Origin of the sequence: Kitasatospora aureofaciens (assembly GCF_001188955.3) — a bacterium.
In the GTDB taxonomy this organism is placed as follows: Bacteria; Actinomycetota; Actinomycetes; order Streptomycetales; family Streptomycetaceae; genus Kitasatospora; species Kitasatospora aureofaciens.
This window is the reverse complement of record NZ_JPRF03000065.1, coordinates 57313-113295: the sequence shown is the minus strand read 5'-3', so window position 1 is coordinate 113295 and position 55983 is coordinate 57313. Positions and strand designations below refer to the sequence as shown.

The following is a 55983-nucleotide window of genomic DNA, read 5'->3' as shown; positions in this document are numbered from 1 at the left end:
TCCTCCTTCGCCGACGCGAGCGGCCGCCACCTGCCGATGGTCGCCACCCTCAACGCCGCCCAGGTGCTGCGCTCCACCGCCGCCCTGCTGGGCACGGACCTGGACGGCCTGAGCGACCTCGCCCTGCACTCCTCCCCCGGCGCCTACGGCCTGGTGCTGCTCCCCTACCTGGACGGCGAGCGCACCCCCGCGCTGCCGCACGCCGCCGGCACCCTGACCGGTCTGCGGGCCGAGGCGATGACCCCTCAGCACCTGGCCAGGGCCGCCGTCGAGGGCATGCTGTGCAACACCGCCGACGCTCTGGACGTGCTGCGCGCCCAGGGCGTCGAGATCAAGCGGGTGTTCCTGCTCGGCGCGGCCGGCCGGCTGCCGGCCGTACGGCACGCCGCCCCGATGCTGTTCGGCGTCCCGGTCGTGGTGCCCCCGCGGCGCCCACGCCGCCCGCGGCGCCGCCCGGCAGGCCGCCTGGGCGCTGGCGGGCACCGCGGAGCCGCCGGAGTGGGAGCTGCCGGATGCCGAGACGGTCGAACCCGGCGGCGAGCAGGACCTGGCGATCGGTTCGGCGGTGCGCCAGCAGTACCGCGCCGCCCGGGACCAGGTCCACCCGGAGGCGGCCTCCGCGTAGCGGGCCGCCGACGGCCGGAAGGCCGTAGGGCGGCCCGGAAATGCCGCGGCGGGAGGGCGCAGAGGAAGCGCCCTCCCGCCGAGTGGTCCCGGTCGGTCGGGGCAGCCTCCCCCCGCGAGGCTGCCCCGACCGGTGGGGGTGTCCGGGACCTCGTGTCGGGCCGGCACGGCCGAACCGGCCGGGCCCGAACGAAGCGGCCGGGGCGGCGGAACGCACCGGCGAGAAGAACTCTGCACGACGGACAGGTGACTGGTCGACGGTTCGGGGGGTTGTGAGACACTTCCGTCCGTCCCAACGCCATGACCTGGAGTTTGGGACGCCGGGCCGCTGGGGTTGGAGAAGGGGAGACACCGAACGGCCGGACCGGGCGCGCGCACCCTCCCGCCCCGTCCACCGTCGTCCCGTCTCGCGAGTCATGGAGGGTCGAGTATTGGCTTCCGCCTGGAAGGACCTGCCCGAGGAGCTGTCAGAGCCCGCACGGCTGCTGGCGGAGGAACTCCGGACGATCAAGGACACCGCCGGACTCTCGCTGTCCGAGCTGGCCGGCCGCACCCACTACAGCCGAGCCTCCTGGGAGCGCTGGCTGAACGGCAAGCGGGTGGTCACCGAGCAGGCGCTGGAGGCGCTGATCAGGGCGGTGGACTGCGACGCGGCGGCGCTGCGGCGGCTGTGGCGGCGGGCGACGGAACGCACCCCCGAGGTGGCCGGCGCCGAGGTGGCCGGCGCCGAGGTGGCCGACGCGGAAGTGGCCCACGCCGAGGAGCCCACCACTGACGAGCCCACTGCTGAGACCGTCGAAGGACCGTCGGCCCGGACGGCGGCCGAGCCCGCCGGTGAACCGGTGCCGACGGCCGAGGAGGCTCCCGAGGCCGCTGTCGCGTGGTGGCGGCGCCCGGCGGCGCTGGTCTCCGGAGCGGTGCTGCTGGGGCTGCTGCTGGTGCTGGTCGGCCTGCGGGTCAGCCGGCACGACGACCAGGCCTCGGCGGCCGACGCACCGGCCGCGACCGCCACCCCGGCCACCGCCAAGCCCGCCCCCTCCGACCCGCCCTGCCGGGCCGTCGGCTGCGCCCACAAGGACCCCAAGACCACCGGCTGCGGCAAGGACGCCCGGACGCTGCAGACCCAGGTGATCGGCAAGGTCGTCGTCTACCTCCGGTACAGCCGGACCTGCCAGGCCGCCTGGGCGGCGATCACCGAGGGCGAGCCCAAGGACTACGCGGTGATCACCGACAGCACCGGGGACAGCGAGACCGCGATGATCCACTGGGGCTACGACAACTACTCGGCGATGCTCAACGCGGCCGACCCCTCGGTCGGCTTCCAGGTCTGCGGCTCCCAGCCCGCCGGTCACGACTGCACCTCGACCGTCACCGACCTGGCCTCGGTGGTGGCCTCCACCCCGATCCCGATCGGCCCCGCCTCTCCTCCCCCGGGCGCCGGGGCCGGGGCGGCGACGCCGAGCGACTCGGCCCCGCCGTCGCAGGCTCCGCCCACCGATCAGCCGTCACCCAGCCCGTCGGCCCCGTGAATCCCCTCTAGTCGAGGTAGCCGCGCAGCTGGGCGGAGTAGGCGTGGTCGCGCAGCTTGACCAGCGTCTTGGACTCGATCTGACGGATCCGCTCCCTCGTCACGCCGAACACCGCGCCGATCTCCTCCAGGGTGCGCGGGCGGCCGTCGTCCAGGCCGTAGCGGAGCTGGACGACCTGGCGCTCGCGCTCGCCCAGGGTGGCCAGCACCGCGTCCAGGTGCTGGCGCAGCAGCAGCAAGGTCGCGGACTCGGCGGGCGAGGCGGCGTCGGCGTCCTCGATCAGGTCGCCGAGCGCGACGTCGTCCTCCTCACCGACCGGGGTGTGCAGCGAGATCGGCTCCTGGGCCAGCCGGAGCAGTTCGCGCACCCGCACCTCGGTGAGTTCCAGGGCGGTGGCGATGTCGGCCGGGGTCGGTTCCAGGCCGCGTTCCTGCAGCAGGGTGCGCTGCACCCGGACCACCCGGTTGATCAGCTCGACCACGTGCACCGGCACCCGGATCGTCCGGGCCTGGTCGGCCAGCGCCCGGCTCATCGCCTGCCGGATCCACCAGGTCGCGTACGTCGAGAACTTGTAGCCGCGGGCGTAGTCGAACTTCTCCACCGCCCGGATCAGGCCGAGGTTGCCCTCCTGGACCAGGTCGAGCAGGGTCAGTCCGCGGCCGACGTAGCGCTTTGCGATGGACACCACCAGCCGCAGGTTCGCCTCGATCAGTCGGCGCTTGGCGGTCCGGCCGAGGACCACCAGGGTGTCCAGCTCCCGGGCCAGCGGGTCGGACGGCGGTGGATCACCGTCCAGCCGCTCCTCGGCGAACAGGCCTGCCTCGATCCGGCGGGCCAGCTCGACCTCCTCGGCGGCGGTGAGGAGCCGGATCCGGCCGATCTCGCGCAGGTACTGGCGCAGCAGGTCGGCTGCCGGGCCATCGCCCCCGGCGGGTTCGGGCGGTCCGTCGCCGCCGTCATCGGCCTCCGGCTCGACGTCCGGCTCGGCCGCATGCTCCGGCTCCGGCTCGGGCGCATGCTCGGCCTCGGGGTCGGTCTCCGGTCCCCGGCTGTCGGGGTGGCCCTCCGGCAGCCCCTGGGCGGGGATCCGCGCGCCGCCCGGCGACGCGGCCCCGGCCCGGCCGTGGTCCGTCTCCTGCTCCCGGGCCGGCGGTCCGGTGGGATCGGTTCGTCTGGTGGCGGTGGTCGCTGCGGCAAGGCCTCGGTCCACGGGCATCCCCTCGGGGCGGGCGCGACTCTGGTGGACCCGCGTTGTACGGAGGTGGGACGCCCTCCAGTGTGCGGTACGCCACGCTCCGTGGCCGAGACTCGTGCGCCGACTTTCTGCGCAGGACTTCCAGGGCTCCCCGGGCCCACCGGGGCTACAGCGCCGCCGCGCCCCGGCTGCGGAGCTGCTGCCCGTACTGCTGGAGCTGCCACAGCTCGGTCTGCACCGCGTGCAGCTGCTCCGCGTCGGCCCGGGGGCCGAGCCGCTGGAGGTAGCCGCGGACCTCGGCGATCCGGCGGTCGACGGCCAACAGGCGCAGCTTCACCAGGAACTCGCCCGCGTAGACCGCGTCCGCCTTGCGGAGCGAGCGCACCGGCTCGACGGTCAGCTCGGTCACCAGCGAGCGCACCTGGTCGTCCGGGGCCGCCTCGCGCACCGCGCTGGTGAAGTCGGGCAGGGTCGCCCCGTACGCGGCGCCGCCGGCCTTGGCGATGGCCTGCCGGACGACGGTGTACGGCGGGGTCGGGAACTCGTCGTCGCCGTAGTGGTCGAAGGCCGGGCTGACCAGGTCCGGGTACTGGAGCGCCAGCTTGAGCAGCTCGCGCTCGACGAACTGGGCCGGGTCGCGCGGGTTGAGCCGGAACGCGGGCTGGGCGGGGCGGGCCGCCGCGACGGGCTGCTCGGTGCGCCGCTGCTGGCCGTTGCCGCGGGGGCTCTGCTGCTTCTCCCGCTCCCAGCGGGCCAGCTGGGAGATCCGGCGGACCACGAACTGCTCGTCGCCGGGGTTGACGCCGAGCATGCCGGCCAGCCGGATCGCGTAGCCGTGCCGGATCGACGGGTCCTTGATCTTGGCGACGATCAGGGCCGCCTCCTCCATGGCCGCGGCCTGCCCCTCGGGCGTCTCGACCCGGTGCTTGGAGACCGCCGTGTTCAGCGCGAACTCGAACAGCGGGACCGGGTTGTCGATCAGCTGCCGGACCGCCTCGTCGCCCTGGGCCAGGCGCAGCTCGCACGGGTCCATGCCGCCCGGGCTAACCGCGATGGAGGTCTTGGCGGCGAACTTCTGGTCGTCCTCGAAGGCGCGCAGCGCGGCCTTCTGGCCGGCCGCGTCGCCGTCGAAGGTGAAGACCGTCTCGCCCCGGTACTGGGAGGTGTCCATCAGCAGCCGGCGGATGATCTTGATGTGGTCCTCGGCGAAGGCGGTGCCGCAGGTGGCCACCGCCGAGGTGACCCCGGCCAGGTGGCAGGCCATCACGTCGGTGTAGCCCTCGACCACCACCGCGCGGCCCGACCTGGCGATCTCCTTCTTCGCCAGGTCGATCCCGTACAGCACGTGGGACTTCTTGTAGATGGGCGTCTCGGGGGTGTTCAGGTACTTCGGGCCGTTGTCGTCCTCGCGCAGCCGGCGGGCGCCGAAGCCGACCACCTCGCCCGCGATGTCCCGGATCGGCCAGACCAGCCGGCCCCGGAAGCGGTCGATCAGGCCACCGCGCTGGCCCTGCGAGGCCAGGCCGCCCTGGAGGATCTCCTTGTCGGTGAAGCCCTTGCCGCGCAGGAAGCGGACCAGGTGCTCCCACCCCGCGGGGGCGTAGCCGACGCCGAAGGTCTTGGCGGCCTCCTCGTCGAAGCCGCGCTCCGCCAGGAACCGGCGGCCGATCTCCGCCTCCGGCGAGGCCAGCTGCTCCTGGTACCAGGCCGCCGCCACCTTGTGCGCCTCGACCAGGCGGGTGCGCTCGCCCTGCTGGTGGCGGGGGCTGTAGCCGCCCTCCTCGTAGCGCAGGGTGATGCCGGCCTGGGCGGCCATCCGCTCGACGGCCTCGGCGAAGGTGAAGTGCTCGATCTTCATCAGGAAGGCGATGGTGTCGCCGTTCTCCTGGCAGCCGAAGCAGTGGAAGACGCCCTTGGCCGGGTTGACGTAGAAGGAGGCGGACTTCTCGTCGTGGAAGGGGCAGACGCCCTTGTACTCGCCGCCGCCACCGTTGGTGAGCTGTACGTAGTCGCCGACCACCGCGTCGATCGGCAGTGCGCTGCGCACCGCCTGTACGTCTTCGTCCCTGATCCGCCCGGCCACCCCGGAAGTCTACTGGGGCGGCCGGGGTTTCGAGCCGGCCGTCCGGGCCGGGGTCCGGGGCCGGGGTCCGGCCCGCGGGCTACGCCCAGGCGGCGCCGACCAGTTTGGCGTGCAGGGCGAGGGCCGAGGCATCCGTCAGGGTGGCGATCTGGTCGACGACCGTGCGGAGGGCCGCGCGGTCGTCCTCAGCCTCGTGGTACATCGCGGCGAACACCGGGTCCAGCCCGTCGGGGGCGCGCTGGGTCAGGACGTACGCCAGCTCGGCGATCACGATCCGCTGGCGGGCCCGCAGCTGGGCCTGCTCGTCGCGCATCATGACGAAGCGGACGGCCACCGCCTTGAGCACCGCGCACTCCAGCCGGACGCCCCTCGGCACCACCAGCTCGGCGGCGTAGCGGGTGAGCCGGCCGGGGCCGTAGCGGGCCCGGGTGGCCTGCTCGGCGGCCAGGCAGAAGCGGCCGATCAGCTGGCTGGTGAGGTCCTTGAGACCGGCCCGGGCACGCGCCGTGCCGTCGTAGGCCTGCGGCCACCAGTCCTGGGCGAGCAGCCGGTCCAGCGCGGCGGCCAGCTCCTCCGGCTCGGCGTCCGGGGCGTAGCGCTCGGCGACCTTGAACAGTTCGGCGCGCTCACCGGGGGCGCGCAGCGCGGCCGGGTCGATGTGGCCGGCCTGGAGACCGTCCTCGACGTCGTGGGTGGAGTAGGCCACGTCGTCGGACCAGTCCATGACGGTGGCCTCGAAGCACTTGCGGCCGGCCGGGGAGCCGGCCCGCAGCCAGCGGAAGACCGGCAGGTCGTCGGCGTAGACGCCGTACTTGGGCGAGGCCGGGTCGACGGGGTGGGCGCCCTTGGTCCACGGGTACTTGGTGGCGGCGTCCAGGGCGGCCCTGGTCAGGTTGAGGCCCACGCTGCGGCCGGGCCAGGGGGCGAGCCGGGCGGCGGGCTGGTCGTCCTGGGGCGCGAAGCGCTTGGGTTCGAGCCGGGTCAGGATGCGCAGCGACTGGGCGTTGCCCTCGAAGCCGCCGCAGGCCTCGGCGGCCTGGTCGAGGGCCTCCTCGCCGGTGTGGCCGAAGGGCGGGTGGCCGATGTCGTGGGCCAGGCAGCCGGTCTCCACCAGGTCCGGGTCGCAACCGAGGGCCGCGCCCAGTTCCCGCCCGACCTGGGCGCATTCCAGCGAGTGGGTGAGCCGGGTGCGCGGGAAGTCGCTGCGCATCGGGGCGACCACCTGGGTGGTGCCGGCCAGTCGGCGCAGTGCGGCGGAGTGCAGTACCCGGGCGCGGTCGCGCTGGAAGGCGGTGCGGCCGGGACGCTTGTCCGGTTCTGGGACCCAGCGGGCCTCGGCGGCGTGGTCGTACGGGATCGGGGCGGCGAGGCGGTGCGTGGTGTCATCCATATGACCCTTCACGGTACGCCGCACCGCCGACACGCGGGATGTGCCGCGCGCGAAGGGGTGCGGGCCGGGGCGTGAACCGTGGGAGGCGCGCCGATGTCGGCCGCCTCGAACCACTCGTGCCCGAACGGCCCCCTTCCGGAGCCGCCCGGTCAACCCGGTCAGCCCCCACCCGGCCCGCTCAGCCCACCCGGCCCGCTCAGCCCCGGACGGCCTTCAGCACGACGCCGGCCACCGCCTCCTGCCCCTTGGCGTTGGGGTGGATCGGGGTCAGCCCGTGGGCCGGGAACGGCGGCTCGATCCAGCGGGAGTCCTCACCCGCGCACATGTCGTGTCCGGCCGACGGCCCGGCGGTGTCCACGAACACCGCCCCGGCGGCCTCCGCGCGCTGCTTGAGCATCCCGTTGAGCTGCCGCTCCTTCTCGGCGAGGAAGCCGAGGTCCGCCGCCGCGATGGTGGTGCCCAGCACCGGCCCGCAGCTCACCGGGTCGGTCGGCAGCAGCGCCGGGTAGCCGACCACGTACACCCGGGCCTGCGGGGAACGGCGCCTGATCTCCCGGAGGACGTCGGCGACCTTGCCGCCGGCCTCGTCCACCCTGGCCTGCAGCTGGTCGGCACCGCCGGAGGCGTAGTGCTCCCGGCAGGGCGCGGCCGAGGTCTTCCCGCCGACCAGGTCCTTCACCGCGCCCACCAGGGTGTCCTTGGCGCACTCGGTCATGACCTGCATGAAGCCCGCGTCGTTCCCGCCGATGCCCAGGGTGACCAGCCGGGTGGCCGGGGTCAGCGCGTCCAGCTGGGCCGGGTTGGCCCCGTCGTCGGTCTTCTGCACCGCCTTCAGGTCCCCGGTGCGGGCGCCGCTGCAGCTGACGTCCCGGAACTGCCCGGGCGCCAGGGCGAGCGCCTTCGCCACCAGCGCGGGGTAGTTGACCCCGGAGCGGCCGCAGCCGCCCGGCTCGCCGACCTGGGGGGCGATCTTCGGCCCGGCGGTGTAGGAGTCGCCGAGCGCCACGTACGGGCCGCTGGGCGGGGTGGGGGTCGGCGTCGGGGTGGCACCGGCCGGGGCGCGGCCCGGCAGCGCGCCAGCGAAACCCCGGTCCGAACCGTCCGAACCGTCCGCACCGCCCCCGCCGCTGCACCCGGCCAGTCCGGCCAGCAGCAGGGCGGCGAGCCCGGCCGTCACGACGACGGCCGGGCGTGTGGTCCTCGGCATGGCATCCCCCCGGGGGTGCGAGTCACGGGCTGCTCCGTACGGCGGCCCGTCCCCCGGGCACCGCCGTGTCCAACGTACGGGCGACGCCGATGACTCCCGTCGGCGCCACACCCGTCCGGGAGGAGCGGGACCGCTACTCCGCCACCCCGCCCCCGCTACCCCGCTACTCCGCGCCGCGCTCGTGCTCGGCCAGGAACTCCTCGAAGCGGCGCCCCAGCTCCTCCGCCGAGGGCAGGTCGACCGGCTCGGCCAGCAGGCTCTCCCGACCCTCGGCGCCCGCCACCGCGTCGTACTGGCCCTCCATGCCGCGGATCGCCGAGCGCAACTCGCCGTCCCCCTGGGCCAGCTGCTCCTCGATGTCGGCGTACACCTCGCCGACCCGCTCGCGCAGCCGGGTGCCGGGCAGGACGAGCCCGCTGGCGGACTGCACCGCCTCCAGGATCAGCACGGCGGCGGCCGGGTAGGCCGAGCGGGCCACGTAGTGCGGGACGTGCACGGCGAAGCCCAGCACGTCGTGCCCGGCCTCTGCCAGCCGGTACTCCAGCAGCGCCTGGGCACTGCCCGGGACCTGCGCCTGCTCGAACCACTGCGGGTAGCCCGGCGCGAGGTCGAGCCGGTTGCCGTGCGGCGTCAGGCCGACCGGGCGGGTGTGCGGCACGCCCATCGGGATGCCGTGGAAGTCCAGGCTGAGCCGCACCTCGAAGCGCTCGACCAGCGCACGGACGGCGCGCGCGAAGCGCTCCCACTCGACGTCCGGCTCGGGGCCGCTGAGCAGCAGGAACGGGGCCCCGGCTGCGTCGCGGACCAGCTGGAGCAGGATCTCCGGCGGGTCGTAGGCCGTCCAGTGGTCGTGGTCGAAGACCATCGCGGGGCGGCGGGCCCGGTAGTCGACCAGCCGGTCGTGGTCGAAGCGGGCCACCACCTGCGGCGAACCCGTCTCCAACAGGTGGGCCACCACCTGGCCGCCGGCCTCGCCGGCGTCCATGAACCCCTCGAAGTGGTGGAGCAGCACCAGGCCGGCGCCGGTGTCACGCAGCTCCGCGTTGGCCTCGGCCACGGCGGCCACGCCCCGCTCATCCAGCTCGTACAGCGCCTGGAAGTCTCGCACCGCGCACCCAACCCCGTTCTCTGCTCGTCCCGATCCGACCGGCTTCTCGTCCTCTCCAGCGTGCCGGGCCGCGCCGGAATTCCCGTTCCGGCCGACCGCTCGGCGCGCGACCCGCCCGACGACACGGCCGGCAGCCGTCGCCGGCCGCTCCGGAACATGATCGCACCCGGAGGAGAAGCCCCTGGTCACGGGTGTTCAACCGCCCCGTCCGGAGCACGCGGTGGCGGCCCGCACCGCCATTCGCGTGCCGCGAAGTGACGCACCGCGTTCTGGCGGGTATCGTCCTCTCGCTGCCTCGCATCGTCGCGTCGTCGTCACGTCGTCCGTAACGCCGTCGACCACGACCCGGATCGCTGCTCGGACAGCCACCCACGACGCATCTTGCCTTCACCTGGCCGCCTGCTTCCCTTCGCGCTCTCGTTTCCTCCTCGGCCATTTCGCGGACGCACACTGTCCCCTCGCTCTCCCCGCCGGACCGGTCCGAGGACCCGTGTCCGTTCCGGCACCACGCGCCGCCCGTTCCGGGCCGCCGCCCCCGCCCCGCCCGACCGGAAGCCCTCCGGCGCGCACGGGTACCCGGAGGCGGAAACCGGGCCGGGGCGAAGCCAGTCACCCCGCAGCCCGTGCCGCACCCCGGCGCGGACCGCGCCCTACGACCGATGAAGGACCGAAGGTTCCGTGCCCGTACCTGTCATCCTCACCGGCCGCACCGTGCGGCTGGAGCCCCTCGCCGCGCACCACGCCGAGGCCATCGCCGAGGCCGGCGCCGAGGACCGTACGACCTACGCCTTCACCGCCGTGCCGCACGGCCTGGAAGCGGCCCGCGACTACGTCGCGCGGGCCCTCGCCGACCAGGCCGCGGGGCGGTCGATGGCGTTCGCGACGGTCAACGTCGCCGACGGCCGGGTGGTCGGCTCCACCCGGTTCCTCGAACTGGACTACTGGCAGGGCCCGCTGGTGTGGCCGCCCACGCCCGGCGTGCCGTTCGGTGATCCGGCGACGGCCGTCCCCGACGCCGCGGAGATCGGCAACACCTGGCTCTCGCCGCGCGCCCAGGGCACCGGCATCAACACCGAGGCCAAGCTGCTGATGCTCCGGCACGCCTTCGAGACCTGGGGCGTGCAGCGGATCTCGCTGCGCGCCGACGCCCGCAACCTGCGCTCCCGGGCCGCCATCGAGCGGCTCGGCGCGACCTCCGAGGGCGTCCGCCGGGCGCACTCGCGCGGGCTGGACGGGGTGGTGCGCTCGACCGCGTTCTACTCGATCCTGGACTCCGAATGGCCCGCCGTCCGGGACATCATCGAGCTGCGGATCGCCGCCGCCACCTCGCCGAGCGCCCCGGATCCGGCGATCAACCAGGAGTGTCTTAGACAGGGCGGCAGCGGCGCCGGGCAGCTGATGATCACGGCCTGAGGGCGGACCGTTCGCCGGTGGCGGCGGTCCTCAGGATCCAGCTCAGTGTGGTCAGGCCGTGGGGGTCCGTGGGCAGCACGGACCACCGGTGGTGGCTCGTCTCGACGACCGCCGAAACCGGACGCCGGCCACCACGGATCCTGGTGACCGCCACTTCCCAGACCGGGTGGCCGCCCCCGGGGCGGCAGATCCTGACCGAACCCTCGTGGGTGTGCACCGCCCAGCGGTGGTCCAGCGTGTCCGTGTGCCGCCCGGCCCGGAGGCGCTGCCACTGTTCGTCGGTCCACTCCACGTCGGGGACGGGATGCGAGCGCGGAACCAGCATGTCCGCGCGGCCCCGGCCGCCGGTGACGCCGCCCGGCTCCGGGAACGCCCAGCCGGGCAGCGGTTCGCGGGCGGCCATCCACTCGGCCGGGATACCGCGCGTGCCGGTGCACGAGGCGACGACTCCCCCGGTGATCGCGGCCACGGTGTCCATGTCGCCACCGGGCGCGATCGCCTCCCATACGGCCGCCCGGTAGTCGGTCAGGTGACGGGCGGCGCACCGGAGGGCGTACGGGACGGTGTCGGCGGCTGAGGTCCGACTGCCGTTGCCGAGGACCTTCGCGGCGACCAGCGGGTCCGGTTCGGCGAGCAGGGCGATCGCCTCGATCACGCCGTTGCGCACCGCGCCGATCGGCGTGTGGAAGACGACCTCGCCCAGGAACGTCTCCGGCGTCATGGTCCCGGTCCGGGCCCGCACCGCGATCGCCGCCGCCACCGCGACGGCGATCGCGCCGTCCACGGCCTGCGGGTGGGTGTGGGTGATCACCGCCGTACGGGCGGCCAGCCGGACGACCTCGTCCAGGTCGTCCGCGTACGCCGCCCCCAGCGGGGCGACCCGCATCGCGGCGCCGTTGCCGTACGAGCCCTGGCCGTCGAAGAGTTCGGCGGCCAGGGCCTTGGCGTCGCCGCCCTCGCGGATCAGCCGGAGCATCCGGTTGGCGGCCGGGCCGTAGCCGCGGTCGAAGTCGTGGCGGAGGGCGAAGGCGTGGGTGAGGTCGAAGGTGTCGATGGTGCCGCGTTCGCGCTGGGCGGCGTACACCGAGCAGGCCATCTCGGTGTCGTCGGTCCACGGCCAGGGGCCGGGCGGGTCGGTGCGGCCGGTGAAGTGGGCCCGGGCGGTTTCCGGGACGAAGAACTGGGCGCCGAGGGCGTCACCGACGGAGAGGCCGTTGAGCGCGTCGAGCGCCGGGCCGTTGGGTTCGGTCATCATGTGGGACCAAGCTCAGCGGGTCGGCGGCCGTTCCGTCAACTTCCGTTCCGTCAACCTCCGTTCCGGGAAGCCCCCGGCGAGGGACGTTTCGCATACCGCCGATCCGGGCGGGCAGGCACCCGGGTATGACCTGCGCGAACCCGCTCGACCCCGTCGCCCTGCTCGGCGCCGACCAGCAGCACATCGCCACCCGGGCGCAGCTGCGCCGGCTCGGCGTGCCCTCCGGCACGATCGCCCACCGGCTGCGGCCCGGCGGGCCCTGGCAGCAGGTGCTGCCGCGGGTGATCTGCCTGCAGAACGGGCGACTGACGATCCATCAGCGCTTGCGGGCCGCCCTGGCGTACGCGAGCCCGAAAGGGCGGCAGCCGCAGCCCGGAGAGGTGCTGCTGACCGGGTTCACGGTGCTGGCGGAGGCCGGGCTGCCGAGCGCCGGGCACCCGGCCGACCTGGCCGAGGTCGAAGTCCTGATTCCGACCCAACGCCGGGTGGGCGACCGGGAGTTCGTCCGGGTGCACCGGGCATCCGGGGCGATGCCGGGAGGCTTCCAGCGGGACGACGGGCTGTGGAGCGCCACAGTCGCTCGGGCACTGGCGGACGTGGCGCCGCAGGAGACCGGGCAGCGCCGGTTCCGGGCGCTGTGCGCCGAGGCGGTGCAGCGTCGGCACTGCGAACTGGGCGAGCTGCTCGACCAGTTGCTCGCCCGGCCGGGGGCGCTGGCGCTGCCGCAGGTGGCCCGGGCGGTGGAGGACCTGACCGCCGGGGCGCGCTCGGTGGTGGAGGGCGAGGCCCGCGAGGTGCTCGCCCACGCGGGCCTGCCGGAACCGCTGTGGAACCCGGTGCTCTTCCTGGACGGCCGGTTCCTCGCCGCGCCGGACGCCTACTGGCCGCACGCCTGCGTGGCCCTGGAGATCGACTCCCGCGCCTACCACCTGCGCCCGTCCGACCACGAACGCGGCCTGGCCCGCGCCAACCGGCTGACCGCCGCGGGCCTGCCGGTGGTGCGCGCCACCCCGGCCCAGCTGCGGCGCGACCCGGCGCCGGTGCTGCACGAGCTGACCGCCCTGGTCACCACCGGCCCGCACGGCCCGCACGGCCGGATCAGCTGGCGGCGGGCGCGGTGAACTCACCGCAGTGTCAGGCGTGCTGGGCCCCGGCCGCCTCGGCGGCGGCCACCAGCCGCTGGAGTTCGGCGAGGTGGGCGGCGAGCGCGGCGCGGCCCTCGCGGGTGGCGGCGAGCCAGGTGCGCGGGCGCTTGCCGACGTACCCCTTCTTCACCACCAGGTACCCGGCCTCCTCCAGCGCGGTGGCGGCCTTGCTGAGGACGGAGTCGGAGACCTCGCAGTGGTCCCGGACGGCGGCGAACTCGGCCTCCCGGCAGGCACCGAGGAAGGCGAGCACAGTGAGCCGGGTGGCGTGCTGGAGCAGCGGGTCGAGGGCAGTGGGCATCAGCCGGCTTCCTGCAGCCGCCGGACCCGGCGGTTGAGCCGGCTGGTGCCCGCCCAGAAGGTCAGGCCCGCCGCCAGCCCGGCGGTCCCGCCGATCCAGCGCGGGCCGCCGCCGGCCCACCAGGCGAGCACCATCGCGGCCCCCGACGCGGCGCAGACCGCGAGGACCGCCGACGCGACCGGCCCGCCGATGCCGTCCGGCATGCCCCGGCGGACGATGCCGTCGCTGCGCATGGCGAAGCGCGCGAGGCCACCGGTCAGGGCGGCGAAGCCGCCGGCGAGCCCGCCGATCACGGCGATCTGCCCGGTCTCGATGACGTGGCCGATCCCCAGGCCGTAGGCGGCGAAGGCGAAGGCGAAGGCCGGCCCGTACCAGCGGGGCAGCTCGCCCGGGCGCCGGGCGGCCGCGCCGGCCCGGTCGGCCAGGCGCAGTGCCTCGGCGGCGGACGGCGGGGTGGGAGCGGAGTCACTCATGTTTCCCCCTCGGAAAGTGACGGTGGCTCCACTGTGCCACGACCTTTCCAGGTTGGAAAGTATTTTCTGTGAGGCAAGCGCTCAGCAGCGCGGGTCGATCTCCTGGAAGGTCGCGTAGTGGTCCGGGGACCAGTACTGCTCGCCGTAGCCGCCGGTGACGACCCGTCGGGTGCCTCGGTCGTTGGAGCCGGGGGTGACCACGGTGAACTCGTGGTAGTAGCCGTTGCCCTTCTTCGGCAGGCGGCTCTCGCGGTTCTCGAAGACGACGCCGTCCCGGTTGTACGGGTAGGGGCCGTTCTTGGCGATCAGGGCGAGGGTGTCCTGGGCCTGGCTGGGCAGCTTGGTGCGGCAGACGTCGGCCAGCGCCGGGTCGGCGGGCGTCCAGGCGCCGCCGGCGGGCGGGGACGGCTTGGGAGCCGAGGATTTGGGGGCCGAGGTGCCCGCGGCGGCGGAGCTCGCGGCGGCCTTGGGGTGGGTGCTGCCGCCCCTGCCGGCGAGCAGGTACCCAACCCCGGCGAGCACGGCCAGGATCAGGACGGCCCCGACGACGAGCGGGCTCTTGCTTCTGGTCATGCGGTCCAGCTTGGCAGGCGCCCGCGCCCGGCCGGCCGTGTCCCACACATGACGGACACCACACGACGAGCACCACGCGACGGGCACCGCCCGACCGACACCACAAGGACGTACGGCCGGGCGGGAACGGACGCCGTTGTCCGTTCCCGCCCGGCCGTGTTACGTACGCCGGTTCTCCTGCGCCGAGCTCCGGTGTACGCCCTCCCGACGGGAGGGGAAGCGGTCAGTCGTACCCGCGCGTGAGTAGGGGATGCCTACCCTCTCAGCGCGAGTCGCTGCCCGCCGACTCGATGGCGGCGCGGCCTGCCTCCAGGCGCGCCACCGGGATGCGGAAGGGGGAGCAGGAGACGTAGTCCAGCCCCACCTCGTGGAAGAAGTGGACCGAGTCCGGGTCGCCGCCGTGCTCGCCGCAGACGCCGAGCTTGAGGTCGGGGCGGGTGGCCCGGCCGGCCTCGACGGCGTGCTTGACGAGCGAGCCGACGCCGTCGCGGTCGATGGTCTCGAACGGGGAGACCCCGAAGATGCCCTTCTCCAGGTAGGCGGTGAAGAACGAGGCCTCCACGTCGTCCCGGGAGAAGCCCCAGACCGTCTGGGTCAGGTCGTTGGTGCCGAAGGAGAAGAACTCGGCGGCCTCGGCGATCTGACCGGCGGTCACCGCGGCGCGCGGCAGCTCGATCATGGTGCCGAGCTTGATGTCCAGCTTGACGCCGGTGGACCGGGCGACCTCGGCGAGCACCCGCTCGCACTCGTCGCGGACCAGCTCCAGCTCCTGGACGGTGCCGACCAGCGGGATCATCACCTCGGGGCGCGGGTCCCCTCCGGCCAGCTTGCGCTCGGCGGCGGCCTCGGCGATGGCCCGGACCTGCATGCCGAACAGGCCGGGGATGACCAGGCCGAGGCGCACGCCGCGCAGGCCCAGCATCGGGTTCTGCTCGTGCAGCTTGTGCACCGCCTGGAGCAGGCGCAGGTCGTTCTCGTTCGGGTCCTTGCGGGCCTCGGCGAGGGCGACGCGCACCGACAGCTCGGTGATGTCGGGCAGGAACTCGTGCAGCGGCGGGTCGAGCAGACGGACGGTGACGGGCAGGCCGTCCATCGCCTGGAAGAGCTCCAGGAAGTCGCCCTTCTGCAGCGGCAGCAGGGTGGAGAGGGCGAGCTCGCGGTCCTTGTCGTTGTCCGCGAGGATCAGGTGCTCGACCTCCTTGCGGCGCTCCTCACCGAGGAACATGTGCTCGGTGCGGCACAGGCCGATGCCCTGGGCGCCGTAGCGGCGGGCGCGCGAGCCGTCCTCGGCGTTGTCCGCGTTGGCGCGCACGGCGAGACGGCGGCGGCCGTCGGCGTGCGACATCAGCCGGTGGACGGCCTGGACCAGTCCGCCCTGGACGTCGGCGCCGGCGTGCAGGGTGCCCTCGAAGTACTCGACCACGGGGGACGGCAGCACGGGTACCTCGCCGAGGTAGACCTTGCCGCTGGCGCCGTCGATCGAGACGACGTCGCCCTCGTGGACCACCAGGCCGTCGGCGGTGGTGAACTTGCGGCCCTTGGTGTCGACCTCCAGCTCCTCGGCGCCGCAGACACAGGTCTTGCCCATGCCGCGGGCGACGACGGCGGCGTGCGAGGTCTTGCCGCCGCGCGAGGTGAGGATGCCCTCGGCTGCGATCATGCCGTCCAGGTCGTCCGGGTTGGTCTCGCGGCGGACCAGGATGACCTTCTCGCCGGAGCGGGACCACTTGACGGCGGTGTAGGAGTCGAAGACGACCTTGCCGATCGCGGCGCCGGGCGAGGCCGCCAGGCCCCAGCCGATCTGCTTGGACTCGGCGGTCGGGGCGAAGCGCGGGAACATCAGCTGGGCCAGCTGGCCGCCGGTGACGCGCATCAGGGCCTCGTCCAGGTCGATCAGGCCCTGGTCGACCAGCTGGACGGCGATCCGGAAGGCGGCCGCGGCGGTGCGCTTGCCCACGCGGGTCTGCAGCATCCAGAGCTTCCCGCGCTCGATGGTGAACTCGATGTCGCAGAGGTCGCGGTAGTGGTTCTCCAGCGTCTGCATGATCGCCATCAGCTCGTCGTACGACTTCTTGTCGAGCTTCTCCAGCTCGGACAGCTGCAGCGTGTTGCGGATGCCGGCGACGACGTCCTCGCCCTGGGCGTTGGACAGGTAGTCGCCGTAGACGCCCTGGGTGCCGGTGGAGGGGTCGCGGGTGAAGGCGACGCCGGTGCCGGAGTCCTCGCCGAGGTTGCCGAAGACCATGGTGCAGACGTTGACCGCGGTGCCCAGGTCGTTCGGGATGCGCTCCTGGCGGCGGTACAGCCGGGCGCGGTCGCCGTTCCAGGAGTGGAAGACGGCGTGGATGGCGAGGTCCATCTGCTCGCGCGGGTCCTGCGGGAAGGCCCGGCCGGTCTCGCGCTCGACGATTCCCTTGAACACCTCGACCAGTTCCCGGAGGTCGGAAGCGTCCAGGTCCAGGTCGTTGACGGTGCCCTTGGCGTGCTTGGCCTCTTCGAGGGCCTCCTCGAACAGCTCGCCGTCGACGCCCAGCACGGTCTTGCCGAACATCTGGACCAGGCGGCGGTAGGAGTCCCAGGCGAAGCGCTCGTTGCCCGACTGAGCGGCGAGGCCGACCACCGAGGTGTCGGAGAGGCCGATGTTGAGGACGGTGTCCATCATGCCGGGCATGGAGAACTTGGCACCGGAACGGACGGAGACCAGGAGCGGGTTGTCGGCCTGGCCAAGCTTCTTGCCCATCTCCTGCTCGAGGGCGTCCAGGTGGGCGCTGATCTCCTCGTGCAGCGAGGTGGGCTCGCTACCCGTGTCCAGGAAGACCTTGCAGGCCTCGGTGGTGATGGTGAACCCCGGAGGCACGGGGAGCCCCAGGTTGGTCATCTCGGCCAGGTTCGCGCCCTTGCCGCCAAGAAGATCCTTGAGGTCCTTGTTTCCTTCGGTGAAGGAGTAAACAAACTTCTGCTGGGACGGCACGGGTCGGTCTCCTCGTACGCGGTTGCCCTGACGCCGGAGAACATACCCATTTCGAAGGCACTTCTCTGCCCTGAATAGGCCACACGAGGCCGGTACCGAGGGGTAACCCGCTAGATCGAATGCACATAAAGGCGTTCACCTCTGTTGGTGAAATCGTCCCCCTGACGCGAGTCCGCGTTCAAGTCTTGAAGTCAAGGAAACGGAAGATCGCGCGATCCGGACGCTGGGTAGCCACCGTGGGTCGGTCGCGTTGCCCCGGCTTGATTTCCTGCACCCGGATCGGCCGATCGGCGTCGAACCGGCTTCGGGAAGCGATTCACACGCCACCTGTCCATTTCGTCCACTGACCGGCCGTCAGCCGCACCCTCGTGTGGCAAGCGTCACCAGCCCGCCTCTCGGCCCGGACGTAGGACGGCTGCGCCAATCGTCGCACTCGGTGGTGAACCGTGCCCGTCAAGTCACATCAGCAGGACAAAAAGGAGCCATCTTGTCCAGAATGGACAAGATGGCTGTGACCGGGTGGCCAGCGACCCGGGAGGGGCCATTTTGCCAGTACGGCTAGCTCATCCGCCGGAGGTGTCCGATTCGGCATCCTCGCCCGGGCGGGCGCAGTCGTACGGATCGTCCAACCAGCCCTCGGGCAGGACCACCCGACCGTTGCCGCTGGTGCGCCCGCGGGGGCCGTCCGCGCCGATCGGCCACGTCTGGGTCTGCTCCACCTGGGCCAGCGTCTCGGCCAGTTCGGTCAGCGAGGAGGAGTTCGCGAGCTTCACCCGCAGCTCCGAGCCGACCGAGAAGCCCTTGGTGTACCAGGCGACGTGCTTGCGGAAGTCGATCACGCCGCGCGCCTCGTCCCCCAGCCACTCCCCGAGCAGCTGGGCGTGGCGCACCATCGCCCGGGCGACGTAGCCGAAGTCGGGGCGGGCGTAGTCGACGTCCCCCTCGAAGATCGACACCAGGTCCCTGAACAACCACGGCCGCCCCAGGCACCCGCGGCCCACCACGACGCCGTCGCAGCCGGTCTCGCGCATCATCCGCAGCGCGTCGTCGGCCGACCAGATGTCCCCGTTGCCCAGCACCGGCACGTGCGCCGGGACGGCCTCGCGCAGCCGGGCGATCGCCGACCAGTCGGCCGTCCCCCCGTAGTGCTGGGCGGCGGTGCGGCCGTGCAGGGCGATCGCGGCCACGCCCTCCTCGGCACCGATCCGGCCCGCGTCCAGGTAGGTGAGGTGGTCGTCGTCGATGCCCTTGCGCATCTTCATGGTGACCGGCAGGTCGCCGGCGTTGGCCACGGCCTCGCGCAGGATCTCGCGCAGCAGGTTGCGCTTGTACGGCAGCGCCGAGCCGCCGCCCTTGCGGGTCACCTTGGGGACGGGGCAGCCGAAGTTGAGGTCGATGTGGTCGGCCAGCCCCTCGTCCGCGATCATCCGGGCCGCCTTGCCGACGGTCACCGGGTCCACCCCGTACAGCTGGATCGAGCGCGGCTTCTCGCTCGGGTCGAACTTGATCAGCTGCATGGTCTTGGCGTTGCGCTCGACCAGGGCTCGGGTGGTGATCATCTCCGAGACGTACAGGCCCTTGCCGCCGCTCTGCTCGCGGCACAGGGTGCGGAACGGCGCGTTGGTGATGCCGGCCATCGGCGCCAGCACGACGGGCGGCCACACCTTGATCGGGCCGATGTCCAGCGGCGCGAACTCGGGCGCGGCCTCGGTCGCGGTCGCGGGCGCGGGCGCGGTCTCGAGCGCGGTGGGTGCGGGCGTGGCTGTCATGCGCGGCTGACCTCGGGTAGGGGGACGGGACTCTCCATTGTCCCCCACCCGGGTGAGCGGCCGGGCTCAGGAGCGGTAGCCGATCCACAGTGAGCCCGAGCCGACCTCGGTATCCAGGGTGTTGGTGCTCGCCGCGTCGCCCAGGGCCGCGTCGATGTCGCTGTTGCCCGAGCCCGTCCGGCCGTTGATCCGGTAGTGGCTGCCCTTCGGCACAGACACGGTCACCCCGCCGGAGACGGTCCTCACCTTGACGTCCTGCGGTGCCGACGAGAAGGTCAGGTCCACCGCTCCCGAGGTGCTGGCCGCGTCCACCCGGTCCGAGGCGAGGTCCTCCCCCTCCACCTGTCCGGAGGTGGCGTGCGCGTAGACCGGTCCGGTCAGCCTGCGCAGTGTGATCGCCCCGGAGGTGCCGTCCAGCCGCACCTCGCCGGTGAGGTCCTTCACCTCGACCGCGCCCGAGGTCACCGAGCCGGAGACCGAGGTGCCGGTCGGCACCTCCAGCTCGATCGAGGCGCCGCAGTTGAAGAAGGGGAGGGAACGCCGACAGGTCACGCCGACGGTCATCGTGTCGCCGACGAAGTCGGCACGCACCTGCGGCTCGGAGACCGTCCAGTCGAGGTTCTTGCGCATGACGACCCGGTCCTCCGCACCCGCCTTGATCTTCACGGCCGCGCTGCTCGTCGAGAGCTGCAGCTTGTGAATGGAGGCGGTGTACGTCTGCTGCTCGGTCCGGTCCTGCCGGGCCACCGTGGCCAGGGCCTGTGCGCCGCCCATGACCACCACGAACACGACGGTGAGAACCCCGGTGAGCCGCCACGCCTTGGCGGCCCGGGCGCTCACGCGATCTCCAGGAAGCGCAGCACCGCCATCACCCGGCGGTGGTTGTCGTCGGCCGGCGGCAGGTCCAGCTTGGTGAAGATGGAGTTGATGTGCTTGGCCACCGCGCTGTCGCTGACCACCAGGGCGGCGGCTATGGCCGCGTTGGACCGGCCCTCCGCCATCAGCGCGAGGACGTCCCGCTCACGCGGGGTCAGCTTCTCCAGTGGGTCCTGCTTGCGACGCACCAGCAGCTGGGCGACGACCTCCGGGTCCAGCGCGGTGCCGCCCTCGGCGACCCGTTGCAGCGCGTCGAGGAAGTCGTCCACATTGGCCACCCGCTGCTTGAGCAGGTAGCCGACGCCGCTGGTGTTGGTAGCCAGCAGATCGGCGGCGTAGCGCTCCTCCACGAACTGGGAGAGCAGCAGCACGGCGACCTCCGGCCACTGCCGACGGATCACCATCGCGGCCTTGACGCCCTCGTCATGGAAGCCCGGGGGCATCCGGACGTCCGCGACCACCACGTCGGGGCGGTGCTCCTCGACCGCGGCCAGCAGTTCGTCGGCGTCCCCGACGGCGGCCACGACCTCGAAGCCCACCGCCTCCAAAACCTTGACCAGGCCGACCCTGAGCAGGACCGAGTCCTCGGCGATCACAGCGCGCACGGCAACTCCACGGTGATGGTGGTGGGACCCCCGAGGGGGCTGAGAACGGACAGCGTGCCGTCGACCGAGGCGGCGCGCTTGCGCAAACCGGTCAGCCCGGTGCCGCGCGAGGCGTCCGCACCGCCGACGCCGTCGTCGGTGACGACCAGGCGCAGCCTGCCGCCGGCAGTCCGCACGGACACGTCGACGGCGGAGGCGCGGGCATGCTTGGCGACGTTGGTGAGCGCCTCGGAGATGGTGAAGTAGGCGACCGCCTCGACGGTGGGGGCGATCCGCTCGGCCAGGTCCACGTCCAGCCGGACCGGCAACGGGGTGCGGGCGGCGACGCCGGACAGCGCCGCGTCCAGGCCTCGGTCCTCCAGCACGGCCGGGTGCAGACCGCGGACCAGGTCGCGCAGCTCGTCGATGGCCGCCTGCGCCTCCTCGTGCGCGGCGACGATCACCTCCATGGCGTCGGGCGGGCAGTCCTTGAGGGTGCGCCGGGCCAGGCCCAGGTTCATCGCCAGGGAGGTCAGGCGCTGCTGGGCGCCGTCGTGCAGGTCGCGCTCGATCCGGCGGCGCTCGGCGTCCACCGCGTCCACCAGGCCCGCCCGGGACTCGGCGATCTCCTCGACCCGGCGCTCCAGCGCCTCGGCGCGGTTGGGCCCGAGCAGGATCTGCGCCGAGCGGACCTCGAGCCAGGCGGTCAGCGTCGCCAGCCACGGCGTCACCACCAGCAGCAGCACGCCGATCACGGTGAGCGCCACGTCCAGGCCGGCCAGCTGGGCGCGCAGCCCGACTTCGAGCGGCATCAGCCAGATCCAGGCGTACAGGGTGGCCAGCGCCAGGGCGACGCCCCAGAGGTAGACGACGGCCAGCGCGCCGACCGCCAGGGCCGGACCCACCAGCAGGTGGTAGGTGATCTGACGCCAGCTCAGACCGATCCGCAGCCAGCGCAGCCGCACCGTCGCGGGCTTGCCGGGGGGCGGCACCTCCACTCCGTACAGGGCGCGCAACCGGCTGCGTTGGACACCGGTGAGCCAGCGCGTGCAGACCAGCACGACAGCGAGGACCGGGAACAGCAGCGACGATGTGGTGACGGCCCCCCAGACGGGAAGGGCCAGGGGTATCCCGGCGGCTATGAAGCGCGCGTCCCGCCAGGCCTCCGGCGACCACGGAGGGCGCCGCAGGCTCCTGGCGAGCGCTCGGCGCCACGTGGTGGAGGGGCTGAAGGACATGGCGGACAGCGTAGGACGTAGTGATCAAGAACCGCCATGAAGAGGGGTGCCGGGTGGGGGTGTATCTGGCTACACCCCCGATTCGGTGTGGAGCACCACCGACAAGCGGCCCCCGCCGCGGAAGGCTTGGGGCCATGACGAGCACCGCATCGCACTCCGCCACTCCGCCGCACGGGCGGCCCGTCCCCGGGGACCACGGGGGTGTTCCCGGGGGCGCGCTTCGCCCGGCGCCGGGGCCGGAGGGGACGCTGCCCACCGGGGCCGGGCCCTGGTCGGTCCGCAGCGTCGGTCCCGGCCGCGGCCGGGCCGCGCTGGAGCTGTACCAGCACGGCGAGTTGGCCGACGTCCTGGTCGCTGCCCGGCTCGCGCCGCAGCTGGTGCACGGCGCGCGGCGCAGCCCGTCCGCCGGGCGCGGTTCGCACGTGCTCGCCTGGGGGCTGCTGCCCGCCGACGGCGCGACTCCCTCGGTGGTGTTCACCGGCGGGTGGCGGCCGTTCCGTACGTTCCGGGCGGCGGCGGCCGAGGTGGTCACGGTGGCCGGGGTGTTCTGGCTTGCCTGGGCCGAGGGGCCGTACGACACGGTGCTGGTCGAGCACCCGGCGGGCGGCGGCGCCGAGCGGCTGGCGCTGCAGCGGGTGCGGGAGCGGCGGGTTCGGGTCCGGCGGGCGGCGGCGGTCGGGGGTGCGGCATGACCACGGCCGTCCTCCACGGCGCAGCGGCGTTCGCGCTGCCGGAGCGGTTCCGGCAGCTGCCCCGGCTGGCGGCCTTCGCCCTGCTGCCCTGGCTGATGCTGCTGGCCGTCAACCACGAGACGCCGTGGGTGGTGCTGGACCTCGCGGAGTTCGCCGCCCTGCTGTCGCTGGACGCGCTGCTGCGCCGGCGCAGTGCCGCCGCCCCCTGGCTGGGCGGGGCGGTGGCGCTGCTGCTGGCCGGGGACGCACTGGCCGACACCGCCTGCGCCGGGCCGGGGCACGCGGTGCTCGCCGCGCTGGTGATGGCGTGCTGTGTCGAACTGCCGCTGGCGGCGGTGTGCGTGCTGCTCGGGCGCGAGGCGATACGCGGCTGAGCGCCGGACAGCTTCCGACGCTTAACGCTGGGCCGGGAGCTCGTCCATCAGGACGCGGGTCTCGTCGTCCAGCGGGGTGTAGCTGATCAGGCGCGTGCCGAGCCGGGGACCGAGCCAGAAGTTGGTGTAGCTGCAGCGCAGCAGGCCCACGCCCGGCACCAGGAAGCGCTTGATCCCGTTGCCCGGCCCCATCACCTCGTGCCGCTGCCACTCCTCCTCGAAGTCCGGCGAGGCCTTTCGCAGCCGGGCCAGCAGCGCCTTCCAGGCCGGCTCGGCGGAGTGGTCGGCCATCGCGGCGCGGAACCGGGCCACCATGCCGATCCGTTCCGTCCGGTAGTCGATCAGCACCTCGCGGAAGCGCGAGGGGGTGAACGCCAGCCACATCAGGTTCCGCTCCTCGACGGGCAGTTCGCGGAGGTCGCCGACCAGCGCGGAGTACGGCGCGTTGTGCGCCAGGATGTCGTAGCGGGAGTTGACCACCGCGGCCGGGTACGGCGCCAGCTGATCCAGCACCAGGCGCACGCTCGGGGTCACCGAGGGGCACTCCGTCACCGGCGCCGGGTCCTCCGCGCCGGCCAGGGTGAACAGGTGCGCCCGCTCGCTCGGGTCCAGCAACAGCGCCCGGGCCACCGCGTCCAGCACCTGGGCGGACACCTGGATGTCCCGCCCCTGTTCCAGCCAGGTGTACCAGGTCACGCCGACGGCGGCCAGCTGCGCCACCTCCTCGCGGCGCAGCCCCGGCGTACGGCGGCGGCCGGTCATCGGCAGGCCCACCTGCTCGGGCGCGATGCGCTCGCGGCGGCTGCGCAGGAACGCCGCCAGGTCGTGTCGGCGGGCCTCGTCCGGGGTGCCGCGGTGCGGTCCGGCGACAGCGGGACGGGCTTGCGCGGCCGGGGTCATCAGGCTCATGCTCCCCAGCATGCGGCACGCCGCAGCCTGTTGCCAGGTACTTCTTATACCTGGATAACCACACTCTGGTACCAGGGTACGAAGCGGCGGATCGTATGACCCGTGACTCAACAACTCGCCGTCGCCCCGGCCCCGACCCGGACCGCCCCCGTAGCCGCTCCCCACACCCCCACCCTCGGCACCGCCGGACTGGTCACCGTCCTGCTCGGCGCGTTCCTGCCGATGCTCGACTTCTTCATCGTCAACGTCGCCCTGCCCACCATCGACAAGGACCTGGCCGCCGGACCCGCCGTCCTGGAACTCGTCGCCGCCGGCTACGGCATCGCCTTCGCCGTCCTGCTCGTCCTCGGCGGGCGGCTCGGCGACATCTTCGGCCGCCGCCGGCTCTTCGTCGTCGGTGCCGCCACCTTCGCCCTCACGTCGCTGGCCTGCGGCCTCGCCCCCGACGCCTGGTCCCTGGTCGCCGCCCGGGCCGCCCAGGGCGCCTCGGCCGCGCTGCTGATCCCGCAGGTGCTCGGCACCATCACCGCCGCCACCGACGGCGCCCGGCGAGGCCGCGCGCTCAGCGTCTACGGCGCGGTCGGCGGCATCTCCGTGGTGATCGGGCAGGTGCTCGGCGGGATGCTGGTCGCCGCCGACGTGTTCGGCACCGGCTGGCGCTCGGTCTTCCTGCTGAACGTGCCGTTCGCGCTGCTCGCCGTCGTCCTCGCCGTCCGGTACGTGCCGGAGAGCCGGGCCACCCAGGCCGCCGCGGTGGACGTGCCCGGCACCGCCCTGCTCACCGCGACCCTGCTCTCGCTGCTCGTCCCGCTGATGGAGGGCCGGGCGGCCGGCTGGCCGCTCTGGTCCTGGGTGCTGCTCGCCCTGTTCCCGGTGTTCGCGACCGCCTTCGCCCTGGTCGAGCGCCGCGCCGAACAGCGCGGGGCCGTCCCGCTGGTGCCGCCCACCCTGCTGCGGATCCCCGAGATGCGGCGCGGACTCGGCATCGCCGTCCCCTACTTCGCGGGCTTCGGCGGCTTCATGTTCGTCATCGCGGTCGCCCTCCAGCAGGGCCTCCAGCTCGGCGTGGTCGCGGCCGGCTGGGCGCTCGTCCCGATGGCCGTCGGCTACTTCACCGCCTCGCTCTCCGGCCCGCGGCTGATCGGGCGCTGGGGCAGCCGGGTGCTCAGCGCCGGCGCCGTCATCCAGGCCGTCGGTCTCACCACCATCGCGCTGACCGTCCTCGCCGACGCGGACCACTTCTCCCCGCTGCGGATGGCACCCGGCGTCGCCCTCGCGGGCATCGGCCAGGGCCTGATCGGCACCCCGCTGTTCCGGGTCGTCCTCTCCAAGGTGCCCGCCGCCCGGGCCGGCGTCGGCAGCGGCGTCCTCGCCACCAGCCAGCAGTCGAGTCTCGCCCTCGGCGTCGCCACCCTCGGCACCCTCTACCTCTCCCTCTCCCCCAGCCTCGGCATGGGCCGCGCGCTCGCCCTGTGCCTGGGCATCCAGTTGCTCGGCTCCTTCACCGTGCTGTACCTGACCACCCGCCTGCCCCGCTCCATCGGCTGAGCCCCAGGGGCCACGGGCCCAGGGCGACGGCGTACGGCCCCGCGACCGGTTCCTCCGGTCGCGGGGCCGCTTCCTTCCGTGTCCCCTTCTCCACGCGTGCAGCCCGTCGAGCCAGCGGCCGACCGGCTTCCCGGGAGGGGATGACGCTCATGAGGGTGAAATCGACGCACACTGCTCACGGTCGCCGCACGGTCCGCCCTACCGTGAGTCGTATGACAGCCAGAGTTCCCATCCGGCAGCTCCAGCAGCACGCCAGCGAATTGATCGACCGGGTCGCGGCCGGGGAGCGTGTCGAGATCACCCGAAACGGGCGGCTGATCGCCGTGCTCTCGCCACCCGACCCCGAGCAGCGGGTGCTGGAGGACCTCGTGCGCGACGGCACCATCGACCCGGAGAACGCCGCCACCGCGCGTGGACTGGCCGACTGGACCCCGCCCACGGTCGACGTCCGGCTCCCGTCCGCCAGCGAGGCCCTGCACAGGATGCGCGAGGAAGAAGACCGTTGATCTACCTCGACTCCTGCGCGCTCCTCAAGCTCCTGGTTACGGAAACCGAGTCCGCCGCGCTCCGCACGTTCCTCTCGTCGCACGGCTCCGAGGGACATGCGACCAGTGCCCTGGCCCAGGTCGAAGTCCCGCGCGCGCTCATCCGGGTCGGCGCGCCGCAGCAGGTGCTGGATGCCGCGGCGGACCTACTGGACCGCGTGCTCCGCGTCCGCCTGTCCGACCCGGTCCTTCGGGCCGCCAGCCGCTTCCCCACCCGGCACCCGCGCACGCTCGACGCCATTCACCTCGCCAGTGCCGAGCACCTGGAACACGCGCTCACCGCCTTCGTCACCTACGACAAGCGCCTCGCCGAAGCGGCCGACGAACGCGACCTGCCGGTCACCGCGCCGGGCTGGGTGCCGGGCGCCGAGCCCGGCGGAAGTCCCGCATAGCAACCATCAGCCCGGTGTCGGCCCGTCGCCGGGCGCCAGCGAGCCGATGAAGCCATCCAGTCGTGCGACGACCTCGCGCAGGGTGTCGACCGAGCCGACCGGGTCGTGGGGCAGTTCGAGGCCGTGGTCGGCGGCGGGGAGTTCGAGGACCTGGTGGCCGGTCGAGTCGGCGACGGTGCGGCTCCACAGGTCGTCGGCGCTGCCGCCGATGAGGAGGGTAGGGGCGCAGGCCCGGTGGAGGGCGCGGGTCACGTGGTCGAGGGTCAGTACGGGGGTCAGCCAGGCGGCCGCGAGGTTCCGGTCGGCGGCGAGCCCGGCGGCGAAGCTGCCCAGTGACTTACCGACCAGCAGTCGGCAGGCGCCGTGTTCGGCGTCGACCGCTTCGGCGACCTGCCGTTCGACCCAGTCGATCCGGTCGTCCGTCGTGAACTCGCGGAAGGCGTCCGGAACATGCCACCACAGTTCCTGGACCGTCCAGCCGTGCCGCTGGAGCACGGAGCCGGCGAAGTGCAGCAGCGGGCGGGCGGGCGAGTAGCCGGCGCCGGGGATGACCAGGGCGACCCGGTCGGGGTCGCCGTCCAGACGGGTGGGAAGACCGAGGGCGGCAGGAGAGGACATGAGCGCAGGCTACCCGCCGAACTGCCCTGCACCGGAGGGCGCTTGGCACTTCACGCCCGACCGGCCCCGGGCAGGGCCGGCTGGGAGCGGGTGGCGGCCACCGCGAGGGTGCCGGCCAGGGCGATCGAGGCGAAGACCGCCAGCGCCCCGGTGGTACCGACCGCGCCGGCCAGTGCGCCGCCCAGCAACGCTCCCACCGGCACCACCAGCTGGCCGATCGAGCGGGACAGTCCGAGCACCCTCCCCAACTGCTCTGGCGGGGACAGGCGTTGCTGGAGGGTCACCCAACTGACGCTCCAGACCGTCGCGCAGAACCCGAACACCAGCTGGTAGGTGATCAGCACCGGGAGCGCGGCCCCGAGCGAAGCCAGCGGGATCAGGAACAGGGCGCCGGCGGCGAGCGGACCGAAGAGCGGGATCACCCTGGTCAGGCCGACGCGCCGGACGACCCGCTTCGCGGTGAACACCGCCGTCACCGCGGCGATGCTGTAGACGGCCTGGGTCAGCCCGAGTTCACCGGGGCCCAGGTCCACGACCTGGTAGGCGAAGTAGACGAAGAGGCCGCCGAGCCCGGCCCCGCCGAGGTTGAGGGCGGCCGCGGCGACGGCGAGCCGGGCCAGCAGCGGCTGGTCGCGCAGGACGTCGATCCCCTCCCGCAGCGAATCGGCGATCCCGGGACGCGCCGCCGCCCGCTCCGGCTCCTCGTCCCGCCGGAGCCGGGGGAGGCTCATGGCCAGCGCGGACAGCCCGTAGCTCACCGCGTCCGCCACCATCGCGGTGGCCGCGCCCACCGCCTGCACCAGCGCGGCCGCCAGCCCCGGCCCGGCGATCTGACCGGCCGAACGGGCCCCGGCCAGCTTGGCGTTGACCGCCACCAGGCCGTCCCGGGGCACGAAGTCGGCCACCACGGTCGGCACCGCGATGGCGGTGACCCCGCCCAGCGCACCGGAGACGGCCGCGACCGCATAGAGCTGGACCAGGGTCAACGCGCCGACGGCATGGGCCAGCGGGACGGTGGCGACCAGCAGCAGCTGGACGACGTCCACCGCGATCAGCAGCCGCCGACGGGAGGCGACCCGGTCGACCAGCACCCCGGCGAACGGCCCGGTCAGCCCCTGGATCCCGTACTCCAGGGCGAAGACCAGCGAGGCCGCCAGCGGTCCGGCGTCCAGCAGGAGGATCGCCAGCGTGGGCAGCGCCAGCGCCGTGACCTGGGTGCCCGCCACGCCGACGCCCTGGGAGAACATCAGGGCGGCCACGGCCCCGCGGGAGGAGGGAGCGGTGACCTCGGATGCGGCTCCCGGGCTGTCATCTGCCATGCGCCTCAAGCTACTTCATTCCGTCGAGGTGCGGCGGCCCTTACCGCGCCACGCTGGTTCGTGCAATGATCAGGCCCGGAGGGGAAGGGGATTCCATGGGCTTCGTTCTCGTGTTCCTGGTCGCGCTGGTGGCCACCGTCGTCGGCACCACCCTGTTCCTGGTGCGGCGGGAGCGGGCCCGCCGGCACTGGGCGGGCGAGATCGAGGGCCTGTCGGTCGAGCAGCACCGGACCGCCCAGGCCGCCCAGATGCGCAGCACCTACACCAGCGTGGCCGTCCACAACGGCCACGGCCTGTTCACCGACGACCTGCACAAGCACCACCCCTGAGGGCGCCCGGGGGCGGACGGAAACCCGGTGCACCGGCCAGCCTCCCCGCGCGACACTACCCGTATGACCTCCGAAGCCGTCCGGACACCGCAGCAGCGGGCCCTCGACCACGTGGCCGCGCTGTCCTCGGGCCCGCCCGTCGATCCGACCCTGCGGGTGACCCTCAACTTCCACCCGGACCGCTCCTCCCACGGCAGGCCGATCCTGGACGCCCTCGCCGAGGGCGGCGTCTACCTCTCCCAGTTCGCCACCGGCACGAGCAACGGCGGCCTGACCGCCCACCCCGGCGGGGACCGGTGGCGGTGGGAGAGTCGGATCTTCGACCGCGCCTACGACGAAGCCGCGCCCGCCGAACGGCCCGCCTACGGGGCGCTGGACTACCGCCGCAAGCCGGTCGGCGCCGCGCCGCGCTTCGGCTCCGCCCACTTCCGGCTCGCCGCCCACGCGCTGGAGCGCACCACCTTCTGCTACCCGGACAGCTTCCTGGAGCCGGAGGACTTCGGCACCGCGGACCGCATGCGGCTGGTCGAACTCGCCCTGGCCGGCCGCCAGGACGCCCTCGACGACTACATCGAGGCGCAGGTCCACGGCCCGGTCCGGCTCGCCCGGGACATCGAGGCCCTGGTGCTGGACCCGTGCTACCGGGGCACGGCCGTCGAGGAGTCGGCCCGCCGCCTCCCCTGCCCGGTGGAGTGGCACCCCGGATTCCGGCTCACCGTCCAGGAGCTCCGTCGGCACCCCGGCTACCGCGGGCAGGAGTTCGTCGACCTGGGTACGCAGATCGCCGTGGACGGCCTGCTCGATCCGCGCATCGTCGGCGCCGCCGCCGAGACCGGCCGGCACGACCCGCAGGCGGTCAAGAAGGTGTGGCACTACCTCGCCCGCTTCGGCGCACCCGCGGCGAACGCCACCGTGGCGGGCTGAGCGACCTTCACGGCCGGAGGGGTCCCGACACCCCCGGCGCCACCAGCGCTCCCAGCGCCGCCGGCCGCACCGCGCCCGCGGCGGTCGAGCCGAGCAGCAGGGCGGACAGGTCGTGCGGCGGCGCCGGTTCCCCGGTCGGGGCCGCCGCCGTGATGCGGTCAAGCCGGAAGCCCCGGCCGGCCTGCCGGGTGCGGCACCAGGCGATCAGGTACCACTTGCCGTCGGCGGTGAGCAGCCCGGCCGGTTCGACCAGCCGGTCGCTCTCCCGCCCGACCGCGTCCAGGTAGGACAGCCGCAGCACCGTGCTCTCGGTGAGGGCCCGCTCGACGGCCGTGCGGACCGACTCGGCGGAGCGGGCCGGCAGCGCGACGATCCGGGCGGCGAGGTCCCGGGCCGCCGTGGAGGCGGGGCCGCTCATCGAGGCCGTGATCTTCTGCGAGGCCGTACGGGCCGCCCCGGCGTACGGGGCGGAGGCGTCGGCCGCCGCCAGCGCGGTGACCAGGGCGGAGGCCTCTTCGGGGGTGAAGCGGATCGGCGGGAGGGTCATCGCCGGGTCGATCGACCAGCCGCCGCCGCGCCCGGTGATGGTGCGCACCGGAACGCCCGCCGTCATCAGCGCCTGGAGGTCGCGCTGTACGGTGCGAGTGCTCACCTCGAAGCGGGCGGCGAGCGCGGCGACCGTCAGGGGCCGGGGCGCCGCCGCGCGCAGCTCCTCCACCAGTGCGTAGAGCCGGGGGGTGCGATCCATGCGGCCGACGCTACCGTCCTGCGGCCGCCAGGAAGTCCCGCTCCCGCCGGTGCTCGCGCTCGGTGACGGCCAGCGGGAACAGGGTGAAGCCGTGCATCGCGCCGGCCACCACGTCGAGTCGGACGGGCGCACCGGTCGCCCGCCACCGCTGGGCGAGGAAGCGCGAGTCGTCCAGCAACGGGTCCTCAGTGCCGACGACCATCCGGGCCGGCGGCAGGCCGGTCAGGTCGGCGTACAGCGGGGAGACCTCCGGGTCGCGGCGCTGCTCGGGGGTCATATCGGGCGTGAACAGCTCGTAACTCCCCTTGAGCGACTCGGAGTTGCTCAGCAGCCGTCGCGAGCCGAACAGCCGCTGACTGGGCGTCATCGACAGGTCGTACGGACCGAAGGCCAGGTGGGCGGCCCGGAACGCGCCGGTGAGGCCGTGCCGGTCGCGCAGGCGGAGCAGAGTCAGGACGGTGAGGTGGGCGCCGGCCGACTCGCCGCCGATCAGCAGCCGCCGGGTGCCGAACTCGGCCTCGGCGTGCTCCACCAGCCAGCGGGCGGCCGCCTCGCAGTCGTCGGGCCCGGCGGGGAAGGGGTGCTCGGGCGCCAGGCGGTAGTCCACGCTGACCACGGCCAGCCGGGCGTCGGTGGCCAGGCGCCACAGCTTCTCGTCCTGCCCGCCCGCCGAGCCGAAGGCCCAGCCGCCACCGTGGATGTGCAGGTACACGCCGTCGACGTGCTCGGGAACGAAGATCCGGACCGTGACCCCGCCCGGCAGGCCGCGGTCGCGGCCCTGCGGCAGCCGCACCGGGGGCGTGTCGCCGCCGAGGCGGTTGGTCCGCAGGTGTTCGAGTGTCGCGGGGTCCAGGGTCCGCCCGCGTGGCGGGCGGAGCGCGGCGGCGGCCTCGAACTGCTCGTTGAAGGCCAGGGTCTCGGTGAGGCAGTCCTCGTCGGTGATCGTCATGAGCCGATCCTGACGTCCGTCCGCGACAGCCCAGTGTCACCCTTTTCCAGTGACCCGTGTCACACTCCCCAGGGCTCGGCGCCGCCCGCGCCGCGGCGGCACGTGGGTGATCGAGCCCCGGGACGCCGTCGGCCCGACGGCCACGTCCGTCCAGGTCGGGCCGGCAGGCGGTCATCGCCCGGCCCCCGCCGGACCCGGCACGGTTCTCGGCGGCTCCCCAGGAGGGCGGACGGCGGGCCGGCCCGACGGTTCGCTGCCCCGTCCGCCGGCTCCGGACCAGTCCGCCGTTGCTGAAATCCGGTGGTCCGACCGTCGTACGGCGTCCGAGAATCGCCGGATGACCCACGACGATCAGATCGACTGGGGGCGCCTGCGCGCGGCCCGACGGGCGTGCACCCGCCTGCTCTCCGGCAGCCGCCCCCTCACCATCCACGAGCGGCTCACCGCCCTCACCGCCGCGGTCGAGCCGGACGTCCGCCCCGACTTCTACGGCGACGGCGGCCCGGTCGGCGAGCTGGAGGAGCGCACCGCCGCGCTCCTCGGCACGGAGGACGCGGTCCTCTTCCCCACCGGCACCATGGCCCAGCAGGTGGCCCTGCGCTACCACGCCGAGCGGGCCGGCAACCGGGCCGTCGCCCTGCACCCGCTCAGCCACATCGAGCGGCACGAGCGCCACGCCCACACCCAGCTCACCGGCCTGCGCGGCCTCTGGCCCACCACCGAACAGCGCCAGCCGACGCCGGAGGAACTCCGAGCCCTCGGCGAGCCCTTCGGCACCCTGGTGGTCGAACTCCCCCTGCGGGACCCGGGCTACATCCTCCCCACCTGGGACGAGCTGACCGAACTCACCGCCGCGGCCCGGGAATCCGGTGCCCGGGTGCACTTCGACGGCGCCCGGCTCTGGAACACCACGGCCCACTTCGGCAAACGGCTCGACGAGATCGCCGCGCTCGCCGACAGCGTCTACGTCTCCTTCTACAAGGACCTCGGCGGCATCAGCGGCGCCGCCCTGGCCGGGAACAAGGCCCTCACCGCCTACGCCCGCACCTGGCGCCACCGCTACGGCGGACAGCTCTACCAGCAGTGGCCTGCCGCCCTCTCCGCACTCTCCGGGCTGGACACCGAACTCCCCCGGCTCGCCGGCTACACCGCCCACGCCGCGACGCTCGTACCCGCCCTGGCCGCCCTCCCCGGCGCCCGCGTCCACCCGGCCGCGCCACCCACCCACGAGTTCCAGCTCTGGCTGCCGCACTCCGCGAAAACCCTGAACGCCGCCGCCCTCGCCCTCGCCGAGCAGGAGAAGACCTGGTTCCTGGATTGGACCGACGCCGCCCCCGGCCTCGCCATGGCCGAGGTGAGCCTGGAAGGGCCGGCGCAGGACTGGACACCGCAGGAGGTCACCGAAGTCGGACTCCGCCTGCTGGAGTTGGTCGCGGCCGGGAGCGGAGGCCCCGCCGCCCGGCAGGCCTGAGCGGCGACATCACCGGGACCCCACCGGCAAAGGGTTGGCAGGCGCCCGACCCTTTGTGTCAGAATGACGATTATGAGCAAGCAGCATGTGGGGGACCTCGCCGACGTCCGTGACCGCGAGGAACTGGCGGCCCTGATGGCCGCCGGGGCGCGGCCGAAGTGGGTGATGTTCTGGGGGCACACCGTTCGCAAGGGCGGTGCGGTGCGGCACGAGTGCCTGAGCCAGTGGTGGCCCGGGCGGTTCACCGTCGACGGGGTGACGTATGCCTCCGCCGAGCACTGGATGATGGCCGGGAAGGCCCGGATGTTCGGGGACGAGGCCGTCGAGCAGCGGGTGCTGGAGGCCCGTACGCCCGCCGAGGCGAAGAAGCTGGGCCGACTGGTCAAGGGCTTCGACGAGAAGACCTGGACGGCGGGCCGGTTCGACCTGGTGGTCGAGGGGAACGTCGCGAAGTTCGGCCAGGACGAGGCCCTGCGGGAGTACCTGCTGAGCACCGGCGGTCGCGTCCTGGTCGAGGCCAGCCCGCTGGACCGGATCTGGGGCATCGGGCTCGCCGCGGACGACATCCGGGCCGAACGCCCGCTGGAGTGGCGGGGGTTGAACCTGCTGGGCTTCGCACTGATGGAGGCGCGGGCGCGGCTGGCCGACTGAGGCCGGTCGCCACGCCCCCGGCCCGCGCCTCCGGCCCCACCCCCCGGCCCGCACCACGGGGCGACCCTCCCCCGGAGCCCGACCGGCGCACTTCGCGCAACGGCCGCCCCCCGCACGCTCCTTGACATCACTCGGGTAGGACTGGTCGCGCTCCCGTAACTCCTTCGCCACATTCCGACGCCAGGATGGCCCGCAGTCAGGGTTCAGATGGACAGGTTGGGGCGATCATGCGCATGCGGTCGACGGAAGAATCCGCAGGCCAGCAGCCGGAGGGCGAGCAACGGGCCGCCGAACTCCGGGCAGAGTTGGACGAGTTGCTCAGCGCGAGCCGCTACGCGGGCCAGCGCGAACGGCGGCTGAACGAGGCGATACGGGCGGCCCCGGGCCGCCGGCGCCCGGACGGCGACCTGCTGCGGCAGCTCGCCCAGGCCCGCACCCTCCGCGAGGGCCTGGGCGCACGCTGCCTCCAACTGAGCGACGAACTCCATGAGTTGGAGTCCCACCTGAGACAGCGGCAACACCCGCAGCCCACTCGGCCCCCGCAACCGCCGCTCCCCCCGGAGCCGCAGCCCCGCCCGGCCCCGACGCCACCGCCGCCGACCCGGCCCGACCTCGGCGCCCTCAGCGAGCGGATCACCGGCCTTCACCGGCGCGGCGCCTCCCCCGAGGCCGAGGAGCTGCTGAACCAGGCCGCCGCCCGCCTCGCCCCCGCCGACACGGCGCTCCTGGTCGGGATGCTCTCCCGGCGCGGCCCGACGGGCGCCTCGCTCCGCCTGGCCCGCACCGCCGCCGGTGGCGCCCCGGAGCACGCGGTCGCCGTACTGGCGGAGCTGCGCGAACTGGGCCTGGCCGAGGAGGCCGCCGAGCTGTTCCACGCGTTCCGGACCTACCCGGCATCCGCCGTCCCCGCTCTGCTCGCCGCCCTGGAGCGGGCCGGGCAGCACGCCGACTGCGCCACCCTGCTCTGGGAGTGGGGCTCGGCCCCGACACCGGAGCTGACCTCCCTCGCCGCCCGCCTCCAGCAGCACGGCCGCCCCGCCGACGTCCGGACCCTGCTGCGCCAGGCCGCCGGGCGCCCCACCGCCGACCTCGCCGGCCTCGCCACGGAGCTGCCGCCCGCGCTCGCCACCCTGCTGCTGCACGAGCTGGCCACCCTGCGCCCGACGGTCGAACTGGTGCGCCTGGCCGCCGCACTGGACGGCCGCCCGGACCTCTACGGGCAGCTGCTGGCCGCCCTGCTCGCCGACGACTGCCGCCACCGCACCACCCTGGCCGCACTGCGCAGCGCCGGCCTGCCGACCGCCCTGCCGGGCGCCCAGCGCTCCCGCTGGGGCCGCCGGTAGCGCTCCGCACAAGCAGAAGCCCCCGCCCGCCCCCCACGAAGGAGGACGGCCGGGGGCTCCCCGGGGTACGGCCTCAGCAGCCGATCAGACGGGCCGCCAGATAGCCCTTCACCTGGTCCAGCGACACGCGCTCCTGCGACATGGTGTCGCGGTCGCGGACGGTCACCGCGTTGTCCTCGAGGGTGTCGAAGTCGACCGTGACGCAGAACGGGGTGCCGATCTCGTCCTGGCGGCGGTAGCGCTTGCCGATCGCGCCGGCGTCGTCGAACTCGACGTTCCACGCGGTGCGCAGGTCGGCGGCCAGGCCGCGGGCCTTCGGGGAGAGGTCCGCGTTGCGCGACAGCGGCAGCACCGCGACCTTGACCGGGGCCAGGCGCGGGTCGAGCCGCATGCCGACGCGCTTCTCCATGACGCCCTTGGCGTTCGGCGCCTCGTCCTCGAAGTAGGCGTCGATCAGGAAGGCCAGCATGGCGCGGTTGAGGCCGGCCGCCGGCTCGATGACGTACGGGAAGTACCGCTCGCCGCTCTCCTGGTCGAAGTACTTGAGGTCCTGGCCGGAGGCCTCGCTGTGCACCCGCAGGTCGTAGTCGGTGCGGTTGGCGACGCCCTCCAGCTCCGAGAACTCGCTGCCACCGAAGTTGAAGCGGTACTCGATGTCCACCGTGCGCTTGGCGTAGTGGGAGAGCTTCTCCTTCGGGTGCTCGAAGAAGCGCATGTTCTCGGTGCGCAGGCCGAGGTCGACGTACCAGTCCCAGCGCTGCTGGAGCCAGTACTCGTGCCACTGCTCGTCCTCGCCCGGCTTGACGAAGAACTCCATCTCCATCTGCTCGAACTCGCGGGTGCGGAAGATGAAGTTGCCGGGGGTGATCTCGTTGCGGAAGCTCTTGCCGGTCTGGGCGATGCCGAACGGCGGCTTCTTGCGCGAAGTGGTCTGGACGGCCCTGAAGTTGGTGAAGATGCCCTGGGCGGTCTCCGGGCGCAGGTACGCCAGGCCGGCGGCCTCCTCGGTGACGCCGAGGTGGGTCTTCAGCATGCCCGAGAAGTCCTTGGGCTCGGTGAACTGGCCCTTGGTGCCGCAGTCGGGGCAGTTGACGTCCTTGAGGCCGTTCGGCGGCGGGAAGCCGTGCTTGGCCTCGTACTTCTCCTCGAGGTGGTCGGCCCGGTGGCGCTTGTGGCAGGACATGCACTCGGTCAGCGGGTCGTTGAAGGTGGCGACGTGGCCGGAGGCCTCCCAGACCTCGCGGGCCAGGATCACCGACGAGTCGAGTCCGACGACGTCCTCACGGGCCTGGACCATCGCGCGCCACCACTGGCGCTTGATGTTCTCCTTGAGCTCGACACCCAGCGGTCCGTAGTCCCAGGCGGCACGCGTGCCGCCGTAGATCTCGCTGCAGGGGTAGACGAAGCCACGGCGCTTGCTCAGGCTGACGATCGTGTCGATCTTGTCGGCGGCCACAGTGCTCTCTTCAGTACGTACGGCACGGTCAGGGCACGGCTGGTTGCGCGTACCCGAATACCTCAGGTTACCGGCCAGACGGGTACGGGGTTCAAATCGGTATCGTCCGGCACCCTCCAGCCATGGCCACCTCCCGTTCACCCATCCGAGTGATTTGACAATCATTTCCAATTCAGATGAGAATGATTGTCATGATGATCGGACTGCCTGGACGCCGGACCCGCACCACCATCGCCCTGACCGCCACCGCCCTCGCGGCCTCGCTGGCCCTCACGGCCTGCGGCGGGAGCAGCAGCGCCAAGGGCACGGACGGCAAGCTGAACGTCGTCGCCTCCTTCTACCCGATGGAGTTCCTGGCCCAGCAGATCGGCAGGGACCACGTCTCGGTCACCGACCTCACCGCACCCGGCGTCGAGCCGCACGACCTGGAGCTCACCGCCAAGCAGGTCGCCGGCGTCCAGAAGGCCGACGCGATCCTCTACCTCAAGGGCCTGCAGCCCACCGTCGACCAGGCCGTCGACCAGTCGTCCGCCAGGACGAAGATCGACGCCACCGCCGCCAGCCCGCTGGTCGACCACCACCTCGACGAGGGCGCCGAGGGCGGCGACACCCACCAGGGCAAGGGCCCGGCCGGCGACCCGCACATCTGGCTCGACCCGGCCCGCTACGCCGCGATCGCCAAGGGCGTCGGCGACGGCTTCGCCAAGGCCGACCCCGCCCACGCCGAGGACTACAGGAAGAACACCGACGAGCTGGTCACCCGGCTCACCGCCCTGGACCAGGAGTTCCAGGCCGGACTGAAGGACGCCAGGACCAGGACCTTCGTCACCAGCCACGCCGCCTTCGGCTACCTCGCCGACCACTACGGCCTCACCCAGGTCGCCATCAACGGCGTCGACCCGGAGTCCGAGCCCACCCCGGCCCGCCTCGCCGAGGTGCAGAAGGCCGCCAAGGACAACGGCGTCACCACGATCTTCTTCGAGACCCTGGTCAGCCCCAAGCTCGCCGACACCGTCGCCAAGGACCTCGGCCTCAAGACCGCCGTCCTGGACCCGCTGGAGGGCGTCAAGGACCCCTCCAAGGACGACTACCTCACCGTCATGAAGCAGAACCTGGCCAACCTCCGGGCCGCCCTCGGCGCACCGAGCACCACCCCCACCCCCGCGAGCTGACGGGACACCACCATGACCGACCCGATACCCCCGGCCGTCCGCCTCCGTGACGCCGTCGCCTCGCGCGGCGGTCGGCCGGTGCTGCGCGGCGTCGACCTCACCGTCCGACCGGGCGAGGTCGTCGCCCTGCTCGGCGCCAACGGCTCCGGCAAGTCGACCACCGTCAAGGCCGTGATCGGCTCCGTGCCGCTGGAGCAGGGCACCCTGGAGCTGTTCGGCACCCCGTACGGCTCCTTCCGCGCCTGGCACCGGATCGGCTACGTCCCGCAGCGCACCACCGCCGCCTCCGGCGTCCCTGCCACCGTGCGCGAGGTGGTCTCCACCGGACGGCTGGCGCAGCACCGGCTGCTGCCCTTCCGCCGCCGGGACCGCGCCGCGGTGGACCGCGCACTGGACGCCGTCGGCATGCTGGACCGGGCCGGGGACGGCGTCGCCGACCTGTCCGGCGGCCAGCAGCAGCGGGTGCTGATCGCCCGGGCCCTGGTCGGCACGCCCGACCTGCTGATCATGGACGAGCCGATGGCCGGCGTGGACGCCGCCAGCCAGCAGGTGCTCGCCGACACCCTGCGCAGCGAGGTCGGGCGCGGCGCCTCCGTCCTCCTCGTCCTGCACGAACTCGGGCCGCTGGAGCCGCTGATCGACCGCGCCGTGGTGCTGCGGGACGGCTGCGTCGCGCACGACGGCCCGCCCGTGCCCAACACCGGCCTGCACGCACTGCCCGGCCACGACCACGTCCACCCGCACGCCGACCTCACCCCACCGAGGCTGCTCGCATGACCGAGATGCTCTCCTACGACTTCATGCAGCGGGCCCTGCTCGCCGCCGTGCTGGTCGGGATCACCGCCCCCGCCGTCGGCATCTACCTGGTGCAGCGCCGCCAGGCCCTGATGGGCGACGGCATGGGCCACGTCGCGATGACCGGCGTCGGCCTCGGCTTCGTCTTCCGGACCAGCCCGGTCTGGATGGCCGTGCTGGTCTGCGTGCTCGGCGCGATCACCATGGAACTGGTCCGCTCGCGCGGCAACCAGCGCGGCGACATCGCCCTCGCGATGCTCTTCTACGGCGGCATGGCCTGCGGCAAGCTGCTGGTCTCGGTGTCCGCCCAGGCCGGGGCCGGCTCCCTGGAGAGCTACCTGTGGGGCTCGATCCTCACCGTCGCCCCCGAGGACCTGGTCACCATCGCGGTGCTCGGCGCGGTGGTCATCGCGGTGGCGGTCGGCCTGCGCCGCCAGCTCTTCGCGATCTGCCAGGACGAGGACTTCGCCCGGGTCACCGGCGTGCCGGTGCGCACGCTCAACCTGCTGCTCGCCGTGATGGCCGCGGTCACCGTCACCGTCGCCATGCGGGTGGTGGGGCTGCTGCTGGTCAGTGCCCTGATGGTGGTCCCGGTGGTCGCCGCCCAGCAGCTCACCCGCTCCTTCGCCGCCACCCAGGCCGCCTCGATCGCGCTCGGCGTGGTGGTCTCGCTGGCCGGCGTCACCGGCTCCTACCAGCTCAACGTGCCCTCCGGCCCGGCCATCGTGCTGCTCGCCATCGCGGTCTTCGCGGTGTTCAGCGTGATCGCCGGCCCGCTCGCCCGCCGCCGCCACCGCCGCGGCGGCACCGAGCCGGGGCCGCAGGTCTGCGACGTCCGGATCCCGGGGCCGGGCCGAAGCCGAAACCCCGGCCAAGCCCCGGAAAAGACTTCCTCCGACACGACCACCCCGGAGCGGCGGGCCGGGCTGGCACAATGAGGTGCGTGACGCCCACGACCCCAGGAGGACCCACGGTGACCACCGCAGGCCCGTCGCCGCGCGCCCGCTCGACCCGGCAGCGTGCCGCCGTCTCGGCGGCCCTGGACGAGATCGCGGACTTCCGCAGCGCGCAGGAGCTCCACGACCTGCTCAAGCACCGCGGGGACTCCGTCGGTCTGACCACGGTCTACCGCACCCTGCAGTCGCTCGCCGACGCCGGTGAGGTGGACGTGCTCCGCACCGCCGACGGCGAGGCCGTCTACCGCCGGTGCAGCAGCGGGCACCACCACCACCTGGTCTGCCGGCACTGCGGTGCCACCGTCGAGGTCGAGGGCCCGGCGGTCGAGCGCTGGGCCAACGCGGTCGCCGCCGAGCACGGGTTCAGTGACATCGCCCACACCCTGGAGATCTTCGGCACCTGCGCGGACTGCGCGAAGAAGGACTGAAGCCCGTACCGGGGCAGCCGGTACGGGCGAACGGAAGGGGCCCGCAGGAATCGTTCCTGCGGGCCCCTTTCCCGCGCCCGGGGGTGTCGGCTTTCCCGCGCCCGGGGCGCGTCAGCGCTGGGAGGGCAGCACGCCCGGCGCGGGGAGCTCGTTGGGGATCGCCCCGCCGAAGCGGCGGTCGCGCATCGCGAACAGCTCGCAGGCGCGCCACAGGTCGCGGCGGTCGAAGTCCGGCCAGAGCACGTCCTGGAACACGAACTCGGCGTACGCGGACTGCCAGAGCAGGAAGTTGGAGGTGCGCTGCTCGCCGCTGGGGCGCAGGAACAGGTCCACGTCCGGCATGTCCGGGTGGTACATGTAGCGGGCGAGGGTCTTCTCGTTGACCTTCTTCGGGTCCAGCTTCCCGGCCGCGACGTCCCGCGCGATCGCCTGTGCGGCGTCGGCGAGTTCGGCCCGTCCGCCGTAGTTGACGCACATGTAGAGCGTCACCGCGTCGTTGCCCTTGGTCTGCTCCTCGGCGACCTGCAGCTCCTGGACGACGCTCTTCCACAGCTTGGGCATCCGGCCCGCCCAGCGGATCCGCACGCCCATCGCGTCCATCTCGTCCCGGCGGCGGGCGATGACGTCCCGGTTGAAGTTCATCAGGAACTTCACCTCGTCGGGCGAACGCTTCCAGTTCTCGGTGGAGAACGCGTACAGCGAGATGTTCTTGACGCCGAGCTCGATCGCGCCCTTGAGCACGTCCAGCACGACGGACTCCCCCACCTTGTGGCCCTCGGTGCGCGGCAGTCCGCGCTCCTTGGCCCAGCGGCCGTTGCCGTCCATCACGATGGCGACGTGCTCGGGCACCAGCTCGCCGGGGATCTTCGGCGGCTGTGCGCCGCTGGGGTGCGGGGTCGGGGGAACGTAGTTCCGCTGCTTGCCGCCGCCGAAGAGCCGTCGCGCTGCCATGTGCTCACTTCTCCACGTATCTCATCGAGCGGATGCCCCGCTCCAGGTGCCACTGCAGATAGGCCGCGACCAGGCCGCTGCCCTCCCGCCAGTACCGCGGCTCGCAGGCGTCGGCCGTCCGCCAGTCCCCTGACAGCAGCGCCCCGAGCAGTACCAGTGTCTCAGGGGAGGGTACGGCACATCCGGGCACTCGGCAGTCCGGGCACAGCACGCCCCCTGCGGGGAGCGAGAAGAAACGGTTCGGCCCTTCCAGGCCGCACTTGGCGCAATCGGTGAAGCTCGCGCCGTAGCCGTTCACCGCGAGCGAGCGCAGCAGGAAGGCGTCCAGTACGAGGTGCGACTCGTGCAGCCCGGCCGCCAGCGTGCGCAGCCCGCCCACCAGCAGCAGGTACTGCTGGACGGCCGGCTCGCCCTCGTTCTCGGCGAAGCGCTCGGCCGTCTCCAGCATCGCCGTTCCGGCGGTGTAGCGCCCGTAGTCGGTGACGATCGAACCGCCGTACGGGGCGATGGTCTCCACCTGGGTGCACAGCGGCAGCCCGCGGCCGACCAGCTCGCTCCCCCGGCTGAAGAACTGCACGTCGACGTGCGAGAACGGCTCCAGGCGGGCGCCGAACTTGGACTTGGTCTTCCGCACCCCGCGCGCCACCGCGCGCACCTTGCCGTGCTGGCGGGTCAGCAGGGTGATGATCCGATCGGCCTCGCCGAGCTTCTGCGCCCGCAACACGACGCCGTCGTCCCGGAAAAGACTCATGGGAACCATTGTCCCCCCAGACACGGACAGCCACGGACGGCCATGGGCAGCCGCGGACGGCGCCGGACAGCCGTGTTGCCCGCACCGGGGCCGTGGGGGAGGACCACTGCGGTGCGGGTCACGGCGGGCCCGGAGGGGGGGCGGACCCGTTTGTGGGGGATGCGGAAGGTCTACGGGCGCCCGGGCGCCGGGTCCTACAGGTTCTCGTACGGCGCCCTGGTCGCCGCCTCCAGCAGCGCCGGCACCTGGCTCTTCGGCAGGTCCAGACAGCTCCCGACCGCGGCCAGCGCGTCGCGCTCCTGCGGCAGGTAGCGCCCGTCCGCCAGGGCGATCGCGGCGCCCTGCAGCAGCAGCCGCTCCCGGCCCTGCTGGGCCAGGTGCGGGGCGAGCGGTTCGAGCACCGCGTGCAGTTCCACGGCCAGGCCGCCGGCCTCCCCCAGCCGTTGGCCGAAAGGTGCCCCCAGTTCGTGGGCGTCGTGGAGCTCTCCGCCGAGCCCGGACAGCGCGGCCAGCGCGGCCAGCACCTGGGCCTCGCCGCAGTCCTCGAACCCGGCCTCGCGCACCACCGTGCAGGCCGCCTCGCGGGCCGCCCGGTGGGCGGTGCCGCCGGCCGCGAGCAGGGCCAGCGCGATGGTGTACTGGGCGTCCCGCAGCATCGCGCCGAGGCGCACGCTGGTGGGCTGCTCCAGCGCTTCGACGCCGTAGCGCCCGTGGCAGCTGGTGCACTGCACGCTGCCGATCACCGGCCCGAGCGGGAGGAGGGGCGTGCCCAGCAGCCGCAGCCACCGCCGGCCGTGCTGCCGCCGGTAGTTGCGGTCCCCGCCGCAGCCCGGGCAGAAGAAGTCACCGAGAACGTCAGTCCGCCACTTCGGGCGAACACCCCACAACCTGGTCACGGCGCCACTCCCCAGACATGGCAGGCGGCCTGCACAACTATGGGCAGGTCACGCGACCGGACACCGAGCCGTCCCACCGACCCCGGCTTTCCGGTGGATCGATGTTGCCATGGTTACCGGCACGTGTCAGTACCTCGAACGGCTTCCGATCCGAAAAAATGTGGCGCAGGCCACAAAGGGCGCCGAACACGGCGAAGGGCCGCCCGGCGGGACGGCCCTTCGCGTACCACCCGTACGAATTAGCCGCGCTGCGAGCGGTTGACGGCACTGATCATCGCCTTCAGCGAGGCCAGCACGGTGTTGCCGTCGATGCCCACGCCCCACAGCACCTTGCCGTCCACCGCGCACTCCACGTACGCGGCGGCCTGGGCGTCGCCGCCCTCGCTCAGCGCGTGCTCGGCGTAGTCCAGCACCCGTACGTCCACGCCGATCCGGCCCAGCGCGTCCGCGAAGGCCGAGACCGGGCCGTTGCCGGTGCCGGTCAGGGTCACCGGGGCGCCGTCCACCACGGCCTCGGCGGTCAGCGCGTCCCGGCCGTCCTCGGTGGTCAGGCTGCGCGAGCCGGTCAGCGACAGCCGGCCCCACGGGTTCGCCGGGGTCGGCAGGTACTCGTCCTCGAAGACCCGCCAGATCTCGGCCGGGGTGACCTCGCCGCCCTCGGCGTCGGTCTTGGCCTGGATGATCCGGGAGAACTCGATCTGCATCCGGCGCGGCAGGTCCAGCTTGTGGTCGTTCTTCAGGACGTACGCGACACCGCCCTTGCCGGACTGGCTGTTGACCCGGATGACCGCCTCGTAGGTGCGGCCGACGTCCTTGGGGTCGATCGGCAGGTACGGCACGCCCCAGGTGTGCTCCTCGACCGGCACCCCGGCCGCCTTCGCGTCGGCCTCCAGGACGTCGAAGCCCTTCTTGATGGCGTCCTGGTGCGAGCCGGAGAAGGAGGTGTACACCAGGTCGCCGGCGTACGGGTGGCGCGGGTGCACCTCCATCTGGTTGCAGTACTCGGCGGTGCGGCGCACCTCGTCGATGTCGGAGAAGTCGATCTGCGGGTCGACGCCCTGCGAGAACAGGTTCATCCCCAGCGTCACCAGGTCGACGTTGCCGGTCCGCTCGCCCTGCCCGAACAGACAGCCCTCGATGCGGTCGGCGCCCGCCATGTACGCCAGTTCGGCGGAGGCGACCGCGGTGCCGCGGTCGTTGTGCGGGTGCACCGACAGGCAGACGAACTCACGGCGGGACAGGTTGCGCGACATCCACTCGAACTGGTCGGCCTGGACGTTCGGGGTGGCCCGCTCGATGGTGGCCGGCAGGTTCAGGATGATCTCGCGGCCCTCGCCCGGCTGCCAGACGTCCATCACCGCCTCGCAGACCTCCAGCGCGAAGTCCAGCTCGGTGTCCACGAAGATCTCCGGCGAGTACTGGTAGCCGAAGACGGTGTCGTCGCCCAGCAGCTTCTCCGCGTACTCCATCACCAGCCGGGTGCCGTCCACGGCGATCGCCTTCGTGGCCGCCCGGTCGTTGCGGAACACCACCCGGCGGAACAGCGGCGCGGTCGCGTTGTACAGGTGGACGGTCGCCCTCGGGGCGCCGACCAGCGACTCCACGGTCTTCTCGATCAGCTCCTCGCGGGCCTGGGTCAGCACCGAGATGGTGACGTCCTCCGGGATCGCCCCCTCCTCGATCAGCGACCGCACGAAGGCGTGGTCGGTGGCGCCGGAGGACGGGAAGCCGACCTCGATCTCCTTGTAGCCCATGGCGACCAGCAGGTCGAACATCTTCCGCTTGCGGGCCGGGGACATCGGGTCGATCAGTGCCTGGTTGCCGTCCCGCAGGTCGGTGGAGAGCCAGCGCGGCGCCTTGGTGATCACCTTGTCCGGCCAGGTGCGGTCCGGCAGGTCGACGGTGCCGAACGGCAGGTAGCGCCCGTGCCGCATGCCCGAGGGCCGCTGGCGGACGGAGGCGGAGGTGATCGGGGTCGGCCGGTCGACGAAGGCGCGAGCGGCGGGGACGGACGCGGCGGAGGTCTGCTCGGTCATGGAGGTGACTCTCGGCTTCCTGTGGATGCGTGGTGCGGGCGGGTCGGGAGGGATCAACACCGACTGGCCGGCCTTCTGCTGCCGCTCGCGATACGCCGTTGGATCGCCGATTCCGCGCACAGCACGTTCCCCGCGGCGAGGGAGCCGGCCCCGTGGACTACAGGCCCTCGACGCGGCAGCTAAGAAGAAGCAGACCGTTGCGCATGATGGGACCCAGCGTAACCCAGCGCCGCGCGCCCCCGAAGTGATCCGGGCTTCCGTTCCACCCCTTGAGACGGCGATCGGTCACGCAAGGGTGGTGACAACCAGTCATCGATGCCTCACTCTGGGCGACATGAATGCAGCAGTACCGATCTGCGCGATCGTCCCGCCGTACGTACTGGACCGCCTCGCCGAGGCCGGTCACGAGCCCGCCGTCCGCTCCCTCGCCCTCGACACCGCGCACCGCGCGGCCCGTCTCACCGCTCCCCCGCCGACCGCCGGCGCCCGCGGGCTGAACCGGGTGATCGCCGACACCGGGCACAGCCAGCGGCTGCCCGGGCGCACCGTCCGCACCGAGGGCCACGCCCCGGTCGCCGACCCCTCCGTCAACCACGCCTACGACGGCCTCGGCGACACCTTCGCGCTGTACGCCCAGGTCTTCGGCCGCGACTCGATCGACGGCCGGGGCCTGCGGCTGGACGCCAGCGTCCACTACGGCCAGAACTACGAGAACGCCTTCTGGAACGGCCGGCGGATGGTCTTCGGCGACGGCGACGGCCGGATCTTCGGCGACTTCACCGCCTGCGTCGACGTCATCGGCCACGAGCTCACCCACGGCGTCACCCAGTTCACCGCAGGCCTGGAGTACCAGGACCAGCCCGGCGCGCTGAACGAGTCGGTCTCCGACGTCTTCGGCTCGCTGGTCAAGCAGTACGCGCTGCACCAGAGTGCCGCCGACGCCGACTGGCTGATCGGCGCGGGGCTGCTCGCCCCCGGCATCCAGGGCGTGGCGCTGCGCTCGATGAAGGCCCCCGGCACCGCCTACGACGACCCCCAGCTCGGCAAGGACCCGCAGCCCGCGCACATGCGGGACTACGTGAACACCACCCAGGACAACGGCGGGGTGCACATCAACTCCGGCATCCCCAACCACGCGTTCTACCTGCTGGCCACCGCCCTCGGCGGCCAGGCCTGGGACCGCGCCGGGCGGATCTGGTACGACGCCCTGACCGGCGGCGGGCTGTCCGCCGACGCGGACTTCACCGCCTTCGCCCGGGCCACCGTGGCCGCCGCCAAGGCGCGCTACCCCGACCGGTCCTCGATCGCGGACACCGTGTCGGCCTCCTGGGCCCAGGTCGGGGTCAGCCCCGGTTGAGAAGGGGTTGAGTCGCACTTAAGGTCACGGTCCGGGAAAAGTGCCGCAAAAGCCTTCCCTGGGCAGCACCATGGACACCATGCGTATCCAGGTGACCCGGACCGGCGGCCTCGCCGGAATCGTCCGCCACGCGGAGCTCGACACCGTCGACCGCACGGACGCCCCGCACGTCCACGCGCTCGCCCGCGAAGCCGTCGCGGGCGGGCTGCGCGCCCCCTCGTACGGCGTGCCGGACGGCTTCCACTACGAGATCACCGTCGACGGGCGGACGGTGCACTGTGCCGACCCCAAACTCACCGACTCCCAGCGGGAGCTGGTGTCGCTGGTGCTGCGCGAGGGCGCCTGACCCCCGCGCGGCACCGGCGACCCCGGCCCCGGGCTTCCCGGCTTCCCGGCTCCCCGGCTCCCCGGGGAGGCCGTGCGTCAGAAACCGAGCTTGCGCAGCTGCTTGGGGTCGCGCTGCCAGTCCTTGGCCACCTTGACGTGCAGGTCCAGGTAGACCGGCGTGCCGAGCAGCGCCTCGATGTGCTTGCGGGCGGTGGTGCCGACGTGCTTGAGCCGCGAGCCCTTGGCGCCGATCACGATCGCCTTCTGGCTCTGCCGCTCGATGTAGACGTTGGCGTGGATGTCCAGCAGCGGGCGGTCGGCGGGGCGGCCCTCGCGGGGCAGCATCTCCTCGACCACGACGGCCAGCGAGTGCGGCAGCTCGTCCCGCACGCCCTCCAGGGCGGCCTCGCGGATCAGCTCGGCAACCATGATCTGCTCGGGCTCGTCGGTGAGGTCGCCCTCCGGGTAGAGCTGGTCGCCCTCGGGCAGCAGCTTGGTGAGCAGGTCGGCGACCAGCTCGACCTGCTTGTCGCCGACGGCGGAGACCGGGATGATCTCGGCCCACTCGAAGCCCAGCTCGACGCCCAACTGCTGGATGGCGATGAGCTGCTCGGCCAGCCGCTTGGAGTCGACCAGGTCGGTCTTGGTGACGATGGCGACCTTCGGGGTCTTCTTGATCCCGGCGATCTCCTTGGCGATGAACTTGTCGCCGGGGCCGATCTTCTGGTCGGCGGGCAGGCAGAAGCCGATCACGTCGACCTCGGCCCAGGTGGTGCGGACCAGGTCGTTGAGGCGCTCGCCGAGCAGGGTGCGCGGCTTGTGCAGACCGGGGGTGTCGACCAGCACGAGCTGGGCGTCCGGGCGGTGCACGATGCCGCGCACGGTGTGCCGGGTGGTCTGCGGGCGGTCGGAGGTGATCGCGACCTTCGTCCCCACCAGGGCGTTGGTCAGGGTCGACTTGCCCGCGTTGGGACGGCCGACGAAGCACGCGAACCCGGAGCGGTACGAGGAGGAAGGGGCATTCATGGGCTCCATTCTCCCTGATCAACGGAGCCCCGCCGTCCGGGGCCGGTCCTCACGCGCTCAGCCCTTGTCACCGCCCCTGCCGACCAGCGAGAACAGCACCAGCAGCGCCAGGAAGGCGAGCGAGCCCCAGAGCCAGTAGACCGTGCCGGTCTCCTGCCACTTGCCCATCCCCATCACGAACAGCACCAGCCCGGCGACGAACGCCAACGCCCCCATGCCCCAGCCCCTCACCGAGTCCACTCCCCGGTGAGATTATCCGCTGAACACATGAGGGCACGGGGCGCAGTGGCCCCTCAGCGGGCCTCGACCGACACCCGCAGCGTCCCGTCCGGGCCGGCCAGCAGCACCGGCGTCCCGGCCCCGCCCAGGTCCCGCACGGCCGCCAGGTCGGCCTCGGCCGGCTGCTCGGCCTCGGTCACCACGGCGGCCGCCTCCAGCGACTTCGCGCCGCTGGCCACCGCCATCGCCACCGCCGTCCGCAGCGCGCTCAGCCGCAGCGACTCCAGCGCGACCGTCCCGGCGACGTAGGTGCGGCCGGTCTCGTCACGCACCGCGGCCCCCTCGGCCACACCGTTGCGGGCGCGGGCCGAGCGGGCCAGGGTGATGATCTTCTTGTCCTCGGGGTCGAGCTCGACGATGTCACTCATGCCGCCGAGCATAGGCGGCGCCGGCGAGAGGCAGCTCAGTGGCCGACCGGGTGGGTGCGCCCCCGGTTCGGGTTGATCACCTTGACGAAGGTCTTCGGTCCGGAGGGCAGCGGCTCCTCGCGTGAGATCCGCTTGCGCCAGAACGGGTTGTCGTGCGGCAGGTGACTGCTCACCCGGCCGTACATCCCGAAGGTGGTCACGACGATCCCGAAGACGAAGGCGAACAGCACGTTCGACATCCGGAAGTTGAGGATGTTCGCGTCCGGCCGGCCGAGCACCGTCAGTCCGTAGAAGCCTGACAGGACGAACAGCACGCCGACGATCATGTTGAGGTTGGACGCGAAGTTCCCGCCGATCACCGCTCCGAGCATCAGGATCACCCCCGCCACGACGGACAGGATGCTCAGCGCCCCGTTGGTGGACAGCCCGGCGATCCGGTCACCGTGGGTGGCCAGGAAGCCGGGGTGGTCGGACAGTCCCAGGATCCCGAACACGATCAGGAAGATCCCCCCCAGCCCCGCCCCGACCCGCCACACCAGGGCGAGCCGGCGATCGACGGTCGGCAGTTCGTCTTGCAGCTTCATGGCACCTCCAGAGCTTCGGCGACTCCCCAGCCGTGGGGACGGCTAGCTGTACGGATGGCTCCCCTGCATGTGCGGCGTCTCGTGCATGTAGAGCGAACCGCACTGCTGGCAGCAACGCAGCCCGGTGCCCCACTCCTGCTCGGGCCGCGTCTCGGCGTCGTCGGGCATGGTCCGGCCGCAGAGGGCCGTCGCCGGGTCCTCGTCCCGCACCACGTGCCAGGACCTGACTCCGCCGGCCGGCCCCTGCGGGCCGTACTCCGCGCGCAGTTTGTGCGTCATGCCCTCCATGGTCGCTCGGCGACCGCCCACCCGCTACTCGCCAGGGGCCTGCGCCGCCTCCGCCCCGCGCACCGGCGAGGCGACCATCGAGCCGATCCGGTTGCGGCGCCCGGCCGAGGACTCGGCGGTCAGCAGGATGCCGGTCAGGCCGTCCGCGACCGGCTCGGGCAGCGGGATCTCGCAGGAGGAACCGGGGATCGGCACCCGGCCGAGGTGCTTGGCCAGCAGGCCGCCGACGGTCTCGACGTCCTCGTCCTCCAGCTCGATGCCGAACAGCTCGCCCAGGTCCTCCACCAGCAGGCGGGCGGTGATCCGGTACGAGCCGTCGCCGAGGTCCTCGATCGGCGCGATCTCCCGGTCGTACTCGTCGGTGATCTCGCCGACGATCTCCTCCAGGACGTCCTCGATGGTGACCAGGCCCGCCGTGCCGCCGTACTCGTCGATCACGATGGCGACGTGCGAGCGGCGCTGCTGCATCTCGCGCAGCAGGTCGCCGGCCGGCTTGGAATCCGGGACGAACACGGCCGGGCGCATCACCGCGCCGACCTCCTCGGCCTCCGCCTCGCGGTTGATGTGGGTGCGGCGCACCAGGTCCTTGAGGTAGACGATGCCGACCACGTCGTCCTCGTTGTCGCCGACCACCGGGATCCGCGAGAAGCCCGAGCGCAGCGCCAGGGTCAGCGCCTGCCGGACGGTCTTGTGCCGCTCGATCATCACCAGGTCGGTGCGCGGCACCATCACCTCGCGCACGATGGTGTCGCCCAGCTCGAAGACCGAGTGCACCATCCGGCGCTCCTCGTCCTCGATCAGGTCGTCCTTCTCGGCGAGGTCGACCAGCGCCCGCAGCTCCGCCTCGGAGGCGAACGGCCCCTCGCGGTAGCCCTTGCCCGGGGTCAGCGCGTTGCCCAGCAGGATCAGCAGCCGCGGGATCGGGCCGAGCACCGCGGCCAGCGGCAGCAGCACGAAGGAGGCCGCGGTCGCGGTGGAGATCGGGTGCTGGCGCCCGATCGTGCGCGGCGAGACGCCCACCGCGACGAAGGACACCAGCACCATCACGCCGAAGGCCAGCAGCACGGCCTGCCAGGTCGGGTGGATGTTGTGCACGCACACCGCGGTGACCAGCACCGCGGCCGCCATCTCGCTGGCGACCCGGATCAGGGTCGCCAGGTTGAGGTAGCGGAACGGGTCGGAGGCGACGGCCAGCAGCCGCGCGGAGCCGCGCCGCCCGTTGCGCACCGCGTCCTCGGCCCGGAACCGGGAGACCCGGGAGATACCCGCCTCGGCGCACGCCGCCAGCCAGCCGAGCACGACCAGGGCGACGGCACCGAGGATGTAGCTCGTACTCTCACCACTCACAGGGGTTCGGGCTCCGCGCTCAGTGGGTGGTGGGGGCCGGCGAGATGCCGCCGAGGCCGCGGCCCGCCCGCCAGTCGTCCAGGATGCGCTTCTGGAGGGCGAACATCTCCTCCTCTTCCTCCGGCTCCTCGTGGTCGTAGCCGAGGACGTGCAGCACGCCGTGGACGGTGAGCAGCTGCAGCTCCTCGTCCATCGAGTGCTTGGAGGGGGCCGCCTTGCCCTGCTGCTCGGCGACCTCGGGGCAGAGCACGATGTCGCCGAGCAGGCCCTGCGGCAGCTCCTCGCCCTCCTTGCCGGGACGCAGCTCGTCCATCGGGAACGACATCACGTCGGTCGGGCCGGGCAGGTCCATCCACTGGATGTGCAGCTCCTCCATCGCCGCACCGTCCACCAGGATCACGGACAGTTCGGACTGCGGGTGGATCCGCATCTTGTCCAGGGCGAAGCGGGCGACGTCGAGGATGGCTTCCTCATCCGCGTCCCAGCCGGACTCGTTGGCGATGTCGATCGACATGACGGGCTGTGTGCTCAGCTTTCGGTGCGATGGGACTGTCGGGGTGCGCGCGCCGCGGCGGTCTTGCCGGGGCGCCGCTGGGCGGGCTTGCGGGCGGCCGGGGCGTTCTCCTCGGCCTCCTGCCGGGCGTCCCAGCGCTCGTAGGCGTCCACGATCCGGCCGACCAGCTTGTGGCGGACCACGTCGGTGCTGGTGAGGACGGAGAAGTGGATGTCCGGGACGTCGGCCAGGATCTCCTGGACGACCTTGAGACCGCTGCGGGTGCCGCCCGGGAGGTCGATCTGGCTGGTGTCGCCGGTGACCACCACCCGGGAGTTGAACCCGAGGCGGGTGAGGAACATCTTCATCTGCTCGGGCGAGGTGTTCTGGGCCTCGTCGAGGATGATGAAGGCGTCGTTGAGGGTGCGCCCGCGCATGTACGCGAGCGGGGCGACCTCGATGGTGCCGGCCGCCATCAGGCGCGGGATGGAGTCCGGGTCCATCATGTCGTGCAGCGCGTCGTACAGCGGGCGCAGGTACGGGTCGATCTTCTCGTAGAGGGTGCCGGGCAGGAAGCCCAGCCGCTCTCCCGCCTCGACCGCCGGGCGGGTCAGGATGATCCGGTTGACCTCCTTGGCCTGGAGGGCCTGGACGGCCTTGGCCATCGCCAGGTAGGTCTTGCCGGTACCGGCCGGGCCGAGGCCGAAGACGATCGTGTGCTTGTCGATCGCGTCGACGTAGCGCTGCTGGTTGAGCGTCTTGGGGCGGATCGTGCGGCCCCGGTTGGACAGGATGTTCGCGGTGAACACCTGGGACGGCGCCGGGCTGTCCGGGTCCTCCTCGCGAAGCATGGCGATCGAGCGCTCCACGGAGTCCTCCGTCAGGGGCTGGCCGGTGCGCAGCACCAGCATCATCTCGTTGAAGAGCTTCTGCACGAGGGCGACCTCGGCGCGCGTCCCGGTGGCGGTCACCTCGTTGCCGCGGACGTGGATGTCGGCGGCGGGGAAGCCCTGCTCGATCACGCGCAGCAGCGAGTCCGCCGTGCCGAGCAGGGTGACCATCGGGTGCTTCTCGGGGATGACGATCCGGGCGCTCACCCGGCCGTCGTCAGCCGGTTCCGGGCGCGACTGCCCATCGGTACGGGTCTGCGATGTGTCACTCATAGGTCGGCGCTGGGGCCTGCCTCATCCCATCCGTGGTCTCGTGTGCCGCTCGGTCTCCGGGGCACCAGGGTACGCCGCGAGCGTGATCGCTGCGGCGGGCGGCGGGGCCGCACCCGACGATGCTGCGGCAGATCGCGGGGCGGCGCGAACCCTTTTTCCGTCGGCCCCGCGCACCGCGCCCGGCCGGTGGCGCGCCGGTCACCGGTGGCGGCGGGCCGGGACGGGCACCCGGGCGAGGTCCTCGGCGAGCACCAGCTCCCCGTCGAAGTGCTTTCGGGCGTCGGCCAGGTGCTGGCCCAGGTCCGGGTAGCGCTGGGAGAAGTGGGTCAGCACCAGGGTCCGCACCCCCGCCTCGGCGGCGGCCTTGGCGGCCTGGCCGGCGGTGAGGTGGCCGTGGTCCTCGGCGAGCTGGGCGTCGGCGTCGGCGAAGGTCGCCTCGACCACCAACAGGTCGGCTCCCTCGGCGAGTTCGTGCACGCCGTCGCACAGCCGGGTGTCCATCACGAAGGCGAACCGCTGGCCCGGCCGCGGCTCGCTGACCTCGTCCAGGGTGACGGTGCGGCCGTCCACCTCGATCGCGCCCTCGTGCTGGAGCCGGCCGACGGCCGGCCCGTGCACGCCGGACGCGGCGAGCCGCTCGGGTACCAGGCGGCGGCCGTCCGGCTCGGACAGCCGGTAGCCGAAGGACTCCACCGGGTGGTCCAGCCGGACCGCGTCCAGCGCGAAGCGGGCGCCGGGCGCGGGCAGCGGGCCCGGCTCGTCGATCGGCCGGGGCCGCAGCACCGCGGTCTCGTGGTAGGCGGTGGCGTGCCGCAGCCGCTCGAAGTAGACCTCCCCGGAGGCCGGGAAGTAGACGTCCACCGGGTGCGGGACCCGGTCAAGGTTGATCCGCTGGATCACCCCGGCGAGGCCCAGGCAGTGGTCGCCGTGGAAGTGGGTCACCGCGATCCGGGTGATCTGGGTGGCCGAGACCCCGGCGCGCAGCATCTGCCGCTGGGTGCCCTCGCCGGGGTCGAACAGCAGACCCTCGCCGTCCCAGCGGAGCAGGTAGCCGTTGTGGTTGCGGTGCCGGGTGGGCACCTGGCTGGCGGTGCCCAGGACGACGAGTTCGCGCTGCGACACCTGGGATCAGACCATGCTCTCGGTCATGGGCTTGCCGCCGAGCACGTGCACGTGGGCGTGGAAGACGGTCTGCCCGGCGCCCGCACCCGTGTTGAAGATCAGCCGGTAGTCCTCGACGCCCTCGTCCCTGGCCACCGCGCCCGCCTCGGCGAGCAGTTCGCCGGCGATCTCCGGCTCGGCGGCGGCCAGCGCGGCGGCGTTCGGGTAGTGGACATGCGGGATGACCAGGACGTGCACGGGGGCCTTGGGGGCGATGTCCCGGAAGGCGAGGACGCGCTCGGTCTTGCGCACCACGGTCGCCGGGATCTCGCCCGCCACGATCTTGCAGAACAGGCAGTCGGACTGCGGCTCGCCGGCCATCGGGTTCTCCTCGGGTCACTCGGTCTTCGCTGACGTTGGGGCCGTACGGCCGCAGCCTAGCCGAGCCGCCCGACCGCCTGCTGGTACTCCTGCAGGTGCTTCCAGCGCACCGACCGCATCCCGACGATGTCCCCCTCGGACACGTCGAAGTCCTCGGATATGAGGACCACCGCCAGGTAGACGAAGCCGAGCAGCCAGCGCCGGGTCAGCCGCCACGTGTTGGGGCGCATGACCCGCTTGCGGCGCACCACCCGCATCGCCATGATCCCCTTGCCCACGCTGAAGCCGGTCAGCCGCGCCAGCACCACCTGGTTGAGGAAGGAGGCGAGCAGGCCCGCTCCCAGGAACGCCACCCAGAACGGCACCACCGGGCTCTGGACGGCGGCGTGGCCGGCCGCGTGCACGACGGGCTTGGCGTGCTTCGCGGTGTTGTCGTCGGCGATGGCGGTGGCGAAGCCGAGGCCGAAAGCGAGGACGAAGTCGAGCACGATCGCCAGGAAGCGCCGTCCGGCGTACGCCTCCGGGGGACACGGCGGCAGTGCGGGCCGCGCCTGCGGGTAGACGTCCTGCCCGTACGGCTGCTGGGCCTGCGGGTACGGCTGCGGAGGTTGCGCGTACGGCCCCTGGCCGTACGGGTTCGGCCCGTAGCCGTTCGGCGGACCTTGCGGGTACTGCGGATTCTGCGGGTACTGCGGGTACTGCGGGTACTGCGGCGGTGGATAGCTCTGCGCCATGGTGTGCTCCCCCGTGAGCTGCCGATCAGATCAAGATCGCGATCAAGGACAGCCCCGCATCCTACCCACGCCGCGGAGCGGGAGGTCGGCCCCGCCGGCTTCCCGCTCCGTACCCCCACCGGCTACGCCCAGGGCAGCCCCGGCCCCGAGCGGGCCGGGGTTCCGGCGAGGGTCTCCAGGGCGATCCGCACGCCCTCGGCCAGCTGGGGGTCCTCCCCGGCCGCCCAGTGGTGCGGGGCGAACGGCACCTCGACGTCCGGGTCGACGCCGTGGTTCTCCAGGCCCCAGCCGTAGTTCTCCAGCCACATCGCGTACTTGGGCTGGGTGACCAGGGTGCCGTCGACCAGCTGGTACCTGCTGTCGATGCCGATCACCCCGCCCCAGGTGCGGGTGCCGACCACCGGACCGATCCCCAGCGCCTGGATGGCGGCGTTGACCACGTCGCCGTCCGAGCCGGACAGCTCGTTGGCGAGGGCGACCACCGGCCCGCGCGGGGCGTCCATCGGGTAGGGCACCGGGTGGTCGGTGTCCCGGATGGCGTACCAGCCGACGATCCGCCGGGCCAGCTTCTCGATCACCAGCTGCGAGGTGTGGCCGCCGCGGTTCTCCCGGACGTCCACGATCAGGCCCTCCCTGGCCATCTCGGTGGACAGGTCCCGGTGCAGCTGGGCCCAGCCGGCCGTCTGCATGTCGGGGATGTGCAGGTAGCCGAGCCGGCCGCCGGACAGCTCTCGCACCGCGGCCCGCCGCCCGGCCACCCAGTCGTGGTAGCGCAGCGCCTCCTCGTCGGCGAGCGGGACGACCACGGGGTGGCGCTGGTCGGTGCCGTCCTTGCCGGCCACGGTCAGCTCGACCGGCTGCCCGGCGGTGCCGGCCAGCAGCGGGGCGGGGCCGGTGACCGGATCCACCGGGCGGCCGTTGACGGCCAGCACGGCGTCGCCCGGGCGGACCGCGGCGCCGGGGGCGGCCAGCGGCGAGCGGGCCCGGGGGTCGGAGGACTCGCCGGGAAGGATCCGGGCGATCCGCCACCGCTCGCCGTCCCTGACCAGGTCGGCGCCGAGCAGGCCCTGGCGCCGGGCCGGCTCGGTGTAACGGCCGTACGGGACGACGTAGGCGTGCGAGGTGCCGAGTTCGCCGTGCACCTCCCAGAGCAGGTCGACCAGTTCGTCGTGGGAGCCGACCCGCTCGACCAGCGGCCGGTAGCGGTCCAGGATCCCGGCCCAGTCGAGGCCGCCGAGGTCCGGGCGCCAGAAGTTGTCCCGCATCAGGCGGCCGTTCTCGGCGTACATCTGCCGCCACTCGGCGGCCGGGTCGACGGTCACCCGCAGCCGGGTGAGGTCGACGGCTGTCTCGTCGTCCTCGCCGCCCGCCTTGTGGTCGGCCGGGACGATCCGCAGCTCGCCCTCGTCCAGCACGGCCACCCGGGTGCCGTCCCCGCTGACCGCGAACCCGTCGACCCCGTGCACCAGTTGCTCGGCCCGGCGCTTCCTGAGGTCGAAGCGCTCCAGCACCGGCCGGGGCCGTTCGTCGTCCAACGAGGCCGCCTCGTCGCCGAGTTCTCCCAGCAGCGGTGCCCTGGTCCACAGCACCCCGTCCTTGGCGGCGCGCAGCACGTGGAACCGGCCGCCCTCGACCGGGAACGGCAGGATCCGGTCGGCGATGCCGTCCAGGTCCACCCTGGTGGCCGGCGCGGCCCCGTCCGCGCCCTCCTCGCCGTCCGCCTTCCGGGCCCTGGGCTCGTCCTCCTCCCCGCCCGGCGGGCGCCCGGCCCGCTGCGGCCCGAACGGGGACGGCGTGTCGGCGGCGAGGGTGACCAGGTACGGGCGGCAGCCGTTCGGGAAGGACAGGTCGAAGGCGTGCGCGTCGTAGACCGGATCGAAGTTGCGCACCGACAGGAAGGCCAGGTAGCGGCCGTCCGCGGTGAAGGCGGGCGAGGTGTCGACGAAGCGCTGCTGGGTGACCTCGCTGACGGTGCGGGTCGCCAGGTTCCCCAGCACGATCTGGCGCAGGGAGTACGGGCCCATTCGGTGCACCGGGCGGGACCAGGCCAGCCAGGCCGAGTCCGGGCTGAACGCCAGCCCGCTGACCTCGCCGTCGGTACTGCGGTCCAGCTCGTGCACGGCGCCGTCGGCCAGCGAGACCAGCAGCACCCGGCCGTCGTGGACGCCGAGCGCCGCCTGCTTGCCGTCCGGGGAGACCACCAGCGAGTTGACCCGGCCCAGCTGCCCGGCGGCCAGACGGCGCCGCTCGGGGTCGTGGACGGCGGGGGCGTACTCCAGGGCGTCCTCGCCCTCGGCGTCGGACACCCAGAGCACGCCCTGGGCGTCGTCCTCCCCCGGCACCACCCGGACCAGCCGGGCGCGCACGCCCGGCGTCTCGTCCAGCACCCGGGCCGGGCCCTCCCGGTGGGTCAGCCAGTGCACACTGCCGCGCACCACGACGGCGCTGGCCCGGCCGGTGCGGTCGGGGGCGGCGGACTCCAGCCAGTGCGCGGCGGGCACCGGGCGGGGGCGGCGCCCGTTGCGCGGACCGGCCAGCCGGACGTCCA

Annotated in this window: 55 protein-coding genes and 1 pseudogene (2 of these 56 cut by a window edge); 20 read left to right on the top strand and 36 right to left on the bottom strand. The window is 73.0% G+C overall.

The features are described from left to right. Together HS99_RS33590 and HS99_RS33585 are read left to right on the top strand one after the other, a co-directional pair. Positions 1–625, top strand: a pseudogene (locus tag HS99_RS33590) (FGGY family carbohydrate kinase); it begins 810 nt to the left of the window's first position. A 430-nt stretch (positions 626–1055) separates the two neighbouring features. After that, entirely contained in the window at positions 1056–2153 is a 1098-nt protein-coding gene (locus tag HS99_RS33585; RefSeq protein WP_030553440.1) for a helix-turn-helix domain-containing protein, read from the top strand. A 7-nt stretch (positions 2154–2160) separates the two neighbouring features. On the opposite strand, the gene HS99_RS33580 is transcribed toward HS99_RS33585, so the two are convergent. The 5 genes from HS99_RS33580 to HS99_RS33560 all read right to left on the bottom strand — a co-directional run bounded on the left by HS99_RS33580 (position 2161) and on the right by HS99_RS33560 (position 9136). Next, positions 2161–3369 carry an RNA polymerase sigma factor gene (locus tag HS99_RS33580; protein ID WP_078867500.1) on the bottom strand — a complete coding sequence of 403 codons (1209 nt, stop codon included), beginning with the start codon at positions 3367–3369 and terminating at the stop codon, positions 2161–2163. 145 nt (positions 3370–3514) lie between these two features. Next, entirely contained in the window at positions 3515–5431 is a 1917-nt protein-coding gene (dnaG, locus tag HS99_RS33575) for a DNA primase (protein ID WP_030553442.1), read from the bottom strand. A 79-nt stretch (positions 5432–5510) separates the two neighbouring features. After that, the gene (locus HS99_RS33570) at positions 5511–6821 is read right to left on the bottom strand and encodes a deoxyguanosinetriphosphate triphosphohydrolase (protein WP_030553445.1); all 1311 of its coding nucleotides are present in this window, start codon (positions 6819–6821) and stop codon (positions 5511–5513) included. Positions 6822–7017: 196 nt separating this feature from the next. Continuing rightward, positions 7018–8028, bottom strand: a complete 1011-nt coding sequence (locus HS99_RS33565; RefSeq protein WP_050366801.1) for an SGNH/GDSL hydrolase family protein — start codon at positions 8026–8028, stop codon at positions 7018–7020. Positions 8029–8191: 163 nt separating this feature from the next. Next, positions 8192–9136, bottom strand: a complete 945-nt coding sequence (locus HS99_RS33560; RefSeq protein WP_030553448.1) for a PAC2 family protein — start codon at positions 9134–9136, stop codon at positions 8192–8194. A gap of 678 nt (positions 9137–9814) precedes the next feature. On the opposite strand from HS99_RS33560, the gene HS99_RS33555 reads away from it, so the two are divergent. Then, positions 9815–10549 (top strand): GNAT family N-acetyltransferase, encoded by a 735-nt coding sequence (locus HS99_RS33555; protein ID WP_033348951.1) that lies wholly within the window; start codon positions 9815–9817, stop codon positions 10547–10549. Here HS99_RS33555 and HS99_RS33550 read toward each other — a convergent pair. Then, the gene (locus HS99_RS33550) at positions 10539–11804 is read right to left on the bottom strand and encodes an ADP-ribosylglycohydrolase family protein (protein WP_063737965.1); all 1266 of its coding nucleotides are present in this window, start codon (positions 11802–11804) and stop codon (positions 10539–10541) included. The genes HS99_RS33555 and HS99_RS33550 overlap by 11 nt on opposite strands. 125 nt (positions 11805–11929) lie before the next feature. On the opposite strand from HS99_RS33550, the gene HS99_RS33545 reads away from it, so the two are divergent. Further along, positions 11930–12925 carry a putative endonuclease domain-containing protein gene (locus HS99_RS33545; protein WP_030553451.1) on the top strand — a complete coding sequence of 332 codons (996 nt, stop codon included), beginning with the start codon at positions 11930–11932 and terminating at the stop codon, positions 12923–12925. 13 nt (positions 12926–12938) lie between these two features. On the opposite strand, the gene HS99_RS33540 is transcribed toward HS99_RS33545, so the two are convergent. The 8 genes from HS99_RS33540 to HS99_RS33505 all read right to left on the bottom strand — a co-directional run bounded on the left by HS99_RS33540 (position 12939) and on the right by HS99_RS33505 (position 21734). Then, on the bottom strand, positions 12939–13250 hold the full coding sequence (locus tag HS99_RS33540) for a transcriptional regulator (protein WP_030553453.1): 312 nt from the start codon (positions 13248–13250) through the stop codon (positions 12939–12941). Next, entirely contained in the window at positions 13250–13723 is a 474-nt protein-coding gene (locus HS99_RS33535; protein WP_030287627.1) for a hypothetical protein, read from the bottom strand. The genes HS99_RS33540 and HS99_RS33535 overlap by 1 nt, the downstream gene beginning before the upstream one ends. A gap of 81 nt (positions 13724–13804) precedes the next feature. After that, entirely contained in the window at positions 13805–14296 is a 492-nt protein-coding gene (locus HS99_RS33530; RefSeq protein ID WP_030597940.1) for a ribonuclease, read from the bottom strand. Positions 14297–14558: 262 nt separating this feature from the next. Next, positions 14559–17267, bottom strand: coding sequence for a pyruvate, phosphate dikinase (gene ppdK / locus HS99_RS33525; RefSeq protein ID WP_030287631.1), 2709 nt, complete (start codon positions 17265–17267; stop codon positions 14559–14561). Between the two features lie 563 nt (positions 17268–17830). Next, positions 17831–19036 carry a tRNA dihydrouridine synthase DusB gene (gene dusB, locus HS99_RS33520; protein WP_267885550.1) on the bottom strand — a complete coding sequence of 402 codons (1206 nt, stop codon included), beginning with the start codon at positions 19034–19036 and terminating at the stop codon, positions 17831–17833. 66 nt (positions 19037–19102) lie between these two features. Next, positions 19103–19876 (bottom strand): DUF4097 family beta strand repeat-containing protein, encoded by a 774-nt coding sequence (locus HS99_RS33515; RefSeq protein WP_050366800.1) that lies wholly within the window; start codon positions 19874–19876, stop codon positions 19103–19105. After that, positions 19873–20517, bottom strand: a complete 645-nt coding sequence (locus HS99_RS33510; RefSeq protein WP_030553459.1) for a response regulator — start codon at positions 20515–20517, stop codon at positions 19873–19875. The genes HS99_RS33515 and HS99_RS33510 overlap by 4 nt, the downstream gene beginning before the upstream one ends. Next, on the bottom strand, positions 20505–21734 hold the full coding sequence (locus HS99_RS33505; protein ID WP_030553461.1) for a sensor histidine kinase: 1230 nt from the start codon (positions 21732–21734) through the stop codon (positions 20505–20507). Before HS99_RS33505 ends, HS99_RS33510 begins: the two co-directional genes overlap by 13 nt. 134 nt (positions 21735–21868) lie before the next feature. Here HS99_RS33505 and HS99_RS33500 point away from each other — a divergent pair, with 134 nt between their 5' ends. Further along, entirely contained in the window at positions 21869–22426 is a 558-nt protein-coding gene (locus tag HS99_RS33500; protein WP_030553463.1) for a hypothetical protein, read from the top strand. Continuing rightward, complete coding sequence (locus tag HS99_RS33495) at positions 22423–22800, top strand: hypothetical protein (RefSeq protein ID WP_043388503.1); 378 nt, start codon at positions 22423–22425, stop codon at positions 22798–22800. Before HS99_RS33500 ends, HS99_RS33495 begins: the two co-directional genes overlap by 4 nt. Positions 22801–22821: 21 nt before the next feature. Here the strand turns inward: HS99_RS33495 and HS99_RS33490 are convergent, their stop codons facing one another. After that, on the bottom strand, positions 22822–23700 hold the full coding sequence (locus HS99_RS33490; protein WP_030287644.1) for a helix-turn-helix transcriptional regulator: 879 nt from the start codon (positions 23698–23700) through the stop codon (positions 22822–22824). Positions 23701–23811: 111 nt separating this feature from the next. On the opposite strand from HS99_RS33490, the gene HS99_RS33485 reads away from it, so the two are divergent. The 3 genes from HS99_RS33485 to HS99_RS33475 all read left to right on the top strand — a co-directional run bounded on the left by HS99_RS33485 (position 23812) and on the right by HS99_RS33475 (position 26194). Further along, positions 23812–25257 carry an MFS transporter gene (locus tag HS99_RS33485; RefSeq protein WP_033348963.1) on the top strand — a complete coding sequence of 482 codons (1446 nt, stop codon included), beginning with the start codon at positions 23812–23814 and terminating at the stop codon, positions 25255–25257. Between the two features lie 212 nt (positions 25258–25469). Beyond that, complete coding sequence (locus tag HS99_RS33480) at positions 25470–25763, top strand: type II toxin-antitoxin system Phd/YefM family antitoxin (protein WP_030597929.1); 294 nt, start codon at positions 25470–25472, stop codon at positions 25761–25763. Beyond that, positions 25760–26194: a type II toxin-antitoxin system VapC family toxin gene (locus tag HS99_RS33475; RefSeq protein WP_030553467.1), complete on the top strand. Its 435-nt coding sequence runs from the start codon at positions 25760–25762 to the stop codon at positions 26192–26194. The genes HS99_RS33480 and HS99_RS33475 overlap by 4 nt, the downstream gene beginning before the upstream one ends. 6 nt (positions 26195–26200) lie before the next feature. Here HS99_RS33475 and HS99_RS33470 read toward each other — a convergent pair whose 3' ends face one another. After that, positions 26201–26812 carry an alpha/beta fold hydrolase gene (locus HS99_RS33470; RefSeq protein WP_030553469.1) on the bottom strand — a complete coding sequence of 204 codons (612 nt, stop codon included), beginning with the start codon at positions 26810–26812 and terminating at the stop codon, positions 26201–26203. A gap of 50 nt (positions 26813–26862) precedes the next feature. Continuing rightward, the gene (locus HS99_RS33465; RefSeq protein ID WP_050366798.1) at positions 26863–28131 is read right to left on the bottom strand and encodes an MFS transporter; all 1269 of its coding nucleotides are present in this window, start codon (positions 28129–28131) and stop codon (positions 26863–26865) included. Between the two features lie 95 nt (positions 28132–28226). On the opposite strand from HS99_RS33465, the gene HS99_RS33460 reads away from it, so the two are divergent. Together HS99_RS33460 and HS99_RS33455 are read left to right on the top strand one after the other, a co-directional pair. Next, a complete protein-coding gene (locus tag HS99_RS33460; RefSeq protein ID WP_030287651.1) occupies positions 28227–28460 on the top strand; it encodes a hypothetical protein in 234 nt (77 codons plus the stop codon). A 63-nt stretch (positions 28461–28523) separates the two neighbouring features. Then, positions 28524–29384, top strand: coding sequence for a DUF3626 domain-containing protein (locus HS99_RS33455; RefSeq protein ID WP_030553473.1), 861 nt, complete (start codon positions 28524–28526; stop codon positions 29382–29384). Between the two features lie 7 nt (positions 29385–29391). Here the strand turns inward: HS99_RS33455 and HS99_RS33450 are convergent, their stop codons facing one another. Further along, on the bottom strand, positions 29392–30132 hold the full coding sequence (locus HS99_RS33450; protein ID WP_030287655.1) for a helix-turn-helix transcriptional regulator: 741 nt from the start codon (positions 30130–30132) through the stop codon (positions 29392–29394). Positions 30133–30142: 10 nt separating this feature from the next. Continuing rightward, positions 30143–31081: an alpha/beta hydrolase gene (locus tag HS99_RS33445; RefSeq protein ID WP_030553475.1), complete on the bottom strand. Its 939-nt coding sequence runs from the start codon at positions 31079–31081 to the stop codon at positions 30143–30145. Between the two features lie 337 nt (positions 31082–31418). Here HS99_RS33445 and HS99_RS33440 point away from each other — a divergent pair, with 337 nt between their 5' ends. The 3 genes from HS99_RS33440 to HS99_RS45435 all read left to right on the top strand — a co-directional run bounded on the left by HS99_RS33440 (position 31419) and on the right by HS99_RS45435 (position 34546). Beyond that, entirely contained in the window at positions 31419–32552 is a 1134-nt protein-coding gene (locus HS99_RS33440; RefSeq protein WP_030597927.1) for a threonine aldolase family protein, read from the top strand. 72 nt (positions 32553–32624) lie between these two features. Then, positions 32625–33203 carry a riboflavin biosynthesis intermediates N-glycosidase gene (gene ybiA / locus HS99_RS33435; RefSeq protein WP_030553477.1) on the top strand — a complete coding sequence of 193 codons (579 nt, stop codon included), beginning with the start codon at positions 32625–32627 and terminating at the stop codon, positions 33201–33203. A gap of 233 nt (positions 33204–33436) precedes the next feature. Beyond that, a complete protein-coding gene (locus HS99_RS45435; RefSeq protein WP_157846579.1) occupies positions 33437–34546 on the top strand; it encodes a hypothetical protein in 1110 nt (369 codons plus the stop codon). A gap of 73 nt (positions 34547–34619) precedes the next feature. Here the strand turns inward: HS99_RS45435 and HS99_RS33425 are convergent, their stop codons facing one another. Next, positions 34620–36002: a glycine--tRNA ligase gene (locus HS99_RS33425; RefSeq protein WP_030290785.1), complete on the bottom strand. Its 1383-nt coding sequence runs from the start codon at positions 36000–36002 to the stop codon at positions 34620–34622. A gap of 191 nt (positions 36003–36193) precedes the next feature. Between HS99_RS33425 and HS99_RS42890 the strand changes: the two genes are divergently transcribed. Genes HS99_RS42890 through HS99_RS33405 form a run of 4 tightly spaced genes read left to right on the top strand, consistent with a single transcriptional unit; the run spans position 36194 to position 39353 of the window. Continuing rightward, positions 36194–37174, top strand: a complete 981-nt coding sequence (locus HS99_RS42890) for a metal ABC transporter substrate-binding protein (protein WP_223886073.1) — start codon at positions 36194–36196, stop codon at positions 37172–37174. A 12-nt stretch (positions 37175–37186) separates the two neighbouring features. Beyond that, a complete protein-coding gene (locus tag HS99_RS42885; RefSeq protein ID WP_030290783.1) occupies positions 37187–37951 on the top strand; it encodes a metal ABC transporter ATP-binding protein in 765 nt (254 codons plus the stop codon). After that, positions 37948–38907, top strand: coding sequence for a metal ABC transporter permease (locus tag HS99_RS33410; RefSeq protein WP_078938994.1), 960 nt, complete (start codon positions 37948–37950; stop codon positions 38905–38907). The genes HS99_RS42885 and HS99_RS33410 overlap by 4 nt, the downstream gene beginning before the upstream one ends. Positions 38908–38942: 35 nt before the next feature. Beyond that, positions 38943–39353 carry a Fur family transcriptional regulator gene (locus HS99_RS33405; RefSeq protein ID WP_030290780.1) on the top strand — a complete coding sequence of 137 codons (411 nt, stop codon included), beginning with the start codon at positions 38943–38945 and terminating at the stop codon, positions 39351–39353. 111 nt (positions 39354–39464) lie between these two features. Here HS99_RS33405 and HS99_RS33400 read toward each other — a convergent pair whose 3' ends face one another. The 4 genes from HS99_RS33400 to leuA all read right to left on the bottom strand — a co-directional run bounded on the left by HS99_RS33400 (position 39465) and on the right by leuA (position 43987). Then, positions 39465–40304: an isoprenyl transferase gene (locus HS99_RS33400; RefSeq protein WP_030290779.1), complete on the bottom strand. Its 840-nt coding sequence runs from the start codon at positions 40302–40304 to the stop codon at positions 39465–39467. 4 nt (positions 40305–40308) lie between these two features. Next, positions 40309–41055, bottom strand: a complete 747-nt coding sequence (gene recO / locus HS99_RS33395; RefSeq protein WP_030290777.1) for a DNA repair protein RecO — start codon at positions 41053–41055, stop codon at positions 40309–40311. A 194-nt stretch (positions 41056–41249) separates the two neighbouring features. Beyond that, entirely contained in the window at positions 41250–41951 is a 702-nt protein-coding gene (locus HS99_RS33390; RefSeq protein ID WP_078867760.1) for a TerB family tellurite resistance protein, read from the bottom strand. Positions 41952–42190: 239 nt separating this feature from the next. Beyond that, the gene (gene leuA, locus HS99_RS33385) at positions 42191–43987 is read right to left on the bottom strand and encodes a 2-isopropylmalate synthase (protein WP_030290775.1); all 1797 of its coding nucleotides are present in this window, start codon (positions 43985–43987) and stop codon (positions 42191–42193) included. Between the two features lie 334 nt (positions 43988–44321). On the opposite strand from leuA, the gene HS99_RS33380 reads away from it, so the two are divergent. Both HS99_RS33380 and HS99_RS33375 read left to right on the top strand, forming a co-directional pair. Beyond that, positions 44322–45344, top strand: a complete 1023-nt coding sequence (locus tag HS99_RS33380; RefSeq protein WP_030553480.1) for a M4 family metallopeptidase — start codon at positions 44322–44324, stop codon at positions 45342–45344. Positions 45345–45423: 79 nt separating this feature from the next. Continuing rightward, positions 45424–45690, top strand: coding sequence for a protealysin inhibitor emfourin (locus HS99_RS33375; RefSeq protein ID WP_030290773.1), 267 nt, complete (start codon positions 45424–45426; stop codon positions 45688–45690). A 77-nt stretch (positions 45691–45767) separates the two neighbouring features. Here HS99_RS33375 and era read toward each other — a convergent pair whose 3' ends face one another. From era to HS99_RS33320, 12 genes are all read right to left on the bottom strand, one after another. Further along, the gene (gene era, locus HS99_RS33370) at positions 45768–46697 is read right to left on the bottom strand and encodes a GTPase Era (protein WP_030290771.1); all 930 of its coding nucleotides are present in this window, start codon (positions 46695–46697) and stop codon (positions 45768–45770) included. A 57-nt stretch (positions 46698–46754) separates the two neighbouring features. Then, positions 46755–46913: a hypothetical protein gene (locus HS99_RS44320; RefSeq protein WP_157881767.1), complete on the bottom strand. Its 159-nt coding sequence runs from the start codon at positions 46911–46913 to the stop codon at positions 46755–46757. A gap of 77 nt (positions 46914–46990) precedes the next feature. Continuing rightward, the gene (locus HS99_RS33365; protein WP_030290769.1) at positions 46991–47356 is read right to left on the bottom strand and encodes a cytidine deaminase-like protein; all 366 of its coding nucleotides are present in this window, start codon (positions 47354–47356) and stop codon (positions 46991–46993) included. A gap of 23 nt (positions 47357–47379) precedes the next feature. Then, positions 47380–47928 carry a DUF4383 domain-containing protein gene (locus HS99_RS33360; RefSeq protein ID WP_030290767.1) on the bottom strand — a complete coding sequence of 183 codons (549 nt, stop codon included), beginning with the start codon at positions 47926–47928 and terminating at the stop codon, positions 47380–47382. A 42-nt stretch (positions 47929–47970) separates the two neighbouring features. Further along, the gene (locus HS99_RS33355) at positions 47971–48207 is read right to left on the bottom strand and encodes a hypothetical protein (RefSeq protein WP_030290765.1); all 237 of its coding nucleotides are present in this window, start codon (positions 48205–48207) and stop codon (positions 47971–47973) included. Positions 48208–48240: 33 nt separating this feature from the next. After that, positions 48241–49563: a hemolysin family protein gene (locus tag HS99_RS33350; RefSeq protein WP_030290763.1), complete on the bottom strand. Its 1323-nt coding sequence runs from the start codon at positions 49561–49563 to the stop codon at positions 48241–48243. A 19-nt stretch (positions 49564–49582) separates the two neighbouring features. Continuing rightward, complete coding sequence (gene ybeY, locus HS99_RS33345) at positions 49583–50077, bottom strand: rRNA maturation RNase YbeY (RefSeq protein WP_030061268.1); 495 nt, start codon at positions 50075–50077, stop codon at positions 49583–49585. Positions 50078–50091: 14 nt separating this feature from the next. Beyond that, positions 50092–51219: a PhoH family protein gene (locus HS99_RS33340; RefSeq protein ID WP_030290762.1), complete on the bottom strand. Its 1128-nt coding sequence runs from the start codon at positions 51217–51219 to the stop codon at positions 50092–50094. A gap of 198 nt (positions 51220–51417) precedes the next feature. Further along, positions 51418–52341: a ribonuclease Z gene (locus tag HS99_RS33335; RefSeq protein ID WP_030290761.1), complete on the bottom strand. Its 924-nt coding sequence runs from the start codon at positions 52339–52341 to the stop codon at positions 51418–51420. A 6-nt stretch (positions 52342–52347) separates the two neighbouring features. Next, positions 52348–52701, bottom strand: a complete 354-nt coding sequence (locus HS99_RS33330) for a histidine triad nucleotide-binding protein (RefSeq protein ID WP_030290760.1) — start codon at positions 52699–52701, stop codon at positions 52348–52350. Between the two features lie 56 nt (positions 52702–52757). Then, positions 52758–53435 carry an RDD family protein gene (locus tag HS99_RS33325; RefSeq protein ID WP_030553483.1) on the bottom strand — a complete coding sequence of 226 codons (678 nt, stop codon included), beginning with the start codon at positions 53433–53435 and terminating at the stop codon, positions 52758–52760. Positions 53436–53557: 122 nt separating this feature from the next. Beyond that, a protein-coding gene (locus tag HS99_RS33320) for a S41 family peptidase (protein ID WP_232543030.1) crosses the window boundary here: on the bottom strand, positions 53558–55983 show its 3' portion. The gene runs 811 nt beyond the window's last position; the window shows 2426 of its 3237 coding nt (coding positions 812–3237); the start codon falls outside the window, past its right edge; the stop codon is at positions 53558–53560.

Coding starts and splice junctions, on each gene's coding strand:
- HS99_RS33580 (WP_078867500.1), bottom strand. CDS start 3,369: ATGCCCGTGGACCGAGGCCTTGCCGCAGCGACCACCGCCACCAGACGA.
- HS99_RS33570 (WP_030553445.1), bottom strand. CDS start 6,821: ATGGATGACACCACGCACCGCCTCGCCGCCCCGATCCCGTACGACCAC.
- HS99_RS33565 (WP_050366801.1), bottom strand. CDS start 8,028: ATGCCGAGGACCACACGCCCGGCCGTCGTCGTGACGGCCGGGCTCGCC.
- HS99_RS33550 (WP_063737965.1), bottom strand. CDS start 11,804: ATGATGACCGAACCCAACGGCCCGGCGCTCGACGCGCTCAACGGCCTC.
- HS99_RS33545 (WP_030553451.1), top strand. CDS start 11,930: ATGACCTGCGCGAACCCGCTCGACCCCGTCGCCCTGCTCGGCGCCGAC.
- HS99_RS33540 (WP_030553453.1), bottom strand. CDS start 13,250: ATGCCCACTGCCCTCGACCCGCTGCTCCAGCACGCCACCCGGCTCACT.
- HS99_RS33535 (WP_030287627.1), bottom strand. CDS start 13,723: ATGAGTGACTCCGCTCCCACCCCGCCGTCCGCCGCCGAGGCACTGCGC.
- HS99_RS33530 (WP_030597940.1), bottom strand. CDS start 14,296: ATGACCAGAAGCAAGAGCCCGCTCGTCGTCGGGGCCGTCCTGATCCTG.
- dusB (WP_267885550.1), bottom strand. CDS start 19,036: ATGACAGCCACGCCCGCACCCACCGCGCTCGAGACCGCGCCCGCGCCC.
- HS99_RS33505 (WP_030553461.1), bottom strand. CDS start 21,734: ATGTCCTTCAGCCCCTCCACCACGTGGCGCCGAGCGCTCGCCAGGAGC.
- HS99_RS33500 (WP_030553463.1), top strand. CDS start 21,869: ATGACGAGCACCGCATCGCACTCCGCCACTCCGCCGCACGGGCGGCCC.
- HS99_RS33495 (WP_043388503.1), top strand. CDS start 22,423: ATGACCACGGCCGTCCTCCACGGCGCAGCGGCGTTCGCGCTGCCGGAG.
- HS99_RS33490 (WP_030287644.1), bottom strand. CDS start 23,700: ATGACCCCGGCCGCGCAAGCCCGTCCCGCTGTCGCCGGACCGCACCGC.
- HS99_RS33480 (WP_030597929.1), top strand. CDS start 25,470: ATGACAGCCAGAGTTCCCATCCGGCAGCTCCAGCAGCACGCCAGCGAA.
- HS99_RS33470 (WP_030553469.1), bottom strand. CDS start 26,812: ATGTCCTCTCCTGCCGCCCTCGGTCTTCCCACCCGTCTGGACGGCGAC.
- HS99_RS33465 (WP_050366798.1), bottom strand. CDS start 28,131: ATGGCAGATGACAGCCCGGGAGCCGCATCCGAGGTCACCGCTCCCTCC.
- HS99_RS33460 (WP_030287651.1), top strand. CDS start 28,227: ATGGGCTTCGTTCTCGTGTTCCTGGTCGCGCTGGTGGCCACCGTCGTC.
- HS99_RS33455 (WP_030553473.1), top strand. CDS start 28,524: ATGACCTCCGAAGCCGTCCGGACACCGCAGCAGCGGGCCCTCGACCAC.
- HS99_RS33450 (WP_030287655.1), bottom strand. CDS start 30,132: ATGGATCGCACCCCCCGGCTCTACGCACTGGTGGAGGAGCTGCGCGCG.
- HS99_RS33445 (WP_030553475.1), bottom strand. CDS start 31,081: ATGACGATCACCGACGAGGACTGCCTCACCGAGACCCTGGCCTTCAAC.
- HS99_RS33440 (WP_030597927.1), top strand. CDS start 31,419: ATGACCCACGACGATCAGATCGACTGGGGGCGCCTGCGCGCGGCCCGA.
- ybiA (WP_030553477.1), top strand. CDS start 32,625: ATGAGCAAGCAGCATGTGGGGGACCTCGCCGACGTCCGTGACCGCGAG.
- HS99_RS45435 (WP_157846579.1), top strand. CDS start 33,437: ATGCGGTCGACGGAAGAATCCGCAGGCCAGCAGCCGGAGGGCGAGCAA.
- HS99_RS42890 (WP_223886073.1), top strand. CDS start 36,194: ATGATGATCGGACTGCCTGGACGCCGGACCCGCACCACCATCGCCCTG.
- HS99_RS42885 (WP_030290783.1), top strand. CDS start 37,187: ATGACCGACCCGATACCCCCGGCCGTCCGCCTCCGTGACGCCGTCGCC.
- HS99_RS33410 (WP_078938994.1), top strand. CDS start 37,948: ATGACCGAGATGCTCTCCTACGACTTCATGCAGCGGGCCCTGCTCGCC.
- HS99_RS33400 (WP_030290779.1), bottom strand. CDS start 40,304: ATGGCAGCGCGACGGCTCTTCGGCGGCGGCAAGCAGCGGAACTACGTT.
- recO (WP_030290777.1), bottom strand. CDS start 41,055: ATGAGTCTTTTCCGGGACGACGGCGTCGTGTTGCGGGCGCAGAAGCTC.
- leuA (WP_030290775.1), bottom strand. CDS start 43,987: ATGACCGAGCAGACCTCCGCCGCGTCCGTCCCCGCCGCTCGCGCCTTC.
- HS99_RS33380 (WP_030553480.1), top strand. CDS start 44,322: ATGAATGCAGCAGTACCGATCTGCGCGATCGTCCCGCCGTACGTACTG.
- HS99_RS33375 (WP_030290773.1), top strand. CDS start 45,424: ATGCGTATCCAGGTGACCCGGACCGGCGGCCTCGCCGGAATCGTCCGC.
- era (WP_030290771.1), bottom strand. CDS start 46,697: ATGAATGCCCCTTCCTCCTCGTACCGCTCCGGGTTCGCGTGCTTCGTC.
- HS99_RS44320 (WP_157881767.1), bottom strand. CDS start 46,913: ATGGGGGCGTTGGCGTTCGTCGCCGGGCTGGTGCTGTTCGTGATGGGG.
- HS99_RS33365 (WP_030290769.1), bottom strand. CDS start 47,356: ATGCTCGGCGGCATGAGTGACATCGTCGAGCTCGACCCCGAGGACAAG.
- HS99_RS33360 (WP_030290767.1), bottom strand. CDS start 47,928: ATGAAGCTGCAAGACGAACTGCCGACCGTCGATCGCCGGCTCGCCCTG.
- HS99_RS33355 (WP_030290765.1), bottom strand. CDS start 48,207: ATGACGCACAAACTGCGCGCGGAGTACGGCCCGCAGGGGCCGGCCGGC.
- ybeY (WP_030061268.1), bottom strand. CDS start 50,077: ATGTCGATCGACATCGCCAACGAGTCCGGCTGGGACGCGGATGAGGAA.
- HS99_RS33340 (WP_030290762.1), bottom strand. CDS start 51,219: ATGAGTGACACATCGCAGACCCGTACCGATGGGCAGTCGCGCCCGGAA.
- HS99_RS33330 (WP_030290760.1), bottom strand. CDS start 52,701: ATGGCCGGCGAGCCGCAGTCCGACTGCCTGTTCTGCAAGATCGTGGCG.
- HS99_RS33325 (WP_030553483.1), bottom strand. CDS start 53,435: ATGGCGCAGAGCTATCCACCGCCGCAGTACCCGCAGTACCCGCAGTAC.